General features: G+C 45.2%; 41 protein-coding genes (1 of these 41 running past the window's edge). 21 read left to right on the forward strand and 20 right to left on the reverse strand.

All coding sequences use genetic code 11. The features are described 5' to 3' along the window. The 3 genes from NDI42_RS09450 to NDI42_RS09460 form a co-directional block, all read left to right on the forward strand. Window positions 1-695: the 3' portion of an ATP-binding protein gene (locus NDI42_RS09450; protein ID WP_190454645.1), read on the forward strand. 802 nt of this gene lie to the left of the window's left edge; the window shows 695 of its 1,497 coding nt (coding positions 803-1,497); its start codon lies off the left edge, out of view; the stop codon is at window positions 693-695. Between the two features lie 216 nt (window positions 696-911). Further along, window positions 912-2,381, forward strand: a complete 1,470-nt coding sequence (locus tag NDI42_RS09455; RefSeq protein WP_190454648.1) for a sensor histidine kinase — start codon at window positions 912-914, stop codon at window positions 2,379-2,381. Window positions 2,382-2,816: 435 nt separating this feature from the next. Continuing rightward, window positions 2,817-7,223 (forward strand): PAS domain S-box protein, encoded by a 4,407-nt coding sequence (locus NDI42_RS09460; protein ID WP_190454651.1) that lies wholly within the window; start codon window positions 2,817-2,819, stop codon window positions 7,221-7,223. 64 nt (window positions 7,224-7,287) lie between these two features. Here NDI42_RS09460 and NDI42_RS09465 read toward each other — a convergent pair whose 3' ends face one another. Next, window positions 7,288-7,926, reverse strand: coding sequence for a L,D-transpeptidase (locus tag NDI42_RS09465; protein WP_190454654.1), 639 nt, complete (start codon window positions 7,924-7,926; stop codon window positions 7,288-7,290). A gap of 289 nt (window positions 7,927-8,215) precedes the next feature. Here NDI42_RS09465 and NDI42_RS09470 point away from each other — a divergent pair, with 289 nt between their 5' ends. Next, on the forward strand, window positions 8,216-8,644 hold the full coding sequence (locus tag NDI42_RS09470; protein WP_190454657.1) for a hypothetical protein: 429 nt from the start codon (window positions 8,216-8,218) through the stop codon (window positions 8,642-8,644). 40 nt (window positions 8,645-8,684) lie between these two features. Here NDI42_RS09470 and NDI42_RS09475 read toward each other — a convergent pair whose 3' ends face one another. The 4 genes from NDI42_RS09475 to NDI42_RS09490 form a co-directional block, all read right to left on the reverse strand. Beyond that, the gene (locus NDI42_RS09475; protein WP_277876829.1) at window positions 8,685-8,807 is read right to left on the reverse strand and encodes a hypothetical protein; all 123 of its coding nucleotides are present in this window, start codon (window positions 8,805-8,807) and stop codon (window positions 8,685-8,687) included. Continuing rightward, on the reverse strand, window positions 8,808-9,467 hold the full coding sequence (gene rimM / locus NDI42_RS09480) for a ribosome maturation factor RimM (RefSeq protein ID WP_348231398.1): 660 nt from the start codon (window positions 9,465-9,467) through the stop codon (window positions 8,808-8,810). A 164-nt stretch (window positions 9,468-9,631) separates the two neighbouring features. Continuing rightward, window positions 9,632-10,570 carry a DUF4394 domain-containing protein gene (locus NDI42_RS09485; protein WP_190454660.1) on the reverse strand — a complete coding sequence of 313 codons (939 nt, stop codon included), beginning with the start codon at window positions 10,568-10,570 and terminating at the stop codon, window positions 9,632-9,634. Between the two features lie 267 nt (window positions 10,571-10,837). Further along, entirely contained in the window at window positions 10,838-12,118 is a 1,281-nt protein-coding gene (locus tag NDI42_RS09490) for a valine--pyruvate transaminase (RefSeq protein ID WP_190454663.1), read from the reverse strand. 476 nt (window positions 12,119-12,594) lie between these two features. Here NDI42_RS09490 and glgP point away from each other — a divergent pair, with 476 nt between their 5' ends. The 3 genes from glgP to NDI42_RS09505 all read left to right on the forward strand — a co-directional run bounded on the left by glgP (window position 12,595) and on the right by NDI42_RS09505 (window position 16,443). Next, entirely contained in the window at window positions 12,595-14,790 is a 2,196-nt protein-coding gene (gene glgP / locus NDI42_RS09495) for an alpha-glucan family phosphorylase (protein ID WP_190454665.1), read from the forward strand. Between the two features lie 154 nt (window positions 14,791-14,944). After that, the gene (locus NDI42_RS09500; protein ID WP_190454669.1) at window positions 14,945-15,751 is read left to right on the forward strand and encodes a Tab2/Atab2 family RNA-binding protein; all 807 of its coding nucleotides are present in this window, start codon (window positions 14,945-14,947) and stop codon (window positions 15,749-15,751) included. Between the two features lie 317 nt (window positions 15,752-16,068). Further along, the gene (locus NDI42_RS09505) at window positions 16,069-16,443 is read left to right on the forward strand and encodes a hypothetical protein (RefSeq protein WP_190454671.1); all 375 of its coding nucleotides are present in this window, start codon (window positions 16,069-16,071) and stop codon (window positions 16,441-16,443) included. A 35-nt stretch (window positions 16,444-16,478) separates the two neighbouring features. On the opposite strand, the gene NDI42_RS09510 is transcribed toward NDI42_RS09505, so the two are convergent. Both NDI42_RS09510 and NDI42_RS09515 read right to left on the reverse strand, forming a co-directional pair. Continuing rightward, on the reverse strand, window positions 16,479-17,783 hold the full coding sequence (locus NDI42_RS09510) for a hybrid sensor histidine kinase/response regulator (RefSeq protein WP_190454674.1): 1,305 nt from the start codon (window positions 17,781-17,783) through the stop codon (window positions 16,479-16,481). Between the two features lie 755 nt (window positions 17,784-18,538). After that, window positions 18,539-19,216, reverse strand: a complete 678-nt coding sequence (locus NDI42_RS09515; RefSeq protein ID WP_190454678.1) for a uracil-DNA glycosylase family protein — start codon at window positions 19,214-19,216, stop codon at window positions 18,539-18,541. A gap of 171 nt (window positions 19,217-19,387) precedes the next feature. Between NDI42_RS09515 and NDI42_RS09520 the strand changes: the two genes are divergently transcribed. After that, window positions 19,388-20,965, forward strand: coding sequence for a Na+/H+ antiporter (locus NDI42_RS09520; RefSeq protein ID WP_190454681.1), 1,578 nt, complete (start codon window positions 19,388-19,390; stop codon window positions 20,963-20,965). 168 nt (window positions 20,966-21,133) lie between these two features. On the opposite strand, the gene NDI42_RS09525 is transcribed toward NDI42_RS09520, so the two are convergent. After that, window positions 21,134-22,648, reverse strand: a complete 1,515-nt coding sequence (locus NDI42_RS09525) for a phytoene desaturase family protein (protein ID WP_190454685.1) — start codon at window positions 22,646-22,648, stop codon at window positions 21,134-21,136. Window positions 22,649-22,802: 154 nt separating this feature from the next. On the opposite strand from NDI42_RS09525, the gene NDI42_RS09530 reads away from it, so the two are divergent. Next, window positions 22,803-23,549, forward strand: a complete 747-nt coding sequence (locus NDI42_RS09530) for a Uma2 family endonuclease (RefSeq protein WP_190454689.1) — start codon at window positions 22,803-22,805, stop codon at window positions 23,547-23,549. Window positions 23,550-23,573: 24 nt separating this feature from the next. Here NDI42_RS09530 and pdxR read toward each other — a convergent pair whose 3' ends face one another. Then, window positions 23,574-25,028 (reverse strand): MocR-like pyridoxine biosynthesis transcription factor PdxR, encoded by a 1,455-nt coding sequence (pdxR, locus tag NDI42_RS09535; protein ID WP_190454742.1) that lies wholly within the window; start codon window positions 25,026-25,028, stop codon window positions 23,574-23,576. 123 nt (window positions 25,029-25,151) lie between these two features. Between pdxR and NDI42_RS09540 the strand changes: the two genes are divergently transcribed. The 3 genes from NDI42_RS09540 (at window position 25,152) to NDI42_RS09550 (ending at window position 27,126) form a co-directional block, all read left to right on the forward strand. Further along, window positions 25,152-25,625, forward strand: coding sequence for a GNAT family N-acetyltransferase (locus tag NDI42_RS09540; RefSeq protein WP_190454692.1), 474 nt, complete (start codon window positions 25,152-25,154; stop codon window positions 25,623-25,625). A 64-nt stretch (window positions 25,626-25,689) separates the two neighbouring features. Further along, window positions 25,690-26,376: a pyridoxamine 5'-phosphate oxidase family protein gene (locus NDI42_RS09545; RefSeq protein WP_242017618.1), complete on the forward strand. Its 687-nt coding sequence runs from the start codon at window positions 25,690-25,692 to the stop codon at window positions 26,374-26,376. 6 nt (window positions 26,377-26,382) lie between these two features. Beyond that, window positions 26,383-27,126 carry a pyridoxine 5'-phosphate synthase gene (locus NDI42_RS09550; RefSeq protein ID WP_190454694.1) on the forward strand — a complete coding sequence of 248 codons (744 nt, stop codon included), beginning with the start codon at window positions 26,383-26,385 and terminating at the stop codon, window positions 27,124-27,126. A gap of 211 nt (window positions 27,127-27,337) precedes the next feature. Here NDI42_RS09550 and NDI42_RS09555 read toward each other — a convergent pair whose 3' ends face one another. Both NDI42_RS09555 and ribBA read right to left on the reverse strand, forming a co-directional pair. Further along, window positions 27,338-28,324 carry a tetratricopeptide repeat protein gene (locus tag NDI42_RS09555; RefSeq protein ID WP_190454697.1) on the reverse strand — a complete coding sequence of 329 codons (987 nt, stop codon included), beginning with the start codon at window positions 28,322-28,324 and terminating at the stop codon, window positions 27,338-27,340. Window positions 28,325-28,385: 61 nt separating this feature from the next. After that, window positions 28,386-30,086: a bifunctional 3,4-dihydroxy-2-butanone-4-phosphate synthase/GTP cyclohydrolase II gene (gene ribBA / locus NDI42_RS09560; protein WP_313931014.1), complete on the reverse strand. Its 1,701-nt coding sequence runs from the start codon at window positions 30,084-30,086 to the stop codon at window positions 28,386-28,388. Between the two features lie 176 nt (window positions 30,087-30,262). On the opposite strand from ribBA, the gene NDI42_RS09565 reads away from it, so the two are divergent. Then, window positions 30,263-30,478: a helix-turn-helix domain-containing protein gene (locus NDI42_RS09565; protein ID WP_313931015.1), complete on the forward strand. Its 216-nt coding sequence runs from the start codon at window positions 30,263-30,265 to the stop codon at window positions 30,476-30,478. Between the two features lie 338 nt (window positions 30,479-30,816). Then, window positions 30,817-31,878, forward strand: coding sequence for an N-acetyl-gamma-glutamyl-phosphate reductase (gene argC, locus NDI42_RS09570; protein ID WP_190424004.1), 1,062 nt, complete (start codon window positions 30,817-30,819; stop codon window positions 31,876-31,878). Window positions 31,879-31,968: 90 nt separating this feature from the next. Here the strand turns inward: argC and eno are convergent, their stop codons facing one another. Continuing rightward, entirely contained in the window at window positions 31,969-33,261 is a 1,293-nt protein-coding gene (gene eno, locus NDI42_RS09575; RefSeq protein WP_190424001.1) for a phosphopyruvate hydratase, read from the reverse strand. Between the two features lie 330 nt (window positions 33,262-33,591). Between eno and gloA the strand changes: the two genes are divergently transcribed. Then, complete coding sequence (gene gloA, locus NDI42_RS09580; RefSeq protein ID WP_190423999.1) at window positions 33,592-34,020, forward strand: lactoylglutathione lyase; 429 nt, start codon at window positions 33,592-33,594, stop codon at window positions 34,018-34,020. Between the two features lie 324 nt (window positions 34,021-34,344). On the opposite strand, the gene tkt is transcribed toward gloA, so the two are convergent. From tkt to NDI42_RS09610, 6 genes are all read right to left on the reverse strand, one after another. Further along, window positions 34,345-36,357, reverse strand: a complete 2,013-nt coding sequence (tkt, locus tag NDI42_RS09585) for a transketolase (RefSeq protein ID WP_190454701.1) — start codon at window positions 36,355-36,357, stop codon at window positions 34,345-34,347. A gap of 202 nt (window positions 36,358-36,559) precedes the next feature. Further along, window positions 36,560-37,810, reverse strand: coding sequence for a beta-ketoacyl-ACP synthase II (gene fabF / locus NDI42_RS09590; RefSeq protein WP_190454704.1), 1,251 nt, complete (start codon window positions 37,808-37,810; stop codon window positions 36,560-36,562). A gap of 206 nt (window positions 37,811-38,016) precedes the next feature. Further along, window positions 38,017-38,268, reverse strand: coding sequence for an acyl carrier protein (gene acpP / locus NDI42_RS09595; RefSeq protein ID WP_190423992.1), 252 nt, complete (start codon window positions 38,266-38,268; stop codon window positions 38,017-38,019). Between the two features lie 464 nt (window positions 38,269-38,732). Then, window positions 38,733-40,004: an ATP-grasp domain-containing protein gene (locus tag NDI42_RS09600; RefSeq protein ID WP_190454706.1), complete on the reverse strand. Its 1,272-nt coding sequence runs from the start codon at window positions 40,002-40,004 to the stop codon at window positions 38,733-38,735. Window positions 40,005-40,058: 54 nt separating this feature from the next. Then, on the reverse strand, window positions 40,059-40,985 hold the full coding sequence (locus NDI42_RS09605) for an isoaspartyl peptidase/L-asparaginase family protein (protein ID WP_190454709.1): 927 nt from the start codon (window positions 40,983-40,985) through the stop codon (window positions 40,059-40,061). 13 nt (window positions 40,986-40,998) lie between these two features. Further along, complete coding sequence (locus NDI42_RS09610; protein ID WP_190454712.1) at window positions 40,999-41,250, reverse strand: hypothetical protein; 252 nt, start codon at window positions 41,248-41,250, stop codon at window positions 40,999-41,001. Between the two features lie 470 nt (window positions 41,251-41,720). On the opposite strand from NDI42_RS09610, the gene NDI42_RS09615 reads away from it, so the two are divergent. Beyond that, window positions 41,721-42,626, forward strand: coding sequence for a CoB--CoM heterodisulfide reductase iron-sulfur subunit B family protein (locus NDI42_RS09615; RefSeq protein WP_190423984.1), 906 nt, complete (start codon window positions 41,721-41,723; stop codon window positions 42,624-42,626). A gap of 161 nt (window positions 42,627-42,787) precedes the next feature. Here the strand turns inward: NDI42_RS09615 and NDI42_RS09620 are convergent, their stop codons facing one another. Beyond that, complete coding sequence (locus NDI42_RS09620) at window positions 42,788-43,570, reverse strand: CPBP family glutamic-type intramembrane protease (protein ID WP_190454714.1); 783 nt, start codon at window positions 43,568-43,570, stop codon at window positions 42,788-42,790. 198 nt (window positions 43,571-43,768) lie between these two features. On the opposite strand from NDI42_RS09620, the gene NDI42_RS09625 reads away from it, so the two are divergent. The 5 genes from NDI42_RS09625 to NDI42_RS09645 all read left to right on the forward strand — a co-directional run bounded on the left by NDI42_RS09625 (window position 43,769) and on the right by NDI42_RS09645 (window position 48,699). After that, window positions 43,769-44,227 (forward strand): hypothetical protein, encoded by a 459-nt coding sequence (locus NDI42_RS09625; RefSeq protein ID WP_190423980.1) that lies wholly within the window; start codon window positions 43,769-43,771, stop codon window positions 44,225-44,227. 165 nt (window positions 44,228-44,392) lie between these two features. Further along, the gene (locus tag NDI42_RS09630) at window positions 44,393-45,100 is read left to right on the forward strand and encodes a response regulator transcription factor (RefSeq protein ID WP_190423978.1); all 708 of its coding nucleotides are present in this window, start codon (window positions 44,393-44,395) and stop codon (window positions 45,098-45,100) included. Window positions 45,101-45,102: 2 nt separating this feature from the next. Continuing rightward, window positions 45,103-46,200: a sensor histidine kinase gene (locus NDI42_RS09635; protein ID WP_190454717.1), complete on the forward strand. Its 1,098-nt coding sequence runs from the start codon at window positions 45,103-45,105 to the stop codon at window positions 46,198-46,200. 211 nt (window positions 46,201-46,411) lie between these two features. Continuing rightward, window positions 46,412-46,612, forward strand: a complete 201-nt coding sequence (locus NDI42_RS09640; protein ID WP_190454720.1) for a hypothetical protein — start codon at window positions 46,412-46,414, stop codon at window positions 46,610-46,612. A 1,328-nt stretch (window positions 46,613-47,940) separates the two neighbouring features. Then, a complete protein-coding gene (locus tag NDI42_RS09645; RefSeq protein ID WP_190454723.1) occupies window positions 47,941-48,699 on the forward strand; it encodes a hypothetical protein in 759 nt (252 codons plus the stop codon). Window positions 48,700-48,902: 203 nt separating this feature from the next. Here NDI42_RS09645 and NDI42_RS09650 read toward each other — a convergent pair. Beyond that, window positions 48,903-49,348 (reverse strand): DUF1206 domain-containing protein (locus NDI42_RS09650; protein WP_190454726.1); only part of this gene is annotated, 446 nt, incomplete at its 5' end.

Here is a 49,348-nt window from a genome sequence, read left to right on the forward strand (position 1 = left end):
GTCTACAAAACTTTTCTCACTTGGATGAAAATAAGCGTCAAACCGTTGATTTACACGAATGTATTGAAAGTACCCTACTAATTTTAAATAATCCCCTAAAAAATGGCATTGAAGTAATTAAAAATTATGGAGATTTGCCGCTTGTAAGTTGTTACTCAGGACAACTGAGTCAGGTGTTTATGAATATTATCAGCAATGCAATCGATGCTTTAGGTGAAGCAAAAAGTAAGGAAAACGCTCATCCCAATTTCCTTCCAGCAAAAGATTGGCACCCCCAGATCCAAATTACAACTGAAGTTTTAGAAACCAAAGATTCTGAATGGGTAGTAATTAAGATTTCGGATAATGGGCCTGGAATTAAGCCGGAGATTCAAAAGCGGATTTTCGAGACGTTTTTTACGACAAAGCCAGTAGGTAAGGGGACAGGGCTGGGGTTGGCTATAAGTAATCAAATTGTTACGCAAAAGCATGGAGGTAAATTATTTGTGCGATCGCCTCGCTGGAATGCGGCTAATAGCCCCTCCCCGTCTCGGTTGTACGCTGCTAATAGCGTCTCCTCCCATAGTGTAGGGGAGGACGTTAGCAAAGTGGCTGCAAAGATAGCGACCTTAGAGCATCTAAACAGCGCAATGGGCATGGAAGATTCACAACCAAGCTTCGGCACGGAATTTGAGATCCTGCTGCCGCTTGTTTAATCGGCAGTAGCGCCAAACAATATGTAAGACAGGCATATAAGCCTGACCTCATGCAACGCCGCAGGTTGTAACTAACGCACCAAAAAATAATTGTAGAGAAAATATTCCCCGAAAGTAGTAGTTGGAATCAGCCCCAAGTACAGGTGAAAGGCTGCTGGAGATGATAATGTATGTTAATAGCTGAATCCAGCTTCTCTACTGCATTTTGGGCGTTGTGTGTTGGTATCAAATGGATTTATCTCACCTCCATCCTTGTCTCAGGGGAGCGCTCGCGATCTCTCTACACAATCAGCCCTGAGAGAGTTACCCCTGTACAATTTTCAAGTTAAAACCACCTGCCAGGGTGTAGATGTCGCCCGCATTTTTGAGAAGCATCCCCTGCTGCCTGGAGCAATCTTGATAGAACAGGGTAAGTTTGCAGGTATGGTTTCCCGGCGACGGCTCTTGGAGTGCCTGCTTCGTCCTCATCGGCTAGAGTTATTTTTGCACAAACCCCTGCAAGTTATCTACAGGTATGATCGCTCTGAGGTTTTAGTGCTTCCCGATAGTACGCCAATTCTGACAGCAACGCAGCAGGCACTGAAGCGATCGCCTGAACTGCGAGCAGAACCAATCGTGGTACAAGTGGGAGCATCTGACTATCGTTTGTTAGATGTTCAGGAATTGAACCTTGTTTCCTGGCAAATTCGAGGAATAGAAACTCAAGTACGATACGAACGCATCCAAGCGCAGATGATCCAAAGTGAAAAAATGGCTAGTTTGGGGCGTTTGGTGGATGGATTAGTACACGAAATTTTAGATCCAGTAAGCTTTATTTGGGGAAACTTAACTTATGTCTCAACCTACAGCGATAATTTACTAGAATTGCTGTCTGCTTATGCAGCGTATTTTACTGCTCCGCCTGAAGAAATTGCTGACCTAAAAGAAGATATTGAGTTAGATTTTATCCAACAAGATTTTCCCAGAGCAATTGGCAGCATCCGCTCAGGAGCAGAACGCTTAAAAAAATTGGTATCTGGGTTGCAAAATTTTTGCCATATTGATGATGTTTATCCTAAGCCTGCTGATTTACACGCTAATTTAGATAGTATTCTTTTGTTGTTAAAAAGTCGTCTGACCAGCGAGATTGAGATTGTCAGAAATTATGGACATTTACCTCCAGTCCAATGTTACATTGGGCAACTGAACCAGGTTTTTATGAATATTCTCACAAATGCCATTGATGCGTTGATTGAGCAGGCAGTGCGAGAGAAGTATTCCCAAGAGTTTAAAGGGGGAATGCCAGCAGCAGATGCCATACAAAAGCCTCGTATTGAAATCACTACAAAGGTGTTTTCTCGGACTTTTACTAATCCTAATCCGGGAATCTGCGATCTTCGCTGGGTTTCTATTTTGATTGCTGATAATGGGCCGGGAATGTCTCCGGAATTACAGCAGCAAATTCTTGAATCTTTTTCTGTGCAAAAACGTGCTACTAAAGAAACCAGTTTATCGCTAAGTTATGAAATCGTGACAGCAAAGCACGGAGGAGAATTTAAAATGCGTTCGCGTAGCGTCTCCCAAGAAAAATCCCCTACCGTTAGCGATCGCCTATACGAAGCTGAATCAGAAATATCCGGAAATGAAAGCGTAGAATCCCCTGTAAGCAGTGGTACTGAATTTGAGATTCTGCTGCCCTTAGTGTAACTTCCTAGGTTGGACTACCAGGTGCTGCTTTGTTTACCGCGCTCGTGGTGCGTGGCGTTTGAGGCTTCCATACTCTACCATTTTAACTAAACCTTACTCAGCAACTATAATTATTTGTTGGGTTGCGCTGTCGTACCGCTACGCCCAAGTAAGCTACAACCCCACGTACAATTATTTTAATTTATTACATAAACTATACTTGTAGTAGTTTTTCTGAATTATCCTAATACTAAAATATAAATAAACAACTACAGTTTTTGGCGCTTATATTATAAGTTTTTTCAGGTTTTTGGGAAGCCTTTGTAATAAATCTCAATTTTTCCACTCAGGCAAATCACTTCCTTAAAATTATTTACTTCTGGATATTGGCAGTAGACAAAACTAGAGGTAAAAGTTTGCCAATTTAAGACATTGTCAATCAAAAATAAGGCATATATGCAGCCAACTCAAGACATCTTGCTTTATAACTTAATTAACGCTGCTTCCGGCTTTATTGTCGTTAAAGATAACCAGGGACGCTGGTTGATGGCAAATAACTACACAATAGAGCTATTTCGGTTATCAGGAGTAGATTATCAAGGTAAGACAAGCTTAGAACTAGCTGCATACACTGATGACAAAAGTCGCGCCGCTATTTTAGCTTGTGCTGCCTGCGATGAGAAAGTTTGGCGTGAAGGAACTGTCAGCCATAGCGAACAAGTGATTCAAGATGGCGATGGGGAGATAAAGGTATTTGATATCAAAAAAACCCCGCTTTTCAACCCAGATGGTAGTCGCCAAAAGCTATTGGTGAATGGAAACGACATTACTCGCGCCAAGCTTGCAGAACAAGCTTCTCAAGAGCGCGAACATCGGCTCCTACGCCAACAGACAGCACTTTTGGAACTGGCAAGTCGGAAATATGGGGAACTACAAGCGGCGTTGCGGGAAATTACAGAGGTGGCAGCGCGGACTCTTGGTGTAGAGCGGGTGAGCGTTTGGTTTTACAATCAAGATTGTTCCCAGATTTGCTGCGCTGACTTGTATGAATTGGGGAATAACTGCCATTCAAACGGGATGAAATTGGCGGCGGCGGACTATCCTAATTACTTCGCTGCGATCAAACAAAAGCGCGTCATTGCAGCTAGCGATGCTCGTAACGATCGGCGTACATCTGAGTTGGGATCTTATCTGGAGCTGGGCATTACGTCCATGTTGGATGCGCCGATTTCTGGATATGGGGTAATCTGCCATGAACAGACGGGGACGGTTCGGGAGTGGGCGTTAGATGAGCAGAATTTTGCTTGCGCGATCGCGCAAATGGTGGTTTTGGCAATTGAAGAATGCGATCGCCAACGAACTGAGTTAGCACTACGGGAGAGCGAAGTACGCTACCGCAACATTGTTGAGGATCAAACTGAACTAATTGTCAGGATTTCACCTGATGGAAAGTTGACCTTGGTCAACGAGGCTTGCTGTCGCTATTTTGGCAAGCAGCGCCAGGAAATGATTGGTGATGACTTTCTGCAATACATTTTAGAAGAAGACAGAGAAAGGGTAGCAAAGCATTTCGCCGCTTTGAGTCGAGAAAAACCAGTGGCGATGATTGAACACAAAGTCATACTTTCTAATGGTGAAATTCGCACTCAGCAGTGGAGCGATCGCGCCATATTTGACCAGCAGGGATTGGTGGAGTTCCAGTCAGTAGGACGAGATATTACCGAGCGCAAGCAAACTGAAGAAGCATTAAAACAAAGCGAAGAAAAATACAAAGTTCTGTTTCAGACATTTCCTATAGGAATTTCCATTACAGATAAAACTGGAAATATTATTGAAGCCAATAAAGCATCTGAAAATATTTTATGTATATCTTCTGTAGAACATACAAATCGAACTTATGACTGCGAGAAATGGAAAATTATTCGTCCTGATGGTACACCAATGCCAACAAACGAATTCGCTAGTGTGAAACCACTAACTGAAAATCGAACTGTTAAAAATATAGAAATGGGGGTTGTAAAAAATAATAAAGAAATTACCTGGATCAATGTTACGGCTACTCCTATTATTCTAAAAAATTATGGAGTTGCTATCGCCTATTCTGACATCACTGAGCGCAAAGCTATGGAGCAGGCTTTGCGGGAAAGTGAAGAAGGTTTGCGATCGCTTCTCAATAGTGCACCTTTGTTACTTTGGACATCTGACATCAATGGACTGTGTAACTTTTTCAATCAAGGTTGGCTGGACTTTACCGGACGCACCTTAGAAGAGGAACTAGGCAATGGTTGGGTTGAAAACTTACATCCGGAAGATAGAGAATTACGTCTGGATACGTACCTGTCAGCTTTTGCGGCACGTCAGTGCTTTTTGATAGAATATCGCCTAAAACGTGCAGATGGAAAGTATCGCTGGGTTGTGGATAAAGGTGTTCCTCGCTTTAGGAATGGAGGCTTCGAGGGTTATATTGGCTCGTGTTTTGACATTACGGAACGCAAGCAGGTAGAAGAATTTTTGAGAGCAAGCGAAGCTAAAAATCGCGCCCTTCTCGATGCTCTACCAGATTTAATGATGCGCGTTAGTAAGAAAGGCAAAATTTTGGAATGTAAAGCAGCGAAAGACATTTTTATGTTAATCGTTCCAGAGGCATTGGTTGGTAAAACCCTATGGGATTTTTTGCCGCCAGAGGTAGCACAAGAAGGGATGAGTTATATAGAGCGATCGCTCTCGTCTGGCGAAATTCAAACTTGGGAATGTCAGATTATCATTAACGACAGTGTGCGCGAATGTGAAGCTAGAATCGTCACCTGTTCCCAAGGTCGGGAAGAGGAAGTTTTAGCTATTATCCGCGATATCACCGAACGCAAGCAAGTAGAAGAAGCGTTACACCGACGCGAACAAGAATTTAGAGCGTTAGCTGAAAACGCCCCTGATATTATTACCCGGTTTGATAAACAACTGCGTCATCTCTACGTAAACCCAGCAGCTAGAAAGGCTTCTGGGCTTTCTCCCCAGGAATTCATTGGGAAAACTAATCGGGAGTTGGGTATGCCTGATGATATAGTATTTTTCTGGGAAAAAGCGATGTGGGAAGTCTGGGAAACAGGCTGCGAAAGTAAGATAGAATTTGAATTTTTAACACCAGATGGTTTAGCACATTATCAATCTAGAATAGCACCAGAATTTTCGGCAGATGGTTGTGTAGAATCCCTATTATGTGTTACTCGCGATATTAGCGATCGCATTGCTGCGGAAGAAGCACTAAAGAAATCAGAACAGAAACTTTCTCTCCACGTCCAGCAAACCCCGCTAGCTGTAATCGAATGGAATATTAATTTTGAAATTGTGGAATGGAACCCCGCCGCCGAAGCAATTTTTGGTTATAAGAAAGGTGAAATTATCGGTAGTTCCTGTGAAATAATTGTGTCTGACAATGCCAGGGAACAAGTCGATAAAATTTATACTAATTTGCTCACAGGTAAGGGTGGTAATCGCAGCACTAACGAGAATATAACCAAAGATGGTAGAGCTATTATTTGTGATTGGTACAACACGCCTTTAGTGGCTCCCAATGGAGAAGTGATGGGCTTTGCCTCCCTAGCTCTGGATATCACAAATCGCGTGCGAGCAGAAGCAGCACTGCGCCAACAGACACAGCGAGAACGACTGGTAGCAGCTATTACCCAACGAATTCGCCAATCGCTGAATTTGGAGGAGATTCTTAACACCGCAGTCACAGAGGTGCGGCAATTACTGGAATGCGATCGCGTTTTCATTTATCGCATTTGCTCTGGAAAAAGGGGGAATGCGATCGCAGAAGCAGTGGTTCCTGAGTTGCCTAGTCTTCTAGGACAAACTTTTGATGAGGACGTTTTTTCACAAAGCTGCTACGAACGTTATAAAAACGGACAGGTTCGCGTAATCGACAACCTGGAGAATGAGGTAGAACCTTGCTTGGTGGCATTTTTGCAACGCTTAGAGGTAAAGGCTGAACTAATATCGCCTCTGGTTCTGGAATCGGTTGGCTCAAGTTCTAATGAAGGAATTAGAAACTGTGAAGTAGGGACTAGGATAGAGAGGCGAAATTTCGCAGCTCAACCATTTTCTATCCCCAATCACCAGTCACAAATCCCTAGTAAAGATGCCAATATATCGGCTTTAGTTACTGAAAAACCACAAGTTAATAGCGTTTCTCTTTGGGGATTGGTGATTGCTCATCAATGTAGTTCAGTACGCATTTGGCAAGCGTTTGAAGTCAATTTGCTGCAACAGCTGACGACTCAGATAGCGATCGCTATCCAGCAAGCACAACTATATCAACAGCTAGAGGAAGCCAACTATGAGTTACAGCGTTTAGCTTGCTTAGATGGCTTAACTCAGGTGGCAAATCGTCGTCGCTTTGACGAATATCTTGAGCGAGAGTGGCGGCGGTTGGCACGGGAAAAAGCACCGCTAGCTTTGATTATGTGCGATATCGACTTTTTTAAACTTTATAATGATAATTATGGTCATCAAGCGGGAGATAGTTGTTTACAATTGGTGGCCGCGGCTATTAGTCAGATACTGAAGCGTCCTGCGGATTTAGTGGCTCGATATGGAGGCGAAGAATTTGTGGTGATTTTGCCTTACACTAAGACCCAAGGAGCGCTGAAAGTAGCACAGGACATACGCGATCGCATCCGAGAATTGGAGATTTCTCATGCTAAATCCCCAATAAGCCCATATATTACTTTGAGTTTAGGGGTCGCCGTTGTGGTTCCTATTCCTGAATATTCCCCCGTTGAACTGATTTATACCGCCGATCGAGCGCTTTATGAGGCGAAAGCAGCTGGACGCGATCGCGCTATTCTAAAAACTTGCCACTGAACATATTTCCTGGTTCCCTTCTGCGATACAGGGAACGAAGAAATCCTCCGTCCCCTGTCGCCAACTAACGTTCTACTACTACAGGTGTCCCAATAGCTACCTGTGCATACAAAGCTAAAATATCTTTATTTCGCATTCGGATACATCCGTGAGAAACTGCTTGTCCCACTAGCTGTTCTTGAGGTGTTCCATGAAATCCAATAAAATTTTTTCCGTCAGTCCAAAAACCTATCCATCTAGCTCCTAACGGATTATCTGCCCCAGGAGGGATGACTTTCCCAGACCAGGGATGTTCCCAAGCTGGATCGCGTTGCATTGCTATAACTTTAAAGGTGCCTGTAGGTGTTTCCCAACCTGCTTTACCAATAGCAATTGGATAACTTCCTTTCACCTGCTTATCTCGATACACATAAACCTTGCGATCGCTTAATTTGATCACCAACTGAGTATCGGTCAGGGTACTTGTAGGGGACGCTTCCTCAATAGGAAGATATAGAGATGGTGAACCCAAAGGAGGCAATTTTGGTTCTGTAACAGGTGACAATTCCAGAGGAGGATTTCCCTCGTTAGTATTTGCTGCACCTTCTTTTGTTGTCACTTGGGCAGAAACCTGTTGTCCCAGTGAAAGCGCTACAATTGTTACACTTAAATAGAAAAGTTTGAAACTTTGAAGTAGCGAGTTGCCTCTAATAATTGCTGCCATTTCTTGCCTCTACTCTACGACTACTATCAAATCTTGCTTCACAGCCAATAAATCAAACAAAAGCAGACAAATTTAATTTTATCCCTAATTTATCCCATCGGTAAGTTTTTTTAAAACTAAGCGATTAATATTTGTACTACTAATGACCTATACATTCAGGTAGATTTCCATTAAAACAAAGATGGCTAGTATTTGGAAGATTAACTATGCCATGAATCAATTCATTGTCGAATAGGATTTGTACCGATAGTTGGCTTTGTTACTAAAATATTTTCGAGGAGAGAGTGAAATGCGTCTTCAAAAAACGAAAGTAATGACAGGTACGATGTTAACACTGTTGCTCTCCGGAGTATCAGTATTTCCAGCGATCGCGCAATCACCAGCCTCAACACAGTCCCCAGGCCAAACGCCAATGACTCCGGCTGGACAGCAGATGAACCAAACGCCAATGACTCCAGCTGGGCAGCAGATGAACCAAACGCCGATGACTCCAGCTGGGCAGCAGATGGATCAAATGCAAACCGAGCAAGAGGGAACTACAGATTCTACCCGCACCAATAGAATTCGTCGGCAAGAAGTGATTGAACAGCGCCGGACAATTGAAACTAGACCAGTTACCAGACCTACCAACAATCAGACCGAACCTACAATAACTGAGCCTGTTGATACTACACCAGAGGCTACCCAAAATACAGCTCCTGTAAGAGCGCTTTGGTAACTTTGTAGCAATGTTTGACAATTGATTCAATGATTTAACATTATTGAACAATGTAGCGATGTCGTTCTCTGGAGCGACATTTTTCATTTTGGGAATGCGATCGCGCTGTGACATCTAATCGATTAACTTCTTCCCATTGGGAAGAAGTTAATCGATTAGGCACCTAAACGTCCAGCAATCCCTGAGGCGGCGTAATCTCAATTCGTCCGGCTTGCAAGTCTACCACTGGCACAATCTCTTTCACAAACGGGATCAAGAGGTTTATTGGCTGTGGCGGTTTGGAGCGGATTTTTTTGATTTTACTGGTTCTGGTGATTTCCCCTTTGCTGGGTTTCTCTGTTTCCTCAACTGAGGGGACTGCTGGCTCGTGCCGCTTCACTTCTAGTAGAGTATTACCAGCAGCGATCGCATTCACCACAACACCAAGATTTTCTCCGGTGGGTTGGTTAATCACTTCCAAACCAATCAAGTCCATAACATGAAATTCGTCTTCTTCCAGGGTTGGGCGATCGCTTGCCCTCACCAGTAACTTACAACCTTGCAACGCCTCCGCTTGGTTCCGATCATCTACGCCCATCAGTTGCACGACGTATATCTTTTTACCGGGAATATATCGTCCTGTCACTAATTCGACTGGTTGCAGTTCCGTTTCCCCCGGCCGCAACAGCCAACGCACTCCGGGTTCCTCAAAGCGTTCCGGAAAGTCCGAGTCAGGATAAACTCGTAACTCGCCCTTCAACCCTTGGGCTGCAACAATTGTACCGATTTCTAGCCAGTCATCGGATGAGAAATTTTCTTTAGGTGAGCTGCTTATCAATTCCAACGTTCTCTACTTCTTACCTATTAAAATATTATAATTTTGAAGTTAGTTTTGGTAGCAATTTTATTTACCATCAATTGATCTTATAACATTTCTCTCTTGATACCTTAAAAAAAATTAGGAGTTATTAATTTAAAACTAATAACTCCTAATTCTCCCAACCTATACTACCTAAGCGACTTGACGCTGCGGCGGCGACGGAATAAGCCAAGTAGACCGAACCCAATTAAAGAGCTAGTAACAGCAGGTTCAGGAACTTGGGTAGCAGCAAGACCGACAATATTGCCAGAATCAGCACTACTGAACGTCCCCAAAGTTGTAGCAGCACCAGTAGTCAAATTGATGTTGTAGATATTGGAACCGGAAGCTGCATAGGCAGTATTCACTCCACTAGCAGGAGAGAAAATGTCAAAGCCTCCGGTGGAACCAAAGTCAATGCCTAGCGAACCGATTGTAGTTAAGGTTCCGTTATTGGGAGGACTCTGCAAAACTAAGGTGTCAAGGTTGGCATCAATCCCAAACAGCTGAGTTGTCCGAGTTGGGGAGGGCGCTCCCGCGAACGAATTAGTGTAAGCCGCAGCTGTGATACTAGGGTTAGCTCCTTGGTTGGCATCTCCAGCTGCATAGGCTAAGTTTCCATCTGGTTGAGTACCTGGAGTGAGGAGATCAAAATCTGCAACCGCACCTGTATCCACGTTGAGGCGGAAGTTTTGGTCATTGCTAGCCACAAGCCGTAGGCGGTCTACGACTGGGTTGAAGTCCACTCCTGATTCGATTCCTCCACTGAAGGGAAGGGAGAGTGTACTGACAAAAGTTGCCGCACCTGTGGAGGAGTCAATGGTGTAGATTTTGTTAGTGCTAGAGATACCGTAGAGCTGACGGTCAGCTGGACGAAGGTCAATGCCTAGCAAGGTGCCATCAACTCCAGTGACACCCACAGTTTTCTTGACCTGAGAAAAGTTGTTATTGAAGAAAACAAGGGTGTTACTGTCGTTTAAACCGATTAGCTGGAGGGTTGCTGCCGCAGCTGTGGCAACATCAAGCAAATTTAACACTGTTGCTGCTGCGATCGCACTGAGGACTGTACCAAACTTATTAAACTTCATGGGAATATCTCCTGATAATTTCTCAAAGCTGGAGAGCGAAATTTAGACAACCCTGCAAAGCAGCGTAAATCTACGTAGCTTTCCAATCGTCCTGCTCTAGAGTACGCAGAAGTTCCCAGTACGGTTTTTTCTCAACAGCTAGTTTTACCTAATCTTTAAATTAGCCGTCCTTTTTTGGCATATTTATGAAATTTTGATGAAGAAATAGTCGAAACTACGGATAGTAGAAATACGCCTAGCAAAAGTAGAAACTCGCTACAATTATTTTTAACTTAGCGCTGCCTTCTGATAAACCTGTTCTACCACCTTAGCCAAACGCTGCATCCCAGTTTCAATTTCCGGATCTGTAGCCGTGAGGCTGATGCGGATACACTGTTGCTTGTGCGCCCATTCTTCTCGCAAACCGGGGAAGAAAGAACTACCGGGTACAACAATTACACCTACCTGTTTGAGTTGCTGATAGAATTCCCAGTCAGTAATTGGTAAATCTTCCAACCACAACCAAGCAAAGATTGCGCCTTCGCCGCGATGCAAAAACCAAGGTAAATCCTTGGGCATTGAACTGTCTAAAGTATTTTCTACTACATCAAATTTTTTCTGATAGTATGGGCGAATCACATTTGTAGCGATATCTGCAAGAGTACCGCTTTCAATGGCACGGGCCGCGATCGCTTGTCCATACCGAGACGAATGGATACACATATTCGTCTGGAAACACTCCAGCACTTGAATCATCCGCTCATCCCCAATCGCAATCCCAATCCGCTCTCCCGGTAAACCCGCCTTCGATAAGCTCATGCAGTGCAGGATATTATCGCCAAACAAGGGGGTCATCTCTGTAAAATTTAATGCCGGGAATGGTGGCGCATACGCAGAGTCTATCAACACAGGTACATTGTAAGGCGCAGCCAAAGCCGCAATCTTGCGAACCTCATCATCTGTTAGCACGTTGCCCGTAGGATTGCAGGGACGGGAGAATAAAACGCAACCAGTATTCTCAGTAATAGTCAGTTGGCTAAAGTCCGGGCGATACTTAAATCTGTGAGCAGGGGCATCAATATCCAAAGCAGGCTTATAGGCAAATAAGGCCTCTGGCACCAAAGTAATCCCACCGTAACCCGTATAATCTGGACTCAGGGGGAGAATAATTTGCTTAAGTTCGCCGCTGGTAGTGTAACCCCCAAAGGCATTAGCAGCAAAGAAATACAAAGTTTGGCTGCCTGGAGTAATTAATACATTCCGAGCAGTCAACTCCAACCCATAGCGACGATTAAAATCGTTAACCACCGCGTCAATCAAAGGCTGATATCCTTGACTTGAGCCGTAACGGCAAACTACCTCGCCGTAATCCGAACTAGACAGCAATTCTGTGGTATAGTCGCGCCACAACTGCTCAACTTCCGGCAAAATCACCGGATTTCCAGCGCTTAAATTGATAAATTCCTGCCCACTACCTGCTTGCAAAGTTTCAATAATGTCCTTCATAATGGCGCGAACACCAGTTAAACGAGACATCTGATCGCCAAATTGAGTCAGGGCAGGGTTCATAGTCAGCGGTAAAGGGTAATTGGGAAAAAGGTAAGGGTTTTATCCCTAATACCAATTTAACTGCAAATGCCCCAGCACTTATGTAGAACTACTTCTCTTTCCGTTGTTTCCTTGTTTTGTGTCCTAAGCGCAGATCCCAGCAACGCGGCGTTGAGGTTCATAATTCCTCGTTCTCCCTTCCATGAGCAAGGACAAAATTGCTTAAAAATCAGATTAGTTTATGTAAAGTATCTTAAATTTGCCTTAAAAAACAATAAACAGTGTAAAAAATAACTTTTTGTCCTGGTAAATTTGGCAAGCTATAACTCATTCCTGATACGGTTATATTCTCAACCGTGAATACTCCTATCCCGATTCAGTATATGAGTGTGAGCCGAACGAGAAATAACGAGATCGGGATTGGCCTAATCTGAAACCTATCTTCACTCTCGTTTCTCGTGAAGAATAAGCCTGCTACCGTGAATTAAATCGAATTTATGACAACAATTGAGACGCTGCGAGCAAAGCTACCATTCCCACTGAAACGACTAGCAGATTTGGCATACAACTACTGGTGGAGTTGGAGTTGCGATCGCACATCCCTATTCCAGAATATCAACCCCGACGAATGGCAGCGTTGCGGACACAACCCCGTTGCCATTCTGGAATCTGCCTCCTACGTGCGACTCACCCAACTAGCGAAAGAACCAGCATATATCAAGCGGGTAAAAGCACTAGCCGATCAACTTGACCGCTACCTGGCTGAAAAATCGCCTTGGGCTAGTCGCGTCGCCCCGCAAATCTCCCCAGAACGACCAGTAGCGTATTTCTGCGCCGAATTTGGCATCCACGAATCCTTACCCATCTACTCCGGCGGCTTAGGAATCTTAGCAGGCGACCACCTCAAATCTGCCTCAGATTTAGGCGTGCCAATGGTAGGCATCGGCTTAATGTACCGCCAAGGTTACTTCCGACAACGGTTAAATCGGGGCGGTTGGCAAGAAGACTACTATGTTGACAATCACTTTGACCAGATGCCCCTAGAGTTGATGAAAAATCAGCAAGGGGAACCCATCACAATTGAGATGGAAATCCGGCAACGCATAGTCAAAGCACAAATTTGGTTAGCGCGAGTCGGGCGAGTTAAACTTTACCTACTCGATAGCGATCGCCATGACAACGACCCGATAGACCGCTGGTTAACGGGACACTTGTACGGCGGCAACCAAGAAACACGCATCGCCCAAGAAGTAATGCTGGGGATTGGCGGTGTCCGGGCGCTGGAAGCCTTGGGGATCAATCCCTCTGTGTATCACCTGAACGAAGGCCACGCGGCATTCTGCACCTTGGAAATAGCGCGGCAAGAAATTCAGCGTAGCGGCAAGTCCTTTTATGATATCGAAGCTGACGTGCGCGAAGCTTGTGTCTTCACCACCCACACCCCCGTTCCCGCAGGTCACGATGTCTTCTCCTCAGACCTGATGGATTCTTACTTCGCCCATTACTGGCCGACACTAGGCTTGTCTCGCGAACAATTCCTGGCACTCGGTGCAAGACGACTAGGCGATCCTTGGGAACCCTTCGGCATGACCGTCTTAGCCTTGCGGATGTGTCGCACTGCCAACGGCGTTAGCGAACTCCACGGCGAAGTCTCCCGCAAGATGTGGAATATTCTCTACCCAGACCGCAAAGAAGACAAAGTACCAATTGCTCACATCACCAATGGTGTCCATGCACGTACTTGGACAGCACCCCTGATTAGCGATTTGTACTCCCAGTACCTGGGTGAAGATTGGTCAACCCGCATGGTTGATCCCAAGACCTGGGAAAAAGTAGACGAAATTCCCGATGAAGAAATCTGGTGGCGGCACCAAGTTCTCAAAGAGCGCCTGATTGCCCACACCCGCGCTAAGGTAAAAATGTCAAGGCAAAATCGCGGTGAAGAACAATTCCGCATTGATGCCGCCGACAAACTGCTAGACCCCAACGTGCTAACTATCGGATTTGCCCGGCGCTTCAGCCCATACAAGCGGGGTGACTTGCTAATGCGGGATGCAGAACGCGCCTTGAGGATTTTTGGCAATTCGCAAACACCTGTGCAAATCGTCTTTGCAGGAAAAGCCCATCCCGCCGACGAAGAAGGCAAGCGGATTATCCAACGGTTGATGGAATGGTGCAAGCACCCAGATATTCTCAACCGAGTTGCCTTAGTTGAAGACTACGACATCTACACAGGGCAAAAACTGGTGCAAGGTGTCGATGTTTGGCTAAATAACCCGCGTCGCCCTCTGGAAGCGTCTGGTACGAGTGGGCAGAAAGTCTGCTTCAACGGCGGTATCAATTGCAGCGTCCTCGACGGTTGGTGGTGCGAAGGCTATCAAGCTGATGCTAATGGAAAAGGTACCAACGGTTGGGCAATTGGTGAAGATGCCCACACCAGCGACCAAGAGTTGCAAGACCGGATTGATTCTGAATCTCTCTATCGGTTACTGGAAGAGGAAATTGTTCCTTTGTACTATGACCAAGATGAGAATGGAGTTCCCCATCGTTGGATTGGGATGATGAAAGCGTCGATTAAGACAAATTCGCCGCTGTTCAACACTGACAGAATGATTGCGGACTACGTTACTCAAGTGTACGCGCCGGGAACTTCAGTCGGTGTTGAACCAATTCTGGCGAGTGTTACAGCATAATTTTTCCAGTCTCAGCCTAGTTTTAATTCCACACTTCACTTCTTGAGGTTTGAATTAACTGAGTTTTGAGCTATTAGTAGGGTGGGCTGTGTCCACTCTACTTTTTTTTTTGAACTGCAAAGATGCTATAGGTCGGGAAGGAAGAGGTATTAAGATGGGTCGGGTTTGGCAGGCTGATTTTTATCGGTGTCCTCTCAAGGATGAAAAAGGGCAGGTGTTGTGGGAGTTGTTGATTTGCGACTCTAGCGGCAGCTTTACCTATAAGGCGCTATGTCCCCAGTCGGAAGCGAATTCCAGCTGGTTAGCTGACCAGTTGCAACAAGCTGCTAATGGTCAGCTGCCGGATATTATCCAAGTTTTTCGTCCCCAGTCGTTGAGTTTACTTGAGGCGGCGGGGCGAAAGTTGGGTGTTAAGGTGGAACCGACTCGACGCACTTATGCTTTAAAAAAATTGTTGCAGGAGGCGCAACAATCTCTCTCGCCTCTCGACAAACCGCCGCCGTTGCCATTGCCAGAAAATCTTTGGGGGGAGCAATGGCGATTTGCTACGCTTCCTGCGGGAAATTTGGAGGAAGCTTTTGCAGAACGTCCGATTCCAGTTCTGGAGATGCCAGAATTTCTCTTACCTAACAATTTGGGTTTAGCGTCAACAGTTCCAGTTCCCGGTGTGGCGATTTATGGTGGTCGTCAATCAATGCGTTTGGCGCGTTGGTTACAAGATGCCCGTCCTGTTTCTCTCAACTACATCGCTGGTGCGCCTGATGGTTTGATATTAGAAGCTGGATTGGTTGACCGTTGGGTTGTTGCTACTTTTGAAGATAAAGAAGTTGCCGACTCTGCCCAAATGTTTGAAAGGCGCAAACAACAAAGTCGAGGATTGCATTTTTTGCTGGTGCAACCTGATGATTCAGGGATGACTTATAGCGGTTTCTGGTTGTTGCAAGCAGAAAATTTTGATTGAAAGATTATTTGATTTGGCGCGATCGCAAGCTATGTACCCAAAGATAGATGAAAGTTTTATTTCCCGTTTGATAAGGAAAGTTTTCATCAAGCGTTTATAAGAACCTGCCCATTAAGTATTAGATTATCAGAATTTGGTAGGCTGCGTTGAGGAAGGGAACCCAGCGCGAAAAATTCAATTTTTTAAACTACAAACGCAGTAATTTTGAAGTGTTACTCGGCGTAAGTTGAGAGGAAGGAACTTAATTTAACAGTAATCAGTCAAGGCGATTTAAGAAACCATAAGTTTCAGGTTCCAACTAGAAAGTAAGGAAAACCATGAAAGTTATTAGTGGGATTGCTTTGTTGTTTGTAGGGTTAACACCTTTGATATGGTTAACCTGTTTTACCGAAAGTTATTTTTCACTTAATCCTTTAATTGACACAATAGTGCCTCCCGGATTTACAGAAGCAAAATTTGCCAGTATAAAAATAGGAATGCCCAAAGATGAGGTTTTGAAAATATTGCCACCACCCACATCTAGCACTTCTACAAAATGTTATATTTTTAGACCGAATAAAAAAGATAATTGCTGGTATTATGGCAATGATGGAGCAGCTTTATTCGGCGATTTTGCTTGGATTAATTTTGAAATAGCTTTTGATAAAGAAGGGAAGGTTATCAAGACAAACCGCTACGTTAACGCCGATTAACAGATACTTCTAAACGCCACACGATTTAGTTGCTATCAATCAATAATCTCAGCCTTAACTGGAAGCGCGATCGCAAACTCTGAACCTTGTCCTGGTATAGATTTTACCTCCAGGGTTCCCCCATGCTTTTCCACCACAATTTGGCGGACAATCGATAATCCTAATCCCGTTCCTTTCCCAACGGCTTTAGTTGTAAAGAACTGGTCAAAAACTTTTTTCTTCGTATCCTCTGACATTCCTGCCCCATTATCTATAATCTTAATTACCACACCAGTGCCATCTTCAGTTAGATTTGTGTGGATCGCGATTTGATTAGGATATGCTTTAATTTCCTCAAAAGAACGTTCTTGATTGGCTTCTTCTATGGCATCAATCGCATTTGCCAGCAGATTCATAAACACTTGGTTTATCTGTCCGGGATAACACTCTATATTGGGCAAACAGCCATATTCTTTAATCATCACAATATCGGGACGCTTTTCATTAGCTTTCAGCCGATGTTGCAAAATTAAAATGGTGCTATCTATGCCCTCATGAATATTAAAAAAAACTTTGCGATCGCTATCTGTTCTAGAGAAAATTCTGATAGAGTTGCTAATATGGCGAATGCGTTCCGTTCCCTGTTGCATAGAACCGATGATTTTCGGCAAGTCTGTCAACAGATACTCTAAGTCAATATCTTCCGCATCCTCTAAAATTTTTACTCCTGGCTGAGAAAACTCTTGCTGATAAAGTTGTAAATGATGAACTAAAGCTTTAAAGTATTCTTCAGTATGCTCTAAATTAGCGGAAATAAATCCCACAGGATTATTGATTTCGTGGGCAATTCCTGCTACTAACTGACCAAGGGCAGACATTTTTTCTCGCTGGACGAGTTTGATTTGAGACTCTTGTAAGTCTTCTAATGCCAGAGAAAGTTCCGCTGTTCGTTCTACAACTTTTTTTTCTAAGTTTTTTGTCAAATTTCGCAATTCTAAATGAGTTTTGACCCTAGCTAATAATTCCTCTTCTTGAAAGGGTTTGGTGATGTAATCCACTGCCCCCAAACTTAGACCTTTTACCTTACTATCTGTGTCGGAAAGGGCAGTCATAAACATAACTGGAATATCGCAGGTGGCGGCATTTTCTTTCAATCGCTTACAGGTTTCAAAGCCGTTTATTCCTGGCATCATCACATCTAATAGAATCAAATCTGGCAAGCTATATTGAATCTGCTTCAGTGCCATTTCGCCATTTATAGCTGTAGCAACTTCAAACCCTACATCAGTTAATGCCTGAGATATTAATTGCAGATTAGTAGGAGTATCATCCACTACTAAAATAACATCAGATTTTTGCATATGCAATTATTGCACTCCTGTTAATCTATATATTGATTAAATATTCTATTTCTTTCTGCATGAAAGCTCTTAGTTAAATGCACAATCGACTGGATAAATGGATCATATTTTATGTTTAATTGCTCTATTCCTTAGCTTCTTCTAGCAGTTATTTCAAGCAACCCTGCTGAGCAAGGTTCAGGGCTAACCAGGGATATATGCGTGTATTCCTTCAGCCGCTTAACTTCTGATTTTAAGTAAGAAGCTGTCACAGACCAAACCATAGTCCTAATTATTAGACTGTTAGCAACTGTTTCTATTTCAGCCAGCCAGATTGCTAACCATCCCTCGATTCCATCAACCTTTTGCTGTACTTTCAGAAGAGCATTTTGCTTTAAATTATCTAGATCAAGTTACGCCCAACTTCATAGCTGTAATAAGCAAATAGGCTGACTGCTAAAGTTATGCTGTCGATAATCAGGCTTAGCCTAAAATTAGGATATCAAAGCTATTTCACATTATGACAATGCCATAATTGAGTTAGCATTGCTAATTTTATAATTTGATTAAGTTACTGATTCACGACTATAAATTCAGACAAATAATGGGGTTTTAGATAATATCAGTGGCTGTTTGTCTGACAAATTTCCGGTAATAAAGCTACAAAAATAGCATATAATCAACCAAAAGTAACTTGTGTTAGTACAATAAGTATGATAGCAAAAAACCCTAATCAAGAACTGACAGAAATCACACAAATTGCTGAAGGGGATCACTTACGGGAAGATTTCAACAAGTCTAGCTTGAAGTAATTGGGGAAATTGGGAGTAGTATTTTTGATTGAGTGGGGAAGGATGAGGCAATGGCAACAGTTTTACTAGACGTTGATGCAGGTTGCCTTCAGTGTCTTGCGCTTGAAGCGTAACTTGAATGCTGGTAGAGTAGCGATCGCTTGCTTCAAAAAACTGCTTCAACTCACCCTTAGCACCATAAGGGGCAAACCAATTAAACGCTTCATTCCCCAGCGTAATAATTTTATCTCCTTGCCAATGCAACACCAATAATTGCTCTAAAAAGGGGCGAAATCGTTTTTTTACAGCCTCAGTGTATGCTTTATTCCCCGGTGGTTTGTAAGGCACCGTATTCGTAAGTAAAACGCGCTCGAGGACAACTTGTAAATCGGTATCCTTATTGGGTTCGGTGGCTGCGATCGCACGGTACAAACCCCGACGCACAAAGCCACCAGCAGCGCCGTAAAGCGGTTGACGTGCCCGCACTTCATCTTTTCCCAAATCGCGGGCAAAAAAGCACAGCTTGCTCTCCAGATTGCCTGCATAGAGAATTGGCTGCGTCGGCTCCAAACTCGCTGCCTGATAAACTGGTTCATCGACGGGAAATGTTTCCCGTTGCGCTTCCTGCTGGATATCTGTAATTAACTGTTTAATATCTGACATAACGTCTCTTACTCCTTAAGATAGATGCAATAAATTGTGTCTATGCAAAAGCACATATCTTGAATGATACTCTGTTGAATTGCCAACAGAGTATCCTATACAACCTCTAGATTGAAGGGTAAATTAAAAGCTACAGTGTTTTAACGACTAATTACGAATTTGGAGTTTCCTATGGTGATAGAAACTACCCTAGACGAAGCTTCCATTAAGCAAAGTCTGGAACAATTTCTACTGGTGTTGTCTGTTTCCTTGAGTGTGGCGACACTCTCGCGGATTTTCAGTTGGTTACGCCAAATTCCCTACACATTGCTGCTGGTGATTGTCGGGTTATTCCTAGCGTTTGTAGATGTGCGGCTGGTGAACCTGTCGCCACAATTGATTCTGGAGATTTTTTTGCCTCCTCTGCTTTTTGAAGCCGCCTGGAATATCCGCTGGCGAGACTTGAAGGATGATTTATTTCCAGTCACTTTGTTTGCCATCTTCGGTGTCATCATTTCGGTTATCGGAATTGCATTTCCCCTCAATTGGTTGACTGGACTTCCTCTTACAACTGCTCTCCTTGTCGGTGCTTGTTTATCTGCTACCGATCCCGTTTCCGTAGTAGCTTTGTTTCGGGAACTGGGTGCTGGCAAACGGCTAACAATGTTGATGGAGGGAGAGAGTTTATTTAACGATGGCGTGGCGGTGGTGGCGTTTACGTTGCTAGTGGGAATTCCACTGGGAACCAATGAATTTGCACTAGACACTACAATTGCTAGTTTTTTAGTATTTGTTGGTGTTGGGATTGGAATTGGCAGTTTAGTTGGTTTTGGAATTTCCTACCTTACGCAACGTTTTGACTTGCCATTAGTAGAACAATCACTCACTCTTGTTTCTGCTTACGGCACTTATTTGATAACAGAAGACTTGGGTGGTTCTGGGGTAATTGGGGTTGTCACGGTTGGCGTAATTTTGGGTAACTTTGGCTCTCGCATTGGCATGAACCCGCGCACCCGGTTATTGGTATCTGAATTTTGGGAATTTTTAGCATTTTTTGTCAATTCCATCGTTTTTCTTTTAATAGGCGATCAAATCCACTACTCACGTCTAGTAGAGAATTTTAGTCTGATTGCAGTGACAATTGGGGCGGTATTGGTAACGCGAGCAGTTGCTATCTATGGACTCAGTGCTTTGAGCAATTGGCTAGTTAAATCTCAAATAGGTTGGCGAGATCAAACAATACTTTGGTGGGGTGGTTTAAGAGGTTCAGTTTCAATTGCCTTGGCGGTAAGTGTACCCATTATCTTACCAGGAAGAGACGAAATTATTGATATGGTGTTCGGCGTTGTTTTGTTTACTTTGTTAGTTCAAGGTTTGACAACTCAGTGGTTTTTGGAAAGATTAGGGTTGGTTGGAGATCAGCCAATACGCCAGCAATATTCAGAGGCAATTGCCCGTCGCATCGCCTTAAATCGAGTGTTGAATTATTTATTGGAAGCTGGCAAAGAATCAGAAATCGATCCGGAGTTTTATTGTTACGAGTTACAACTGGTTCAAGGACAACTCAAGGGAATTGAGGAGGAAATTGAGAAGCTGCAAAATCAATATCCTCAGTTGCGATCGCTTAATATGCAACAACTGCGAGAAAAACTCTTAGATATTGAAGCAGACACCTACGCCGAACTGATCCGTGCAGGACGTTTAAATAATCGACTCTCACCCGTATTGCAGGAAATTCTAGCTGAATCAACAGAGGATGAAAGGAAATAAACTGAGGACAGCACCTCAAAGCGAACCCTCTCTTCATCCTCGACAGTTCGATTTCAAAAAGCGTTCGCGTCTACACAAACAAAGTCCGTTGTCAAAGAAGGATCGTTATGACATCGAATCAAAGTGTTAAAAAGATTAAAGTCATTATCTTCCAGCTACCAGTAGAGTTTACCTTTGGTTCAAATATTCCAATAAGTTCGCCGTTTCTTGCGGTGTAACTAAAGTATTCGCACACAAAATCCCCGAAGCAGCAACAGCCGGAACGCCAATTCCTGGCATCGTACTATCCCCCACCCGATACAATCCAGAAATCGGCGTTTGTGTACCTGGAAATATCCCTTTACCAACTGCAATTGCAGGGCCGTATGTTCCCTGATAGCGGCGTAAGTAGTAAGCGTGAGTTAACGGTGTGCCGATAAGTTCTAATACAATGCGATCGCGTATATCCGGAATCACTCTCTCTAACGCACGGAATAGAGATTGCGATCGCTCTTTTTTCCTTTCCTCATACTCCTCATCTCGTCGCCATCCCTCATAAGGTTCCAACGTGTAGGCGTGAACCACATGATGTCCCACTGGCGCAAGATTAGCGTCCCACACTGAAGGGATAGAAATCATGCAAGTATTCCCCGGTTCGGTAATATCTTTACTCGCATCGTGAACTACCACATGATGTCCCGTCAGATTTTCTAAACCCTCAGCACGGATGCCTAAATGTAAGTGCATAAAGCTATCAACTGCCGGGGTTTCTAAAGATTGCTGACGATAAGATGGCGGCAAATCTTCGGGGCGCAATAACTTAGTATAAGTATCCCAAAGGGTAGCATTAGAAATTACAACAGTCGCGTTAATAACTTCACCATTTTTTAACTTGACGCCTGTTACTTTGCCTGATTGGATTAATATTTGCTCAACATGAGCATTCAATTTCAATTCGCCACCCCAACGCTTTAAACCGCGAACCAAAGCATCCACAATTGCGCCACTTCCCCCAATAGGATACTCGACACCAGCGCGAGAACGTTCTCCTAACATAAATGCCACCTCTGGGGCAATTGTCCCGTGCGCCTTAAGTCCAGAAAGTAGAAAACATTCCAAGTCAATTAAGCGCCGCACCCAAGGATCTCGCACCTCTCGATCCATCACATCGCCAACAGAACCTTGGAGGATTCTCAGATGCGGTAGCAGTTTCAATACAGATGGTAAATATTGCCCCATAATTACTGGTATTATCTGCCAATCTGCTCTCAAAGCAATAGTAGAAATCCCCCGCAGTGATTCGTAAAGAGGTAGTAGACGTTTTTCAAATTGTTCTAATTCTCTTGCACCCTGAGGCGTAATTTCAGCAACAGTTTGGCGATATCGTTCAGCATCGCTGTAAACGGGAAAAGTGCCTTCAGGAAAGTGATAGTGACCCATAGGATCGTAGCGAACAGCTTGCAACGATTCTCCCAGAACTTCTAACACTTGCTGTAATGGATTCAGACCGCTTCCAGGGGTGAGTCCGCAATAAAATGAGGGGCCAGAGTCAAAATGAAATCCCTGCCGCGAGAAACTGTGTGCAGCACCACCAGCGATCGCGTGGCTTTCGCAGACTAGCACTCGTTTTCCGTAACGGGCAAGTAACGCCCCTGCGGTTAAACCGCCAATTCCGCTACCGATAACAATTACATCTAAACTCATATTATGGCAATCTCATTTTATTTATAAACACTATCTTTTTTAAAAGAACCGCTAAGATGCTCAGGAAGAGAGAAGAAGTCATTTTTAAAATGAGTTTGATTTATTTAGGGAGATTATTGGATAATTATCTTAATAGCTTGTCAAGCCAATCTTTATGGTACAGCACAACCCGGAAACCAGATTACCAACAAGCGCTGAACTTCCTTGTTCGGATGATACACCAGTGGATAACGAAGACCAAAATTTTATCCCGAATTTTCTATTATTCTTGCTAGAGTTCATTTGGGGTAATCGCCTTGACTGGTATTTTGGTGTGGATATGGGCGTCTATCACACGACAGGCGTGAATCCGAGAGTACCCGTGGTGCCAGATGGGTTTCTAAGTTTGGGAGTTGAACGGAGAAAAAACAATGGTTCGCGCTCTAGTTATGTTCTCTGGGAAGAAAATAATATTGCGCCTATTTTTGTCTTAGAAATTGTCTCTCACACCTATGGGGGAGAATACGACACAAAAATGGCAATTTATGCCAATTTAGGCGTGTTGTATTATGTAATTTATAATCCGAATTTCTGGCGGCGCGACCAGGAACAACCTTTTGAAGTTTATCGTTTAGTAAATGGCTCATATCATTTACAAATCGGAGAACCATTCTGGATGCCAGAAATTGGTTTAGGGATTGGGCGATTTGTAGCTCAAGTCGGAGGCATACAGCGCGAGGTATTGTACTGGTACGATGCCCAAGGTGTGAGGTATCAGACAGGTGAGGAATTAGCTGAAATTGAGCGAAATCAGCGGGAGTTAGCACAACAACAAGCTGAATTGGAACGACAGCGCTCAAATGAAATGGCAGAGTTATTAGAGAGATATCGCGATCGCTTTGGTGACTTAACCCAAGACTAAGACTTTTTCCTTCCAGCTTCAGCTCTATTTCAAAACTTCCGCCAACCTGCTAATACCCTCCTCAATTTGTGGCAAAGTGAGTTCAGAGTAACCAAAGATAAACTCGCCTGGGCGATGCGCTTTGAGATAATGAGGTTGGGCGGACATCATCCCCACACCCACTTTCGCAGCACGATGAATAATCTCCTCATCGCTAAAGCTGGTGTACAGTCGCACCATCAAATGAATTCCAGCCTTTTCGCCTAAAATCGTCGCTTGTTCACCAAAGTGAGTGTTTAAAGCCTGCACTAACACGCTTCGACATTGGTCATAGTGCGATCGCATTCTTCTCAGATGACGTTCTAAATGCCCTTCTTCAATAAAATCTGTCAGGATATACTGCTCTAACAACGGTAACTGGCGATCGCTCAACCGCTTGGCGCGGGTAAAGATTGATACTAAATTCTGGGGTAACACTAAATAGCCAATTCGCAGCGAGGGAAACAGCACCTTCGAGAAAGTCCCGATGTAAAGCACTGAGTCACTTTTATCTAACCCTTGCAAGGCGGGAATCGGACGATCGCCATAGCGATATTCGCTGTCATAATCATCTTCAATAATCATCGTCCCCGTAGAGTGCGCCCAAGAAAGTAACTCTAATCGCCGAGGAAGCGATAGTATCGCCCCAGTGGGAAACTGGTGAGAGGGCGTTACGTAGACAAGTTTAATCGGTTCAGTTGTAGCGGCTAAATCCTTGACCAATAAGCCTGACTCATCTACACCGATAGGCAATAGTTTAGCTCCCTGTGAGAGAAAGATTCGCCGTCCACTGAGGTAGCCTGGGTCTTCGATCGCGATCGCATCCCCAGGATCGATCAACAAGCGCATCACCATATACAGCGCTTGCTGGCTGCCATTGGTCATGATTACAGAGTCGGGGTCGCACTGCACCGCACGAGAACGAGACAGGTAACGGGCGATCGCTTCTCGCAAAGGTCTGTGTCCTTGCGGATCGGTTGCATAGTCCAGCCAAGAGGAGCCTTTGCGACAGTGACTCAACAGCAGCTTGCGCCACAGTTGCATTGGAAATTTATCAAAAGCAGGTCGTCCGTAGCGAAAGCTAATCGCGGTGTCGGGTACACTCGTCAAAGAGACATCCGTCTGGGATAGTTTTATCCCATACTTGGACAGCTTGCAAAGTGGACGCGCAATCTTCTCTTGAGACTCAACGGGCGTACTTCGCAACATCAGGTCGGGGAGTTGATCGCAGACAAACGTCCCAGAACCTACGATGGTCTGGATATAGCCTTCGCTGAGCAGTTGCTCATAACTTTGGGTGACGGTAGTACGAGAAACCCCTAAAGATTTGGAGAGCGATCGCGTTGAAGGAATGCGCTCTTTTGGCGCTAAACGTCCGCTCAAAATAGCTTGACGCAGTTCTTCGTATAGCTGTCGATGTAATGGTACTGCATTGCTGTCGAGGGCGATCGCTAAATCCATACTTCCCCGCTTGAGAGAATCAGACCAAAGTGGACTTATATTAGATCCCAAAAGTGGCTCTTGTAGAAGACCAATTTCAAGATTACTCTAACAGTGAAACAAGCGTGAACTCGTATCGTGCTGATGGAACAAGAAATCCATATCAGAGAGGCTTTTCCAGAGGAAGATTCCCTAATTGCTGAACATTTTTATCAAATGTGGCTGGATAATCATGTTCCTTCTGATTCTATTGAGCCTGACTGGCTCCACATTACGCTCCAGTTTATAGAACGCGCTCGCAAAGAGCGATGCTACAAAGCTTTTGTTGCGGAGGTTGATAGTAGAGCGATCGCTTCAGCCAGTTGTCAGCTGTTTGCTGGTCTTTACCCGCATATCCTCAAACCGGAATATCGCAACTATGGATACATTTGGGGAGTTTACGTTGAACCGCCTCACCGCAGACAGGGACTTGCCAAAAAACTCACACTTTGTGCAATCGACCATCTGAAATCGCTTAACTGCACAAGGGTTATCCTACACGCCTCTCCATCAGGTAAGCCAGTTTACTCTAGTCTTGGGTTCAGCGAAAACAATGAGATGCGGTTGGATCTGACGTGATTTAAAAGACGTTACCAAGCGCCTGTAAGCCGTGAAAGGTATTAAATACTACTAGGAGGAAATCATGAGTTCTTTAGAACATGAAATGAGTGAGGAACGTACCCCTACGCAACGCAGCACCGTCAAGCGTCTTCCTCAACGCGCAGATTATGAAAGTCAGGTTATCTATCAAATTTTGGATGAAGGGTTGGTGTGCCATGTTGGATTTGTCGTAGACGGTCAGCCTTTTGTCATTCCTACTGCTTATGGAAGGGTAGGAGATAAGCTGTATATTCATGGATCGCCTGCTAGCCGGATGTTGCGATCGCTCTCCAACCGGATTGAAGTCTGCGTTACAGTCACCCTGCTGGATGGGCTGGTACTGGCGAGGTCTGCCTTCCACCACTCAATGAATTATCGCTCGGTTGTAATCTTTGGCACAGCAGTGATTGTGGAAAACCCTGAAGAAAAGCTAGAAGCACTCCTCGCTTTTACCGAACACGTAATACCGGGACGATGGGCAGAAGTGCGATCGCCAAGCCGCCAGGAACTTCAGGGAACCTTGGTACTCTCCCTACCCCTAAATGAGGCATCAGCTAAGGTGCGGACTGGTGATCCTAACGATGACGAAGCAGACTACAGCTTACCCGTGTGGGCGGGTGTTGTTCCCCTGCAATTAACTGCTGCTGCGCCAATTGCCGATTCTCGTTTACAGCCGGGAATCAGTCTACCTCCTTATGTACAAAATTACACCCGTGTTTGCGAAAGGTGACAAGCAATGATCAATCTCAGCGTCAACCTCAATAAGGTTGCTCTGCTCAGAAATTCCCGTTCTTTGGAACTCCCAAGCGTCACCAAAGCTGCGGCAATCTGTATCGAAGCTGGTGCCAATGGCATTACAGTTCACCCCCGCCCAGATAAACGTCACATTCGACCAGAGGATGTGTATGCTCTAGCGGAAATGATTACGGTTGAGTTTAATATTGAAGGGAATCCATTCCAACCGCAGTTTATGGAAATGGTTCGCCAAGTGAAACCTACGCAGTGTACATTGGTGCCGGATGCTGCCGATACTTTCACTTCGGATCGCGGTTGGGATCTGGTGGAAGATGGACAGCGGCTAATCCCGATTATTGATGAGTTAAGAAATCTGGGAATTCGAGTCAGTTTGTTTTTGAATCCAGATTTGGTGCAGATTCAACACGCTAAAGACATCGGCACCCAACGGATTGAGCTGTATACTGAACCCTATGCGGCTGCATTTGGGCATGGCGATGTGGAGTCTGTTTTTCAGGAATACGCGATCGCTGCTCAAACGGCTCAATCCCTCGGTCTAGGGGTTAATGCTGGACACGATCTCAATCTCCAAAATCTGGGAAAATTCTGCTCTATTCCCGGTATCCTAGAAGTCTCTATTGGTCATGCTCTGATTGCTGATGCGTTGGAAATCGGGTTATCTGGGGCTGTCAAAGCCTACTTGCAAATTTTAGCCCAGGTAGAAATTTCAAATAAAGAGGCGTAAATGGTTGAAGTTATTAGTCCTCAGCACGAATGACACTGGCTTAAAAGCCGTGAAATTTATTTCACTTTTCAAAGCTAAAACCTGTTGAAACTCTTTGAAATTAATATACACAAAGCATTTTATTTTGTTTCAACAGACTTAAGATTTTAGCCCGTTCGCGTAGCGTTCCCGAAGGGTACTTTAGTTCCTGGCTTGAGCTTTCAAGACAGGTCTATCGTAATTGTCGTAGCAATTGCAATGCTTTTTGATAATCAGCAGTCATACCTTGATCGCTAAAAAGTTCTGCTGCTGCTTGTAAATCTTGAATTGCGCCTCTTGCATCGCCTGTTTCGTAGCGAATTAACCCCCGATTTCCGAAAGCTTTGGCAAATTTGGGAGAAATAGATATTGCCTCACTATAGTCATCAATTGCTGCTTGAGGATTACCAATTAAATGACGGGCAATTGCCCGATTGTAGTAAGCTGCTGCATTGTTAGGATCGCGCTGGATGGCTTGGTCATAATCCGCGATCGCTTCTTCTATATCTCCCATTCGCCGCCGAAGAATCCCTCGGTTGTAATAAGCTTCTGCTAGATTCGGATTGAGACTCGCCGCCTTAGTAAAATCGGCAATTGCTTCCTTTGTTTCACCTAATTTAACGCGAACATTTCCCCGGTTCACGTAGGCATTGGCATAGTTAGGTTGTATCCGAATTGCTTTGCTTAAATCCTCAAAAGCCGCTTTAGAATCGCCTAACCCACTCAGCGCATTTCCCCGATTGTAGTAAGCGATCGCACTCTTTGAATTAAGCTTCAGGGCTGCGGTGTAATCTTCAATTGCTTCTCGATATTTTTTTTCTTCAGCATACACAGCACCCCGACTTAAGTACGCATCAGTATTTTTAGGATTCAACCCCAACACAGAGGTATAGTCTGCGATCGCACCTGAATTATCTCCTAGCTGACGCTTTGCCAAACCCCGGCGATAATAAGCTTTTTCCAAGGTGGAATCTAGGCGAAGTGCTTCATTGAAATCTGTGACAGCATCGCTGTAGTCACCTTTGTTATACTTTCGTTCGCCCCGATTAAACAATTCCTCAGCACTTAATTGAGCTAATACTGGGGACTGGGGGCTGGGGATTAGGGAATGGGGATTGAGGGATAATCCACTCAGTAGAATCGCCAGTCCCAAAATTTTTATTGTGTATTGATATTGCATGGCTTTATCCAATTTTGGATTTTAGATTTTGGATTTTTGTCTTCAATCCAAAATCTAAAATCTAAAATCCCTGAAAACTGTAGATTTTTTGAGTTTCTAAGTTGTCACAAACAGAGGAAGGTAGAGTACCTATAGGGAAGGTTTGCCGATCTAGGTGTATTTGTAACCCTGTCAGCGGGTCTAAACCAGTTGAAATCATAAATTCCAGTCCTTCCAAATGCTGCCATTGCAATAAAGCATCGAGAATTTGCGCGATCGCTTTCACATAAGGATGACCATTGTCCTGATACCAATCGGATGCTGCCAGATGCGGTTGGTCAAAACCCAAGTGAACAGTTAGCGATGGTTTCCCGAAAAGCGCGATCGCTACAGGTCTCGTTTCTTCCTGCAACAACAAATCGTGACTTCTTGCCAAATGCCGCAGTTTATCCAATCTTTCGTAGCGTTCCGTTACCTGCGGTTCATCCTGCCAGTGCAGCGCTACCGTAACTAAATACGTCTGCAACAGCATATGACCCAACTTTTGGGCTTTTGTCGCTAGATAGATCGAATTATAATCATTTGCCTCAATTAACAACGGCACCCGATCTACCACCTCCAAACCGTACCCTTTCAACCCAGCAATTTTGCGGGGATTATTAGTAATCAAGCAAATTTTTGTTATACCTAAATCGTTGAGAATTTGCGCTCCTACCCCATAATTCCGCAAATCGGCAGGAAATCCCAATCGCTCATTTGCTTCTACAGTATCCAGCCCCATATCTTGCAAAGAATAGGCTTTCAACTTATTAATTAGACCAATTCCCCGCCCTTCTTGCCGCAGATAAACCACAACGCCTGATCCGGCATTTTCAATCATTTTCAGCGCCGCTTGCAGCTGCATTCGGCAGTCGCAACGCAGAGAACCCAAAGCATCACCAGTCAGACATTCCGAGTGCATCCGCACCATCACCTTTTTGTCATTAAAATCAGCTGGGTTGCCCTTAACAATAGCAACTGTTTCTGATTGATCTAGGGTGTTACGGTAAGCGTAAATTTGGAAATTGCCAAACTGAGTAGGCAATTCGGCAATTGTTTCTCGACAGACGAATCTTTCGTGATTGAGGCGGTAACTAATTAAGTCAGCAATACTGATAATTTTCAGATTGTGCATCTTGGAGTATTCTATTAACTCCGGCAACCGCGCCATCGAACCATCGGGATTTTGAATTTCGCAGATCACCCCAGCTGGATATAATCCTGCCAATTTTGGCAAGTCAACCCCGGCTTCTGTATGACCCGCCCGTTTCAAAACGCCACCTTCCCGCGCCCGTAGAGGGAATATGTGACCCGGACGGCGCAAGTCTTGTGGGGATGTTGCGGGATTGATAGCTACCTGGATCGTCAGCGCCCTATCTTCAGCAGAAATTCCTGTGCGTACACCCATAGTAGGGGAGGCATCGATGCTGATGGTGAAGGCGGTTTGGTTGCTGTCGGTGTTGTTGCTAACCATCAAGGGCAGATCGAGTTCATCCAAGCGATCGCCTGTCAGCGCCAGACAAATCAGACCCCGCGCATACACCGCCATGAAATTGATTGTGTCCGGCGTGGCGAACTGCGCCGCACAAATCAAATCACCTTCGTTTTCCCGACTCTCATCATCCACTACCACGACCATCCGCCCAGCCTTGAGGTCTGCTAAGGCAGCATCAATCGAGTCAAATTTAAACGTTTGGTTTGAAGCAGCGCGATGCTTCGCATCTTGGCTTTGAGGCAATTCCACAGATTAACAACAATAAACCGTAAAAAACTATCTCTCTTGATAGTAGCCTGTTGCCACCACTAAGAGGGGCAGTCACTTAGATTATAGAGCGATGTTGCTAACGCGCGATCGCTCACACTTGATACTTATAGTCTGTGGCACAATCGGTAGTTGAAGTATCATCCTTTCTCCTAATAGTGGCACCTGAGCTTGAAAAATTTGGCGAACAAGTCCGACAACTGAGAAAAGCACTAGGGCTTTCTCAGGAAGATTTGGCAGAACTGACAGATTTACACCGCACCTATATTGGCGGAATTGAGCGCGGTGAAAGAAACGTTGCCTTAATCAATATTGTCCGCTTAGCAAAAGCCTTAAATGTGTCACCGAGTGAACTATTAAAAGGAATTGAATGACAGAATTGCCACAACTTATATAGGAACTGCGATATATCAGCATGGTGATGAATAAAGCTAATTAGAATCCGCAGGAAAGCCAAAACTATTTAGCAGTAGCAGTGCTTTTATTAACTGAATAAATTACTAAATTATCGGAGCAATATACGATTAGTTGCTATAGTTAGCCTTGAATCCCGGCAACTAACATTGTCGCGCTGGACGATTATGTTAAAATTTCTACCACCAAATCTTAGTTTTGATACTACAATGCAGCAAAAGTAGCTTTGTGCGATCGCTTTGACTTTGGCTGATTACTGACCGCTTAAAATTAAAGATTTTTAGGAAACAAGAGCATCATGGGTGAATTAGGACGTGTGCCAGTTGGAATTGTTGGCGCGTCGGGCTATGGTGGTGTGCAACTGGTCAGACTCTTGAAGGAGCATCCGGGAGTCGAACTGGTTTACTTAGGTGGCGAAAGTAGTGCCGGAAAGCCATTTTCCGACCTCTACCCGCATCTAGGTCATTGCGTTGACTTAAACATAGAACCCCTGGATTTAGACACCATTGCCAGTCGCTGTAAAGTCGTTTTTCTCTCCTTGCCGAATGGGCTTGCCTATCAGATGGCACCAGCATTGGTGGCGAAGGGGTGCAAAGTGCTGGATTTATCGGCTGACTACCGATTTTTTGACTTGGAAACATACCAATCCTGGTATGGTGGCGATCGCGCAGATCGAGAAATTGCTGCCACAGCAGCTTATGGCTTACCGGAACTATACCGCGATCGCATTGCCGAAGCCTCGCTAATAGGTTGTGCTGGTTGCTACCCTACCGCGAGTCTCCTGGCACTCTCACCACTCTTAAAGCAAGGATTAATCTTGTCAGAAACCGCCATTATCGATGCCAAATCCGGCACATCTGGCGGCGGACGGCAAGCAAAAACCAATCTGTTACTAGCTGAGGCTGACAACTCGCTTGGCCCTTACGGAGTCGGCGGAAGGCACCGCCATACCCCAGAAATTGAGCAAGTTTGTAGCGATTTGGCTGGACACGAAGTCAGAGTACAATTTACCCCGCACCTGATCCCGATGGTGCGCGGAATTTTAGCCACCGTTTACGCCACCCTGCGCGATCCCGGACTGGTGCGAGAAGATTTACTGACCATTTACAAAGCCTTCTACCGCTCATCTCCTTTCGTCAAAATGTTACCAGGCGGCACTTACCCACAAACAAAGTGGGCTTGCGGTACCAATTTATGCTATATCGGCATCGAAGTTGATCCCCGCACCGACCGCGTAATAGTTATGTCAGCAATTGACAACTTAGTCAAAGGGCAAGCAGGTCAAGCCCTCCAGTGTCTCAACCTAATGATGGGTTGGGAAGAAACACTTGGGTTGCCAACTATGGGCTTTTACCCATGAATAAGACACCTCATATTCTCGTTCCCAGGCTGAGCCTGGGAACGAGGGGGTGGGAGGCTGAGCCTCCCGTACCGAAAACTGCGGGGATGGCTAAATTGTTGGCCCCATACCTACAGTAGCGGCATAAGTTGCGCGATCGCCCAATTCATCTTCAATTCGCAGCAAGCGGTTATATTTCGCTACCCGTTCGCTGCGGCACAGAGAACCAGTTTTGATTTGACCTGCGCGAGTTGCTACGGCTAAATCGGCAATTGTCGTGTCTTCAGTTTCGCCGGAACGATGGCTGATAATCGACCGGAAACCATTCCGGGTAGCTAGGTCGATAGTTGCCAAAGTTTCCGTTAGAGAACCAATTTGATTAAGTTTAATCAGGATTGAATTAGCAGCTGCCTGTTCAATTCCTTTTTGTAATCGAATCGGGTTGGTAACAAATAAATCGTCACCAACAAGTTGCACAGATGCGCCCACTTTCTGCGTCAAAAGTTTCCAACTTTCCCAGTCTTCCTCGTGCAAACCATCCTCAATGGAAATAATCGGATATTGCCCGGCTAACTTCGCCATATACTCAATAAAATCAGCAGGCGAATGGGATGCTCCATCGTAAACATACTGACCATCTTTGTAGAACTCGCTAGCGGCAACATCCAGAGCCAAAGCAACTTGTTCTCCTGGCTTATAACCAGCCTTCTCTATCGCCGCCACTAACAATTCTAAAGCCGCTTGATTCGACTCTAAATTTGGCGCAAAACCGCCTTCATCCCCTACGCCTGTTAGCAAATTCTTATCCTTCAACACCTTAGCTAAAGCCGCAAACACTTCAGCACCCCAACGCAGTGCTTCTCGGAAAGAAGTTGCCCCAATAGGCACAATCATGAACTCTTGGAAATCCACATTATTATCAGCGTGAGCACCACCGTTAATCACATTCATCAACGGTACTGGCAACACATTCGACAACGGCCCCCCCAAATAGCGATAAAGAGGCAATTCTAGAGTCGCAGCAGCAGCTTTAGCATTTGCCAGCGAGACGGCAAGAATAGCATTTGCGCCCAGGTTCGATTTATTTTCCGAGCCATCGATTTGAATCATCGTGGTATCAATCAACACCTGATCCAGCGCGTCCAACTCCATTAATTCAGGCGCGATTTTCTCCTCAACATTCTTCACCGCCGTGAGGACACCTTTCCCACCGTAGCGGCTTTTATCATCATCCCGCAGTTCGTGTGCCTCAAAAGTCCCTGTAGATGCTCCACTGGGAACCTGAGCCAGCCCCACCGCACCGTTGATCAGATAAACTTCTGCTTCCACTGTCGGACGACCGCGAGAGTCGAGAATTTCACGAGCCACAATAGCGTCAATGGCTGTATCTGGCGTGTTCATCATTTTGTTTCACCCTTAATAGCAAGATTGCAAGTGGCTCACATTTATGCAGGCCTTCAATCGGCTTTTAGCCCAATACAGTTCAGATATTTCGTTGTCACACATTTGCTCCCCCTAGTCCCCTTCTTCAAGGGAGGTATTTTCAAAGCCCCCGAATTTATCGGGGTATCCTCAAAGCCCCCATAAATTCGGGGGTTGGGGGGATTTACGTTACAAATTTGTTGACATCTAGTAGTCTCACTGAACTGGATCAGGTTTTGTAGCCCGATTGTTAGAATACGTCCTGAACGGACACTCAAGCGTCATATTAAGAAGGAATTTGGGATTAAAACGATGCGAATGCTACACACCATGCTGAGAGTCGGCAACTTAGAAGAGTCTTTGAAATTTTACTGCGAACTGCTGGACATGAAGTTGCTGCGCCAAAAAGATTATCCTGGCGGCGAATTTACCCTGGCTTTTGTGGGTTATGGCGATGAGTCTGACCACACGGTGTTAGAACTAACCTACAACTGGGGCAAAGAACAGTACGATTTGGGAGATGCCTACGGTCACATTGCTATTGGTGTTGATGATATTTACGCCACCTGTAATGAAATAAAGGCGCGTGGCGGCAAAGTCTCGCGGGAACCAGGGCCCATGAAGCACGGTTCGACGGTGATAGCGTTTGTGGAAGACCCGAATGGATACAAGGTGGAGTTGATTCAACTGGGGACTCAGGGTGCCCAAAAGCAGGAAGCGGCTGAAGCAGCAAGTCGCTAGATTTGCGATGTCGCTCGCGCCCTTATAGAGTGGGGCTATACAGACAAAGCCCGCGCACCATCCGGGCTTTTTTTGCATCCTACCCAATACTTTTTTTGTTAGCGATGTTCATCTTTTCTAGAAATTAGCCGAGCTGAACTAGACAGCAATTATACTGAGACATTAAGAGTACAAGTTGTCATAAAAAGAACAAGTTGTAAACAAAAACCTCAATACTGGCGAGGTTGTTACCCCGCCCGCTTGTTGGCGAAGGATATCTGTATTTTTGCCAATAAAAAAGGGGCGGTCAAAATGCCCACCCCTCAAGAGATTATTGAGTTGTTATTAACCGAGCAATTCTTTAGCCTTGGCAACTACGTTGTCAACAGTGAAGCCAAACTTCTCTAGAGCCACGGGGCCGGGGGCGGAAACGCCAAAACGGTCAACGCTGATCATCGCGCCTTCACTGCCAATGTAACGGCACCAGCCGAAGCTAGAAGCTGCTTCCACAGCTAAGCGCTTAGTGACACCTTTAGGTAACACAGACTCGCGGTAAGCCGCATCCTGCGCGTCGAACAGTTCCCAGCTAGGTATGGAGACGACGCGGACTTTCTTGCCTTCACCGCGCAGCTTGTCGGCTGCACCAGCGCAGAGTTGAAGTTCGCTACCTGTACCCATCAGGATGATGTCAGGAGTACCATCGCTGTCAGAGAGGGTGTAAGCACCCTTAGCCACGCCTTCAATAGAAGTGCCAGGCAAGTTGGGCTGTGCTAGACGAGACAGCGCCAGCAACGTCGGGCGATTTTGGTTAGCAGCTTCAATCGCTACCTTATAAGAACCAGAGGTTTCGTTACCATCAGCGGGACGAATCACTGTTAGCTGGGGAATTGCCCGCAGAGATGCGATGGTTTCAACTGGTTGGTGGGTGGGGCCATCTTCACCTAGCTGGATGGAGTCGTGGGTCATCACCCAGATAGCACCTGCGTGGGACAATGCTGAAATACGAATCGCCGCCCGCATATAGTCAGCAAAAACTAAGAAGGTGGCACCGTAAGGGATTAATCCGGAACCATGTAGCGCAATGCCGTTACAAATCGCTCCCATGCCGTGTTCGCGGACACCAAAGCGGATGTTGCGATTTTCGTAATGACCGGGCTGGAAGTCGCCGGAAGACTTGAGCAAGGTCATGCAGGAGTGAGCTAAGTCAGCAGAACCGCCAAGTAATCCGGGGACAACATCAGCCAAGGCGTTGAGGCACTTACCAGACTGATTGCGGGTGGAATCTGCCTTATCTTCTGGGGTGTAGGTAGGTAGTACCTTCTCCCAACCTTCTGCCAGTTTGCCGCTGAGCATTTGTTCTAGTTGGGCTGCTTCGGCACCATACTTGGCTTTGTAATCGGCGAAGTTCTTATTCCACTCTTCCTCGTACTTAGCACCGCGTTCAACGGCTTTGCGCCAATGGTTGAGGGCATCTTCTGGAACCTGAAAAGGCTCGTATTCCCAACCGAGTTTTTCACGGGTTGCAGTTACTTCTGAGCCACCCAATGCGGAACCGTGGACACCTGCGGTATTGGCTTTATTGGGGGAGCCGTAACCAATGGTGGTGCGGACTTTGATCATTGAGGGCTTATCTGTGACAGCTTTTGCTGCTTCAATTGCTTTGTGAATTGCCTCTAGGTCGGTATTGCCGTCTTCTACAGTCAGAACGTGCCAACCGTAAGCTTCAAAGCGCTTACCGACATCTTCGGTGAAAGCTAGGTCAGTGGAGCCATCGATGGAAATGTGGTTGTCGTCGTACAGAGCAATGAGTTTACCCAAACCCAAGTGTCCCGCCAAGGAACAAGCTTCGCCGGAAACACCTTCCATGTTGCAACCATCACCTAAAATTACATAGGTATAGTGGTCTACGATGGTGCTATCGGGCTTGTTAAACTTAGCTGCTAGGTGAGCTTCAGCGATCGCTAAGCCTACAGCGTTAGAAATACCTTGTCCTAATGGCCCCGTCGTGACTTCCACTCCAGGTGTCATGAAGTTTTCCGGGTGTCCTGGGGTTCTTGATTCCCACTGACGGAACTCCTTGATGTCTTCCAGCGTCACGCTGTCGTAGCCAGCTAGATACAGCAGGGCATACTGTAACATTGAGCCATGTCCAGCGGAGAGGACAAAGCGATCGCGGTTAAACCACTTGGGGTTTTTCGGGTTACACCGCATAAAGCGATCCCAAAGCACAAATGCCATCGGTGCAGCGCCCATTGGTAGCCCTGGATGGCCTGATTTTGCCTTCTCTACGGCATCAATCGCCAGAAAGCGGATGGAATTAATACAAAGTTCTTCGAGTGATTGGGTTGCAACAACCATGATTTATTCTACTTAACGACGGGTTAGCACGCTTTTTGGATGAGCTGGAAATTGAATGCTCTGGGATCGCCCTAAGCACCCATTACCCGATTATCATCCCATTAGCAGGACTTATGGGCAAGCTGTGGAAAAGACGAAATTATGAAAGATGAAGACTAAAACGTTTGAGTCTTCACCTGACCTATTTATATTTTTATCGCCTCTAGACGTACTTTTTAAATGCTAAGGTTACGTTGTGACCGCCAAATCCGAAAGAATTTGAAAGTGCTACGTCTACTTTTGAAGAGCGACTTGTGTGGGGGACATAATCCAGATCGCACCCCTCATCGGGATTTTCTAAGTTGATTGTGGGTGGAATTTGGTCATTGGCAATTGCCATCACCGTAGCGACCGCTTCAATACCACCGCTTCCGCCTAAAAGATGACCAGTCATGGACTTGGTGGAGCTAATTGCTACTTTGTAGGCACTGTCGCCCAAAGCTTTTTTAATCGCGGCTGTTTCCGTGACATCATTCGCCTGGGTACTGGTGCCGTGGGCGTTGATGTAGCTTACCAGATCGGGAGTTAAGGAGGCATCCTTTAAAGCCATTTGCATAGCTCTGAAGGCACCTTCGCCACCGGGAACTGGTGCTGTCATGTGATAGGCATCGCAAGTCATGCCGTAACCGACAACTTCGGCATAAATTCTGGCTCCCCGACTGAGGGCGTGTTCTAATTCTTCTAGAATTAGAATGCCAGAGCCTTCGCCCATGACGAAGCCATCGCGATCGCGATCGAACGGACGAGAAGCTGTTTGCGGGTCATCATTGCGCGTTGAAAGCGCCCGCAACGCACAAAATCCAGCAAACGACAAAGGCGTTACCGCCGCTTCTGTCCCACCGCAGATCATCGCCTGAGCATATCCTCGCTGAATCAAGCGAAAAGCATCTCCTACCGCATTAGAACCTGCGGCACAAGCTGTCACCGTGCAGTTGTTTGGCCCTTTGGCGCCCGTGTGAATTGCTGTTAACCCAGCTGCCATGTTGGCGATCATCATGGGAATCATAAACGCACTACACCGATCCGGGCCGCGATTCAGGTAGACTTCTTGCTGGTCTTCGAGTACCTTGATACCGCCAATGCCCGTACCAATGATGATGCCCACTTGTTCTGCATTCAGATCGTTGATGACAAATTTAGCGTCTGCGATCGCTTGTTTGCTGGCACTAACCGCAAACTGGGCAAATCGATCCATCCGCTTAGCTTCCTTACGATCCAGGTACTCGTGGGGGTCGAATCCTTTTACCTCCCCAGCAAAGCGACAATCGTGCTTGGATGGATCGAACAAGGTTATCGGGGCTATTCCATTGCGACCGCTCAACAACCCTGCCCAATAATCAGCCAAATTGTTGCCAATCGGTGTAATCGCGCCGAGACCTGTTACAACAACCCGCTTGCATTCAAAATTTGTCATGATGCCAATACTAAAAGGGTTTTTACACCCAGAACGCGGAAACACTATACAGAACTGACTGAGCTAAGAATACTGAGAACTTCAGTATCACTTACTATTTTCAACTATCGCCCTCGCGTCGGGGCGAGTGCGTACACATTGTGTTAATCCAATGTTAGAAGAAATTTTCGTCTTACCCGCCCCTACAGCACTCAGCACACTAGAATTTATGCCGAAGCCGTGACTTTGTTGTTGATGTAGTCCACAACGGCTTGAACAGTGGCAATCTGTTCAGCTGCTTCGTCTGGAATTTCGATATCAAACTCTTCTTCTAGGGCCATGACGAGTTCAACCGTATCCAGGGAATCCGCTCCCAGATCGTTAGCAAAGTTCGCTTGCGGCACTACTTGATCGGGTTCAACCTCTAGTTGTTCCGCCACAATCTTCTTGACTCTTGCAAAAATTTCCTCTTGGCTCATATTAATCCTCTACCCAGTCTCCAGAACTTGCTATATAGGGTGATACGGTTTTTAAGCATTTTTTCATCTTATCTGAAAGAGGGACAACAAAAGCGATAGATAGTCGCTTATCCAAGTGGCACTTAGTTGGAGTCGGGGAGCAGCACACTGGGGAACAGCCAAATTGAGTTACCATAACAATCTGAAAACTCTGCCCACAAAGCTTTTCAGCTCACTGAGATCAGAATAAAATTTTAATAATATTAATAACAATCCTGAAATCTACAACAGTTGTCTGTGGACTCAAATACAAGACTTAACCCCCAGCCTGCTCACTCCCTCCCCAGTGGGGAAGATCGGGAAAAATTTTTATTTTTATCATTACAACCAAGGGAGATGTTTGTCGCCCTCGTGACGAGACACTACAAACGAAGAGATATATTGCAACTCCTTCAAGGGCTGCGATATATTGAGCCAAGGCTTATTTAGCTAACTAACTGCAACCCCTTATCATACAGGCTCTGCTCAATGCTCTGCATCTCCTCAAGGGTTTCTCCAGCGACGATTCCGTAAATTTCTGTGTAGATTTTGCCATATTTAACCTTCTCCAGAGCTGACAGGATCGTGAAGTCGTGGCGCTCTAGTTCTGGCTTTAGGTTGACTAGAATCGACTCCAAGGTTCCATCCATACGGTAGTCACTCGAATATGTAGCGACTTGCTTCCCTAGTTCCAGCAGCCTATGACGCTGCAAGCACAGAGGCGTTGAGCCATTAACTCGAAAATTGGCATCGATCGCGTAAAGTTCACCGTCTTTATTTTCCAACACGTCGAACCCAATAACGCCGAAATATCCCTGCTGGTTAGCATACTGACCGACAGCAGCAATCATCTCATAGAACTTGCTCATGTCAGTACGGTAGTGAATCAGCCCCCCTAGATATTTACCGTCAGGGGTGACGAGTTGCTGAGTAACACCGATCAGGGTGATGTCTCCTACCTTATTGACGTAAAACTGCACGCAGTAGTTTTGCACTTCATTTTTGACGAACTCCGAGACGATGATGGTATCCACCAGCTTGATACCCAGATATTTCCTGATTTCTTCCAAAGAGTAGTTCAGGTGGCTGGAGCTTTTGATAATATAAGTACCTTCGCCTGAGAGTCCGTGAGATGTTTTGATCAAGTAGGGGAATTGCTCTGGTAACTTAATCTCATCAACATTGCAGGCGTGCAGATTGTAGCTCTGATACTTTGGACAGGGCACCCCAAGATCGGCTAGCGTCACTTTGCTCAGGAGACGGTAGTGAGTATCTGGATCGACAGCGTGCTTCTGGGGAAGTAAACCATCGAAAGGGAATAAGGTAATAACTCGCTCGAAGCGATCGCTCTGATTGAGTTCATCTAAATAAACCTGCCGATCCAACAGTTCCAAATTGTTGTAGCCAAAACCAAAACACTCTCGCCAGTAGTCAATTAACAGGTCTGGCGGGGGACTAAGAATAATACCGGGAATGGTATCCCCCAGAACCGCCAGGTTTTTCCAAGGTTCCTTCTCACCAATCTTGTCATAGCCAGTTTTGGTGGCTTCATCACTACCGTCTTGAAGGAAGTATTTTTTCGTGTTGGGATAAGTTGCCCAACTAGCAGTCGCGGGGTAATTCAAGATAAACGTATACCCCGCATCTGTTATGTCTTGGGCAAACAGCTCAGAAAAAGAACTTCCTTGGAAATACTGGAAGTTGTATTGAGGGTTCATAGGGAGATGCCTGGAGGTCTCAAAACCGTTACTTACTAGAAGCAGTCAAAGCAATTATGCGCTTTTAGCGAAACGCTCGTCTTCCTTCTTTGTAAATACTGCTGCCCGATCCATTTCTGAGCTTCTATAGGCAACTGCCATGTCTTGGGAATTATACGCCCAACCGATTTGTCCGTGAGGATCTAAAACAATACATCCGGCTTCTCCAGAAACCTGCTGCTTGAGCTTATCGATTGCCGTCTGAGCTGCTTCCTCTGGATGACGTGAAGCGGAGCCATTCGAGCTAGGGGAATTACCCGCCAATAGATCGACAGCAGTCCTAGCCAACCCCACCGGGATTATAGACTCGCCATCGCCTGTAGTTGAGCAAGCACCCTGAGTATTCGCGTACAAGCCAGCTCCCACCAGTGCGGTATCGCCTACACGACCTGGTAGTTGGTTCTCAAGACCTCCCGTTGAGGTTCCGGCAACCAAGTTACCATTGATATCCAGCGCCACACAGCCGACAGTAGCAGGGCGATCATGCGGCGTGTTCTGCTGCTCCCACTCCTCCTCCTGTTCATCACTAATCAAATCGGTAGGCTCGCACATCTCGCATCCATGCTTAGCAGCAAAACGTTCTGCACCTTCTGCTACAAGCAGCGAGGGCTTTTCCTCTAAAATTTTCCTTGCCACTGAAATTGGATGAGAGATTCGCTGTACTGCTGCCACACCTCCCCACCGCAATTTGTCACTTTCCATCATCGCAGCATCCAGGTACACTTCACCTTCAAGATCGAGGGTGGCACCCAGGCTGGCGTTGAAGGTTGCATCGCTCTCCAGGACTCGGATGGCAGCCTCAACTGCGTCTTTGGCATCACCGCCTTGTTCAAGCACAGCCCAACCTGCCTCGACAGCAGCTAAACAACCTTTTGTATTCGCTGTTGTCTTATCTTCTGAAATGGTTTTTGCTCCACCATGCACGATGATCGCTATTGTCATATTCCTCCACCAATTAAATTGAATTTGAATACAGCACGTTTGGCGTTGACTGATCCTCGCTAGAAGTTTCAACTGCTTTAACTGCCTTGACTTGTTCAAAAACAGTTGCATCAGCAACGACTGGAACCGCGTTACTGCCCATGCGAGGAATCTTGTCTACACGAAGGTTTAACCCTACCTGACTACAAGCAGCCACTACCAAGTTGACGCCCTGTTTAGCAAATTGCAGAACAGTTTCGCGCCTGATATTGCAAGAAACTCCCAAGATGGCGACAACTTGTTGATTGACAAGCTTGCGTTACATCCTTGTCGTTTTTTGCTGATGGCTGGGAATGTTTACGGGGCAGTCGCTTCTTAACAGAATAGATGGCGTTGTTTTATAAAGCTTCTACCGCAGGAGGCGACTCGCTTTCTCTACAGACGGAGTTCTACATTACGTCAATCTGTATTTTTCGATACATTATTTTTTAAAATTCTGCAAGCGCGAGCGATAGACTGTCCGGTTATTTCAAGGCAGCCTCATCCCAATCAAAAAGTAGCTGTATCTATCCTCACAATGAGATTCAATACCAGCCCATCTGTATACCGGCAAACGCCCAACTCACATCGAGAAGGTTTTATGTTTATCTTCGCAACGTGACCTAATAATTCCCCGTTCAAGAGCGATGATAGAGATATAAGCTTGTTTCCCACACGCTACGCTCATGCGATCGCGTGTTTTCTTCACCCAAGGCTATGCCATCCCAAACTCTCAGATATGCTTACTTCCCCGGCTGCGTTGCCCAAGGAGCTTGCCGGGAACTTTACCAGTCTACAGCAGCCCTCACCCAAGCACTGGGCATTGAACTCATTGAACTGAAAAAAGCCTCCTGTTGCGGTTCTGGCACCTTCAAAGAAGATTCCCAACTGCTAGAAGATACCGTTAACGCCCGCAATATTGCTCTAGCCGAGCAACTGAATCTGCCGTTACTCACACATTGCAGCACTTGTCAAGGGGTGATTGGGCATGTGGATGAGCGTTTGAAGGAATCCCAACAAACCAACCCAAACTACTTTGAGCAGGTTAATGGCTTATTGAAAAAAGAAGGCTGTTCGCCTTATCGTGGTAGTACCGAAGTTAAACACCTACTATGGGCGTTAGTAGCAGATTACGGACTAGAAGAACTGCAAAACCGGGTTAGCCGCAAGCTTGCTGGGTTGAAGTGTGCAGCATTTTATGGTTGCTATTTGCTACGCGCCCAAACTCATATACCCTACGACGACCCATTGGAACCAGAATCAATGGAGAATGTGTTCCGGACGCTGGGGGCGACACCAATTTATTACCGAGGACGCACCCAATGCTGCGGCTGGCCTCTTTCTAGCTATGCGACGACGCAATCTTTTAAGATGGCTGGTTCACACATCCAAGAAGCACTTGACGCTGGTGCTGATTGTATGGTAACGCCTTGCCCATTGTGTCACCTGAATTTAGATTCTCGTCAACCGGAAGTTGAAAAGGTGATCGGCAAGACTTTGGGTTTGCCAGTGCTACATCTACCTCAGCTTATCTGCCTCGCATTGGGGATTAGTCCGCAACAACTCGGTTTGGATCGGCACATTGTCTCAACTCGTCCAGTGTTGGAAAAATTAGGCTTTTAGTTTGAAGCTGTTCCACATTTAATGAAGCAGGTCGTCAAACCCTGAGTGAGGGACACAGATGCCCGACTTCTCTAAGAAGTCGGGCATCTCTCCAGATAGCCTGTACTTCATCCGACTGCAAGCCGGTGTATAAGCACTTGTTGGGTAAGTGAATAACTTTTTCACGCCAAGAATAAAGCTGCTCCAATAACGTGCAGAACGATGTCACTCCAGAAGTGCGCTACCATTGCGGCTAAAAGTCCCTTTCTCCAATAGAGCCAGCCAAAAAGCAATCCTGGGATACCGTTGAGCAATAGGGCCCGTGTGACCACAAAGGGAGTTAGGGGAACTAGACGAGCGGTTATTGGTAAGTGACCCGCCCCAAAAATTAAGGCAGTTAGAGCGATCGCGCTCCACATTACACTTGACTTAGGATGTTGCTGACGGGTGAGCTTTGTTCCCAACCAAACCAGTAACGTCATCAAACCCAAGCGCAACAGCAATTCCTCGGTAATCCCACCGTAGAAGGAAGCCAAAAAACCTTGCCACAGTGAGGGAAGCGGTACTTTGCGTAAGGCATCAGGTAAAAAGGGGACAAACACAAAAATCTCTAGCAGCAACATAATCCCTGCTACAATCACACCTGCACCAACAGATATGGGTAGGGATGCCCGAAACCGATGAGACGCTTGCGGGTCGCCTGCTAACCAGGCTTTAAGCACGGGTGCGCCTAGTCCAACTTTACCCCCTAACCAAAGCCCCAGCCCGGTGACGAAAGCTGTTTGCACCGAAGCTTGTATTGTGACTAATAGCAAGAATTGCCAAATAGGTATGGAAGGCGGCTCGATTAAGCTCAAAATATAAGGAAGGCTTGCTAAGGAGCCAAGCACTCCGCCAGCCGTTAGTATTCCAAAGACTTTTAAGTTCGCGGACTTATTTGGCTCTAAGGTTGCTTTCCTAGACATCCTAATCATCTATAGTTTTCTCAAATTTCAGCTAAGTTTCACCATAGAATTAGCTAGAGCGATCGCACTTCCTCCATTAGGGTTCACCTAACTGGGCGAACAAAAAAAGCTTTGTTGCTAACTTAAGAGCTATTTGCTGGATATACCTTTAATCCAGTTTGGTGCTGTATCTTAGAAACAAGCACTGGTAGGCAAGCTATGGATTTTGAACCGGAAGTCACCACTACATCGACACCCAAAGCCGCCGAATTTGACTACCCTCAAGCAAAGCCTCTAGCATTGCTGCGGGATACAGAATGTTTGCTGCGACGCAAAACCGTAAAAACCTTAATGCCAGTTTTGCCGCCGCCTGTGGCAAATAATTTGCAAGCAGCTTCAGCAGTTGCAGATGAGTCTCTCAGCGAGTTGGCAGAAATTGACCTAGATGCCATCAGTGATGATGAACTAAAACCCGCTAGAATTTTCATCGGTTTGACCTTTTCGGGGTTTGGGGCGCTATTTATGGTTTTATTGGTACTTTATTTAGATGCCCTGCACCCGGAACTTAGTGCAGCAGAACAGATTCGAGAATATTGGTATCAATACGTCTGGTTTGTCTGTTTAGGTGTTGCTGGGATGATGATATTGGGTCGAGAAGCGATGCGTCCGAAGAATTAAAAATTGAGAATGGATTTTTAATTTAAGTAGGCGGATGCGATTAGATTGAAGGTGTTCGTAGGTTGGGTTGACGTAGGAAACTCAACATCTGCATGGGTTAGCGATAGCGTAACCCATCCTACAAATAATTAATCCCACCTACTTACTAATTTTTAATTGTTATAAATGGATATTTTGATTGTTGAGGATGAACCGGAAATTGCTAAGCTCATCCAGACAGCTTTAGAACGAGAGGGTTTTTCTTGCCATCACTCCCGCGATGGTTTGAAAGCTTTACAAGTTTTTCAGGAGCAACAACCGGATTTAATAGTTCTTGATTTGATGCTACCTGGTTTGGATGGGCTGGAAGTGTGTGCCAGAATCCGACAGAAACCTGGTGCGAAAGACCCTTATATTTTGATGCTGACCGCTAGGGGTGAGGAAATTGACCGCGTTATTGGACTTTCTACTGGTGCTGATGATTATCTGGTCAAACCGTTTAGTCCTAGAGAATTGGTTGCTAGAGTAAGGGCCTTATTGCGCCGCAGCTTGCGTCAGAGAGGACAGCATCAGGTTTATCATACCCAACATTTCACTGTTGATGTAGAGCAGCGCACTGCCAAACGCCAAATCGATTCTCAACAATCAGAAATTTTAGATTTGACGACTCTGGAATTTAACTTGTTATCTACTTTTATCAGTCATCCCGGTAGAGTTTGGAACCGAACGCAACTAATAGAGAAACTTTGGGGGGATGACTTTTTTGGGGATGAACGAGTTGTAGATACTCATGTGGCGCGGTTGCGGAAAAAAATTGAGCCAGATCCAGCCAATCCTAGCTTTATTAAGACGGTGGTAGGTGTTGGCTATAAATTTGAAGATGCCATAGGATAAAAATGCCGTTGAATAAAGTTGGATTGCGATCGCGTCTATTTCTTTCCCACCTCTTAGTCATGATGGTAGGAGTGGGTAGCCTACTGGCGATTAGCAAATTGTCTTCCCCGCGCTTTTTTATCGTGCAGCTGCAACAAATCGAAATTTCCGGGGTGCAAGTACGCTATGCCCGGAGACAGCTGGTAAGAAGCTTTGAAACAGCTTGGAGTCGCAGCACCTTATTATCAGTTCTTGTGGGTGCTACCGCTGCTGGTGGATTGAGCTATTTGGTAACGCGGCGGATCGTCCAGCCTTTGAAACAAATGGAACAAATCACCCAAAAGTTTGCTGCCGGACATCTGGATGAACGACTACCAAACAGCGAAATTCGGGAACTCAATCGGCTGGCTGCAAGTTTTAATCGCATGGCATCCAGTCTCGAAGGAGTGGAACAGCGGCGACGGGAACTTATTAGCGACCTCACTCACGAACTTCGGACACCCCTAACAGTGATTCGCGGTTATTTGGAGGAGATGGCTGACGGCGGAATTGAACCATCGCCAGAAGTTTACCAGCAGCTGGTGCGCGAAACCACTAGGTTAGAGCGGTTAGTCAACGATTTGCAGGAACTTTCTAAGGCGGAAGCTGGCTATCTGCCGATTAATCTCCAGCCTGTTAATTTACGACCTTTATTAGAGTCTCTGGTAGAAAGATTTTCTGAGCAGTTGCTAGAAGATGGCCCGGTAGCCCTGAAATTAGACTGTCCGCCCCAACTGCCCCCCGTCTTAGCTGATATTGACCGCGTGGAACAGGTTTTGGTGAATCTGTTGGGAAATGCGCTGCTATACACCAGTTTTGGTTCGATTACTGTCCGTGTTTGGAGTGCATCACAACGGCTGTGGATTGCTGTAGTTGATACGGGTAAAGGAATTGCACCGGAAGATTTGCCCCATGTCTTTGAGCGTTTTTGGCGGGCTGACGAGTCTCGTCAAAATTCTAGAGGAACTGGCATCGGGTTAGCTATCTCCTCGCGCTTGATTGAATTGCAAGGCGGCCAGATTGAGGTAGAAAGTAAGCTGGGCATGGGCAGCACGTTTCGTTTTTTTCTGCCTTTGGCTTGAGTATAAATTTTTGATTTCGGATTGGGATCAGCTACCTACAACTTTCTTTCGCCACAGATTCTCTACACAAGTTGGTCACATGGTTGTAACACCAGGCTGATAGGCTGTAAGTATCAGCCACTACTATTTATTGTAACGTTTTGTAAAGAAATAGTAATTGCCGATCTAGATTACGGGAACCCTTATAAAAGAAGTTGTTCTGGAGACACTTATGATCTGCGTAGAAGTTATTTATCTGCTGATAGCCACCACTTTGTTTACTATCTGGTTAGACTTCTTCAAGCGCGATCGCACTTGGAAGACACAAGAGCGCCTTGCAGGTTTTGTGACTTTGGTGGTAGCAACTATTTTCTGGCCTCTGGTTCTTCCCATTGCTTATATAGAAATTTTGAAATCCAAATCTCAATTATAAGGAAAAGTAATACTGCTTTTATTTTCCTTGATGCTATTCTCAGTTGAGAAAAGCAATTGAATTATATGAGTTCTTGTAAAGAGACTATTGTCAAATAATTGTCAATCAGTCTGGCGATTCATATATCTAGGACGAGTATTTGGTATAGCTTGATAAAAATGCTGCTTGAAATGCTTTTAGATCGCATGACATTGGATATAAAAGTATTTCAAGCAGTATTTCACTTTCACACCTTTAATATTGATATCAGTGGTATTTAGTCGCCACCATAAAAGAACTTGATAGATAGAAAAACAGGGGATTAAGCTTTCCCTTACGCAGGTGTGCAACTGCATCTCCACGGGTTTAAGCCGCAGCAAGTTAGGGTGAATGCTACAGAGGTTGCTGTTGAGGGGAAAAATGGAGTCCAAACCCTACCTATTGTGGGCTGTTCCGGTGGGACATCGCTTCCACCAAGCTCGCTTTTAAAGAAAGTTCACAAAGAGCACTTCTTCAGAAATAAGTATGTATTCTACTTCTCTTTCTCTAGGCAGACGCAAAACAGCGGCTTTGGCTTTTAAATTACAAGTAATTGGTCTTTATCCTATCCCATGACGATAAGTTGCCTGATTTAATTGGGTGGCGGGGAATTTTATCATTGCCTAGTTGGGCATTTTAAAAACAGTGGAAAGAAACCTTTATTGAGTTTAAAAATAAGGGGTTCTCTGTACCTAATCAGTAGGGCAATTTATCAATTATGCCTAAAATATTATAGTTTTGAAAGCGTTCCCAAATGATACAAAATAATCTAGAAAATAACGTTTTGGCTCAAGGGTTGTGGAAAGTAAAGGGAGCGATCGCGTTAGGGCTAATTAAGTAAAATTCAGGCAGTTTGATCGGAGCTAGAAGTCATATAAAATAAAGTAAAAGTTATTTTATAAAGTTGGTTGCGACAACAACACCTATTAAAGAGGACACAAAGGTTGTCGCTACTGGTCTTCTTCGCCCGTTCGTTGTCGTTGACATTAAAAAAGAACACGATTTAACCTGGGATTTGGAATTGCAAAGAAAACTGGAAGTGGAATAGAAGAACAAGCCCATACTGGTTGTTAAAGATGTATACCCAGCAGCCCCAGTAACGCTATAAGCTGACAGGCTTATAATTTAAGGGGAAGCAAGTTGCTTCCCCTTAGTTTTATGAATCGGTTTTTATTCTCTTTCAAGTATTAGATTACCGAAACTTCATAAATTTTATCTGCCCCACACTGAAGAAAGAAAAATTACTTTTTATAGTGACTATTTTCGAGTGATTGATAAGAGTATAGAGATTTTGAAGAGTGGTAATCTTAATGGTAAATAAATGTTTGCATAAATGGAAGGCTAAAGAAGCAATCGCTCTATTACTCTTTGCTGTATTTATTGCCGCGTGTAGTCCCTCATCTACTCCTGAGGCTACCACTACGATAAGTAAAGTTGTTGACAAATCGGCTAAGGATTTCATAGGCAAAACTATAACTGTAAATGGCGAAGTCGAAGAACTTATGGGCTCAAAAGCGTTCTTAATCGAAGGGGAAACGCTATTTATCGACCCAGTAGTGTTGATAGTAAGTGTTAAAAAAGCGCGTTTAATTGAAGATTCTCATGTCAGAGTGACGGGTAAAGTTACTAAATTTATTCTTGCCGATATCGAGAGAAATTTGAGCCTTGATTTAGAGGATAATTTATTTAAAAAATACGAGGGCGAATCTGTAATTATAGCCTCGGATGTGACTCTAACACCCGAACCGGGTGAAGTCGGAGAAGAACCAAATAAATACTTTGGTCAGGTTGTAACTGTAACTAGCAATGTTGAAAAAGTTATCAGCTCAAATACCTTTCTACTCGATGACCAAGAATTGATTGGCGGTAAAGAGTTACTGGTAACAGGTGCCGTTATAGCAGGAGATCCGATTAAAAAAGGTGAAATTGTTGAAGTGACGGGTCTAGTCCGTAAGTTTGTTAAAGCCGAAATCGAAAGAGATTTTGATTTTAACTTGCAGCCTGAATTGAAAATAGAATATGAGAACCAACCTGTAGTAATTGCTCAGTCAGTCAAAAGGTTGAAATGAGAGAGTGAGCCATTTAGTGGGTAGGGCTATTTTGCACAAACCAAACTTACAACGGTAATAGGTTTTCTCCAATCACTAATTATTCACAAATTATTGTTTACGAAGAAATTAAAATTTCTATATAGCAATCTTATTTAATTTGTCTTGGCGCTTGGGTTAAAAAAAGTAGCTTTCAGCCCAGTAAATAAGATTATTAGATTAGTTTATGGGGGATCAATGCGACGATACCGCGCTTGAATCAACATATAGAGAGAATAGGCCATGAAACCGAAAGCGATCGCGCCTAGAATCCACTGACCGAGAGCTTCTTCTGCAAGCGCTTGCAGAGAACCCCCCAGTCCTTGAACTTCGCCTGGGTCATCCTGAAGTGCAGCTTGAATCACCAAAAGACCAATAAGACCGAAAGCAGCACCACGCGCAGAAATACCAAATCTGCCAAGCCAAGTTGCCCATTGTATCTGAGCTTTACTCATGTTGAGCAATTTGAAGTGTTTGCGGAATTTAGCAGTGTAGGCTTCGTACAAAAAGGAAACACCCTGACTGCCTGACAGAAGTAGGTGAAAGCCAATAGCCGCGGGGAATTTGTGAAAAAGGGTAGAGGGACATGAGAGGCTAGAGTTACCACACAACAGCCATCTATTCATGACAA

The organism is Funiculus sociatus GB2-C1, assembly GCF_039962115.1.
In the GTDB taxonomy this organism is placed as follows: Bacteria; Cyanobacteriota; Cyanobacteriia; order Cyanobacteriales; family FACHB-T130; genus Funiculus; species Funiculus sociatus.

Coding starts and splice junctions, on each gene's coding strand:
- NDI42_RS09500 (WP_190454669.1), top strand. CDS start 14,945: ATGGGTCGGGTTTGGCAGGCTGATTTTTATCGGTGTCCTCTCAAGGAT.
- NDI42_RS09620 (WP_190454714.1), bottom strand. CDS start 43,570: ATGTCTAGGAAAGCAACCTTAGAGCCAAATAAGTCCGCGAACTTAAAA.
- gloA (WP_190423999.1), top strand. CDS start 33,592: ATGCGAATGCTACACACCATGCTGAGAGTCGGCAACTTAGAAGAGTCT.
- NDI42_RS09485 (WP_190454660.1), bottom strand. CDS start 10,570: ATGAAGTTTAATAAGTTTGGTACAGTCCTCAGTGCGATCGCAGCAGCA.
- NDI42_RS09605 (WP_190454709.1), bottom strand. CDS start 40,985: ATGACAATAGCGATCATCGTGCATGGTGGAGCAAAAACCATTTCAGAA.
- tkt (WP_190454701.1), bottom strand. CDS start 36,357: ATGGTTGTTGCAACCCAATCACTCGAAGAACTTTGTATTAATTCCATC.
- NDI42_RS09490 (WP_190454663.1), bottom strand. CDS start 12,118: ATGAACCCTGCCCTGACTCAATTTGGCGATCAGATGTCTCGTTTAACT.
- argC (WP_190424004.1), top strand. CDS start 30,817: ATGGGTGAATTAGGACGTGTGCCAGTTGGAATTGTTGGCGCGTCGGGC.
- NDI42_RS09470 (WP_190454657.1), top strand. CDS start 8,216: ATGCGTCTTCAAAAAACGAAAGTAATGACAGGTACGATGTTAACACTG.
- NDI42_RS09510 (WP_190454674.1), bottom strand. CDS start 17,783: ATGCAAAAATCTGATGTTATTTTAGTAGTGGATGATACTCCTACTAAT.
- NDI42_RS09465 (WP_190454654.1), bottom strand. CDS start 7,926: ATGGCAGCAATTATTAGAGGCAACTCGCTACTTCAAAGTTTCAAACTT.
- NDI42_RS09600 (WP_190454706.1), bottom strand. CDS start 40,004: ATGAACCCTCAATACAACTTCCAGTATTTCCAAGGAAGTTCTTTTTCT.
- NDI42_RS09520 (WP_190454681.1), top strand. CDS start 19,388: ATGGTGATAGAAACTACCCTAGACGAAGCTTCCATTAAGCAAAGTCTG.
- NDI42_RS09635 (WP_190454717.1), top strand. CDS start 45,103: ATGCCGTTGAATAAAGTTGGATTGCGATCGCGTCTATTTCTTTCCCAC.
- NDI42_RS09515 (WP_190454678.1), bottom strand. CDS start 19,216: ATGTCAGATATTAAACAGTTAATTACAGATATCCAGCAGGAAGCGCAA.
- glgP (WP_190454665.1), top strand. CDS start 12,595: ATGACAACAATTGAGACGCTGCGAGCAAAGCTACCATTCCCACTGAAA.
- NDI42_RS09615 (WP_190423984.1), top strand. CDS start 41,721: ATGCCATCCCAAACTCTCAGATATGCTTACTTCCCCGGCTGCGTTGCC.
- NDI42_RS09530 (WP_190454689.1), top strand. CDS start 22,803: ATGGTACAGCACAACCCGGAAACCAGATTACCAACAAGCGCTGAACTT.
- pdxR (WP_190454742.1), bottom strand. CDS start 25,028: ATGGATTTAGCGATCGCCCTCGACAGCAATGCAGTACCATTACATCGA.
- fabF (WP_190454704.1), bottom strand. CDS start 37,810: ATGACAAATTTTGAATGCAAGCGGGTTGTTGTAACAGGTCTCGGCGCG.
- NDI42_RS09630 (WP_190423978.1), top strand. CDS start 44,393: ATGGATATTTTGATTGTTGAGGATGAACCGGAAATTGCTAAGCTCATC.
- acpP (WP_190423992.1), bottom strand. CDS start 38,268: ATGAGCCAAGAGGAAATTTTTGCAAGAGTCAAGAAGATTGTGGCGGAA.
- eno (WP_190424001.1), bottom strand. CDS start 33,261: ATGATGAACACGCCAGATACAGCCATTGACGCTATTGTGGCTCGTGAA.
- NDI42_RS09545 (WP_242017618.1), top strand. CDS start 25,690: ATGAGTTCTTTAGAACATGAAATGAGTGAGGAACGTACCCCTACGCAA.
- NDI42_RS09505 (WP_190454671.1), top strand. CDS start 16,069: ATGAAAGTTATTAGTGGGATTGCTTTGTTGTTTGTAGGGTTAACACCT.
- NDI42_RS09645 (WP_190454723.1), top strand. CDS start 47,941: ATGGTAAATAAATGTTTGCATAAATGGAAGGCTAAAGAAGCAATCGCT.
- NDI42_RS09540 (WP_190454692.1), top strand. CDS start 25,152: ATGGAACAAGAAATCCATATCAGAGAGGCTTTTCCAGAGGAAGATTCC.
- NDI42_RS09460 (WP_190454651.1), top strand. CDS start 2,817: ATGCAGCCAACTCAAGACATCTTGCTTTATAACTTAATTAACGCTGCT.
- NDI42_RS09555 (WP_190454697.1), bottom strand. CDS start 28,324: ATGCAATATCAATACACAATAAAAATTTTGGGACTGGCGATTCTACTG.
- NDI42_RS09640 (WP_190454720.1), top strand. CDS start 46,412: ATGATCTGCGTAGAAGTTATTTATCTGCTGATAGCCACCACTTTGTTT.
- NDI42_RS09525 (WP_190454685.1), bottom strand. CDS start 22,648: ATGAGTTTAGATGTAATTGTTATCGGTAGCGGAATTGGCGGTTTAACC.
- NDI42_RS09550 (WP_190454694.1), top strand. CDS start 26,383: ATGATCAATCTCAGCGTCAACCTCAATAAGGTTGCTCTGCTCAGAAAT.
- NDI42_RS09625 (WP_190423980.1), top strand. CDS start 43,769: ATGGATTTTGAACCGGAAGTCACCACTACATCGACACCCAAAGCCGCC.